General features: G+C 39.0%; 45 protein-coding genes and 1 tRNA gene (1 of these 46 running past the window's edge). 19 read left to right on the plus strand and 27 right to left on the minus strand.

The features are described from left to right. Positions 1-596: IS3 family transposase (locus C9J45_RS14240; RefSeq protein ID WP_107292676.1), on the plus strand; the 596-nt coding region annotated here is incomplete at its 5' end. A gap of 155 nt (positions 597-751) precedes the next feature. Here C9J45_RS14240 and C9J45_RS14245 read toward each other — a convergent pair. Then, complete coding sequence (locus tag C9J45_RS14245) at positions 752-1,393, minus strand: LysE family translocator (RefSeq protein ID WP_107207558.1); 642 nt, start codon at positions 1,391-1,393, stop codon at positions 752-754. 148 nt (positions 1,394-1,541) lie between these two features. On the opposite strand from C9J45_RS14245, the gene C9J45_RS14250 reads away from it, so the two are divergent. Continuing rightward, positions 1,542-1,817 carry a nitrogenase-stabilizing/protective protein NifW gene (locus C9J45_RS14250; protein ID WP_107292677.1) on the plus strand — a complete coding sequence of 92 codons (276 nt, stop codon included), beginning with the start codon at positions 1,542-1,544 and terminating at the stop codon, positions 1,815-1,817. A 104-nt stretch (positions 1,818-1,921) separates the two neighbouring features. Here the strand turns inward: C9J45_RS14250 and ykgO are convergent, their stop codons facing one another. Beyond that, entirely contained in the window at positions 1,922-2,065 is a 144-nt protein-coding gene (ykgO, locus tag C9J45_RS14255) for a type B 50S ribosomal protein L36 (protein ID WP_005365863.1), read from the minus strand. A 2-nt stretch (positions 2,066-2,067) separates the two neighbouring features. Further along, positions 2,068-2,325, minus strand: coding sequence for a type B 50S ribosomal protein L31 (locus tag C9J45_RS14260; RefSeq protein WP_005365865.1), 258 nt, complete (start codon positions 2,323-2,325; stop codon positions 2,068-2,070). A 567-nt stretch (positions 2,326-2,892) separates the two neighbouring features. Between C9J45_RS14260 and C9J45_RS14270 the strand changes: the two genes are divergently transcribed. The 3 genes from C9J45_RS14270 to C9J45_RS14280 all read left to right on the plus strand — a co-directional run bounded on the left by C9J45_RS14270 (position 2,893) and on the right by C9J45_RS14280 (position 4,758). After that, positions 2,893-3,210 (plus strand): fumarate hydratase, encoded by a 318-nt coding sequence (locus C9J45_RS14270; protein WP_107207556.1) that lies wholly within the window; start codon positions 2,893-2,895, stop codon positions 3,208-3,210. A gap of 271 nt (positions 3,211-3,481) precedes the next feature. Beyond that, positions 3,482-4,060 carry a DJ-1/PfpI family protein gene (locus C9J45_RS14275; RefSeq protein ID WP_107292678.1) on the plus strand — a complete coding sequence of 193 codons (579 nt, stop codon included), beginning with the start codon at positions 3,482-3,484 and terminating at the stop codon, positions 4,058-4,060. Positions 4,061-4,071: 11 nt separating this feature from the next. Then, a complete protein-coding gene (locus tag C9J45_RS14280) occupies positions 4,072-4,758 on the plus strand; it encodes a DNA alkylation repair protein (protein WP_304593133.1) in 687 nt (228 codons plus the stop codon). A gap of 2 nt (positions 4,759-4,760) precedes the next feature. Here the strand turns inward: C9J45_RS14280 and C9J45_RS14285 are convergent, their stop codons facing one another. From C9J45_RS14285 to C9J45_RS14300, 4 genes are all read right to left on the minus strand, one after another. Beyond that, positions 4,761-5,243, minus strand: coding sequence for a rod shape-determining protein (locus C9J45_RS14285; RefSeq protein ID WP_107292680.1), 483 nt, complete (start codon positions 5,241-5,243; stop codon positions 4,761-4,763). Between the two features lie 27 nt (positions 5,244-5,270). Further along, positions 5,271-5,741 carry a hypothetical protein gene (locus C9J45_RS14290; RefSeq protein WP_233217763.1) on the minus strand — a complete coding sequence of 157 codons (471 nt, stop codon included), beginning with the start codon at positions 5,739-5,741 and terminating at the stop codon, positions 5,271-5,273. A 116-nt stretch (positions 5,742-5,857) separates the two neighbouring features. Beyond that, positions 5,858-6,709, minus strand: coding sequence for a DMT family transporter (locus C9J45_RS14295; protein ID WP_107292682.1), 852 nt, complete (start codon positions 6,707-6,709; stop codon positions 5,858-5,860). A 116-nt stretch (positions 6,710-6,825) separates the two neighbouring features. Beyond that, positions 6,826-7,026 (minus strand): hypothetical protein, encoded by a 201-nt coding sequence (locus C9J45_RS14300; RefSeq protein WP_107292683.1) that lies wholly within the window; start codon positions 7,024-7,026, stop codon positions 6,826-6,828. Positions 7,027-7,268: 242 nt separating this feature from the next. Here C9J45_RS14300 and C9J45_RS14305 point away from each other — a divergent pair, with 242 nt between their 5' ends. After that, positions 7,269-7,517 carry a hypothetical protein gene (locus tag C9J45_RS14305; protein WP_105061985.1) on the plus strand — a complete coding sequence of 83 codons (249 nt, stop codon included), beginning with the start codon at positions 7,269-7,271 and terminating at the stop codon, positions 7,515-7,517. 221 nt (positions 7,518-7,738) lie between these two features. Here C9J45_RS14305 and C9J45_RS14310 read toward each other — a convergent pair whose 3' ends face one another. The 3 genes from C9J45_RS14310 to C9J45_RS14320 all read right to left on the minus strand — a co-directional run bounded on the left by C9J45_RS14310 (position 7,739) and on the right by C9J45_RS14320 (position 11,440). Then, positions 7,739-9,175 (minus strand): glyceraldehyde-3-phosphate dehydrogenase, encoded by a 1,437-nt coding sequence (locus C9J45_RS14310; protein WP_107292684.1) that lies wholly within the window; start codon positions 9,173-9,175, stop codon positions 7,739-7,741. A gap of 410 nt (positions 9,176-9,585) precedes the next feature. Then, complete coding sequence (locus C9J45_RS14315) at positions 9,586-10,824, minus strand: cysteine desulfurase-like protein (protein WP_107292685.1); 1,239 nt, start codon at positions 10,822-10,824, stop codon at positions 9,586-9,588. Then, positions 10,802-11,440 (minus strand): 2OG-Fe dioxygenase family protein, encoded by a 639-nt coding sequence (locus C9J45_RS14320; RefSeq protein WP_107207547.1) that lies wholly within the window; start codon positions 11,438-11,440, stop codon positions 10,802-10,804. Before C9J45_RS14320 ends, C9J45_RS14315 begins: the two co-directional genes overlap by 23 nt. Positions 11,441-12,012: 572 nt before the next feature. On the opposite strand from C9J45_RS14320, the gene C9J45_RS14325 reads away from it, so the two are divergent. From C9J45_RS14325 to C9J45_RS14345, 5 genes are read left to right on the plus strand one after another with little or no spacing between them, the layout of a single operon-like run. After that, positions 12,013-13,143, plus strand: a complete 1,131-nt coding sequence (locus C9J45_RS14325) for an efflux RND transporter periplasmic adaptor subunit (protein ID WP_107292686.1) — start codon at positions 12,013-12,015, stop codon at positions 13,141-13,143. Beyond that, positions 13,143-14,417 (plus strand): TolC family protein, encoded by a 1,275-nt coding sequence (locus tag C9J45_RS14330; protein WP_107292687.1) that lies wholly within the window; start codon positions 13,143-13,145, stop codon positions 14,415-14,417. Before C9J45_RS14325 ends, C9J45_RS14330 begins: the two co-directional genes overlap by 1 nt. After that, entirely contained in the window at positions 14,414-15,628 is a 1,215-nt protein-coding gene (locus C9J45_RS14335; RefSeq protein WP_107292688.1) for an ABC transporter permease, read from the plus strand. Before C9J45_RS14330 ends, C9J45_RS14335 begins: the two co-directional genes overlap by 4 nt. Positions 15,629-15,630: 2 nt before the next feature. Next, positions 15,631-16,905, plus strand: a complete 1,275-nt coding sequence (locus C9J45_RS14340; protein WP_105061979.1) for an ABC transporter permease — start codon at positions 15,631-15,633, stop codon at positions 16,903-16,905. 1 nt (position 16,906) lies between these two features. Next, a complete protein-coding gene (locus C9J45_RS14345; RefSeq protein WP_233217764.1) occupies positions 16,907-17,653 on the plus strand; it encodes an ABC transporter ATP-binding protein in 747 nt (248 codons plus the stop codon). 66 nt (positions 17,654-17,719) lie between these two features. Here the strand turns inward: C9J45_RS14345 and C9J45_RS14350 are convergent, their stop codons facing one another. From C9J45_RS14350 to C9J45_RS14385, 7 genes are all read right to left on the minus strand, one after another. Continuing rightward, on the minus strand, positions 17,720-18,109 hold the full coding sequence (locus C9J45_RS14350) for a hypothetical protein (protein WP_107261139.1): 390 nt from the start codon (positions 18,107-18,109) through the stop codon (positions 17,720-17,722). A 732-nt stretch (positions 18,110-18,841) separates the two neighbouring features. Beyond that, on the minus strand, positions 18,842-20,851 hold the full coding sequence (locus C9J45_RS14360; protein ID WP_107261141.1) for a diguanylate cyclase domain-containing protein: 2,010 nt from the start codon (positions 20,849-20,851) through the stop codon (positions 18,842-18,844). Further along, a complete protein-coding gene (locus C9J45_RS14365; RefSeq protein WP_233217780.1) occupies positions 20,841-21,413 on the minus strand; it encodes a YfiR family protein in 573 nt (190 codons plus the stop codon). Before C9J45_RS14365 ends, C9J45_RS14360 begins: the two co-directional genes overlap by 11 nt. Before the next feature lie 54 nt (positions 21,414-21,467). Continuing rightward, a complete protein-coding gene (locus C9J45_RS14370; RefSeq protein WP_233217765.1) occupies positions 21,468-23,609 on the minus strand; it encodes a TonB-dependent siderophore receptor in 2,142 nt (713 codons plus the stop codon). 501 nt (positions 23,610-24,110) lie between these two features. Further along, positions 24,111-26,051: a monovalent cation:proton antiporter-2 (CPA2) family protein gene (locus tag C9J45_RS14375; RefSeq protein ID WP_107207538.1), complete on the minus strand. Its 1,941-nt coding sequence runs from the start codon at positions 26,049-26,051 to the stop codon at positions 24,111-24,113. A gap of 11 nt (positions 26,052-26,062) precedes the next feature. Further along, the gene (locus tag C9J45_RS14380; RefSeq protein WP_107207537.1) at positions 26,063-26,677 is read right to left on the minus strand and encodes an NAD(P)H-dependent oxidoreductase; all 615 of its coding nucleotides are present in this window, start codon (positions 26,675-26,677) and stop codon (positions 26,063-26,065) included. A 170-nt stretch (positions 26,678-26,847) separates the two neighbouring features. After that, positions 26,848-27,762, minus strand: a complete 915-nt coding sequence (locus tag C9J45_RS14385) for an AraC family transcriptional regulator (protein ID WP_107246153.1) — start codon at positions 27,760-27,762, stop codon at positions 26,848-26,850. 227 nt (positions 27,763-27,989) lie between these two features. On the opposite strand from C9J45_RS14385, the gene C9J45_RS14390 reads away from it, so the two are divergent. Beyond that, the gene (locus C9J45_RS14390) at positions 27,990-29,141 is read left to right on the plus strand and encodes an iron-containing alcohol dehydrogenase (protein ID WP_107292689.1); all 1,152 of its coding nucleotides are present in this window, start codon (positions 27,990-27,992) and stop codon (positions 29,139-29,141) included. Between the two features lie 69 nt (positions 29,142-29,210). Here the strand turns inward: C9J45_RS14390 and C9J45_RS14395 are convergent, their stop codons facing one another. Continuing rightward, complete coding sequence (locus C9J45_RS14395; protein ID WP_107207534.1) at positions 29,211-29,678, minus strand: GNAT family N-acetyltransferase; 468 nt, start codon at positions 29,676-29,678, stop codon at positions 29,211-29,213. A 131-nt stretch (positions 29,679-29,809) separates the two neighbouring features. Then, positions 29,810-30,307 (minus strand): lipopolysaccharide transport periplasmic protein LptA, encoded by a 498-nt coding sequence (gene lptA / locus C9J45_RS14400; RefSeq protein WP_107207533.1) that lies wholly within the window; start codon positions 30,305-30,307, stop codon positions 29,810-29,812. Positions 30,308-30,688: 381 nt separating this feature from the next. On the opposite strand from lptA, the gene C9J45_RS21675 reads away from it, so the two are divergent. From C9J45_RS21675 to C9J45_RS14410, 3 genes are all read left to right on the plus strand, one after another. Next, complete coding sequence (locus C9J45_RS21675; protein WP_199187177.1) at positions 30,689-30,832, plus strand: hypothetical protein; 144 nt, start codon at positions 30,689-30,691, stop codon at positions 30,830-30,832. 145 nt (positions 30,833-30,977) lie between these two features. Continuing rightward, a complete protein-coding gene (locus C9J45_RS14405) occupies positions 30,978-31,622 on the plus strand; it encodes a DUF1007 family protein (RefSeq protein WP_233217767.1) in 645 nt (214 codons plus the stop codon). 19 nt (positions 31,623-31,641) lie between these two features. Beyond that, complete coding sequence (locus C9J45_RS14410; protein ID WP_107292690.1) at positions 31,642-32,652, plus strand: nickel/cobalt transporter; 1,011 nt, start codon at positions 31,642-31,644, stop codon at positions 32,650-32,652. 16 nt (positions 32,653-32,668) lie between these two features. On the opposite strand, the gene C9J45_RS14415 is transcribed toward C9J45_RS14410, so the two are convergent. Beyond that, positions 32,669-33,070 carry an ACT domain-containing protein gene (locus C9J45_RS14415; protein ID WP_107207531.1) on the minus strand — a complete coding sequence of 134 codons (402 nt, stop codon included), beginning with the start codon at positions 33,068-33,070 and terminating at the stop codon, positions 32,669-32,671. 45 nt (positions 33,071-33,115) lie between these two features. Continuing rightward, positions 33,116-34,414 carry a lipopolysaccharide biosynthesis protein gene (locus tag C9J45_RS14420; RefSeq protein ID WP_107261960.1) on the minus strand — a complete coding sequence of 433 codons (1,299 nt, stop codon included), beginning with the start codon at positions 34,412-34,414 and terminating at the stop codon, positions 33,116-33,118. A gap of 747 nt (positions 34,415-35,161) precedes the next feature. On the opposite strand from C9J45_RS14420, the gene C9J45_RS14425 reads away from it, so the two are divergent. Together C9J45_RS14425 and C9J45_RS21835 are read left to right on the plus strand one after the other, a co-directional pair. Next, positions 35,162-35,235 (plus strand) — tRNA-Gly (locus C9J45_RS14425). 181 nt (positions 35,236-35,416) lie between these two features. Continuing rightward, complete coding sequence (locus C9J45_RS21835; protein ID WP_255418313.1) at positions 35,417-35,539, plus strand: hypothetical protein; 123 nt, start codon at positions 35,417-35,419, stop codon at positions 35,537-35,539. 58 nt (positions 35,540-35,597) lie between these two features. On the opposite strand, the gene C9J45_RS14430 is transcribed toward C9J45_RS21835, so the two are convergent. Then, the gene (locus C9J45_RS14430) at positions 35,598-36,497 is read right to left on the minus strand and encodes a hypothetical protein (protein ID WP_107292691.1); all 900 of its coding nucleotides are present in this window, start codon (positions 36,495-36,497) and stop codon (positions 35,598-35,600) included. A gap of 238 nt (positions 36,498-36,735) precedes the next feature. On the opposite strand from C9J45_RS14430, the gene C9J45_RS14435 reads away from it, so the two are divergent. Together C9J45_RS14435 and C9J45_RS14440 are read left to right on the plus strand one after the other, a co-directional pair. Continuing rightward, positions 36,736-37,680 (plus strand): questin oxidase family protein, encoded by a 945-nt coding sequence (locus C9J45_RS14435; protein WP_107261956.1) that lies wholly within the window; start codon positions 36,736-36,738, stop codon positions 37,678-37,680. Between the two features lie 218 nt (positions 37,681-37,898). After that, positions 37,899-38,144 carry a hypothetical protein gene (locus C9J45_RS14440; protein ID WP_005365946.1) on the plus strand — a complete coding sequence of 82 codons (246 nt, stop codon included), beginning with the start codon at positions 37,899-37,901 and terminating at the stop codon, positions 38,142-38,144. A 601-nt stretch (positions 38,145-38,745) separates the two neighbouring features. Here the strand turns inward: C9J45_RS14440 and C9J45_RS14450 are convergent. The 5 genes from C9J45_RS14450 to C9J45_RS14470 all read right to left on the minus strand — a co-directional run. Next, complete coding sequence (locus tag C9J45_RS14450) at positions 38,746-38,922, minus strand: ATPase (RefSeq protein ID WP_005365948.1); 177 nt, start codon at positions 38,920-38,922, stop codon at positions 38,746-38,748. 225 nt (positions 38,923-39,147) lie between these two features. Then, positions 39,148-40,851, minus strand: coding sequence for a phospho-sugar mutase (locus C9J45_RS14455; protein WP_107292692.1), 1,704 nt, complete (start codon positions 40,849-40,851; stop codon positions 39,148-39,150). Between the two features lie 356 nt (positions 40,852-41,207). Then, positions 41,208-41,729, minus strand: a complete 522-nt coding sequence (locus C9J45_RS14460; protein ID WP_107207525.1) for a DUF2058 domain-containing protein — start codon at positions 41,727-41,729, stop codon at positions 41,208-41,210. A 376-nt stretch (positions 41,730-42,105) separates the two neighbouring features. Further along, complete coding sequence (gene astB, locus C9J45_RS14465) at positions 42,106-43,440, minus strand: N-succinylarginine dihydrolase (protein ID WP_107207524.1); 1,335 nt, start codon at positions 43,438-43,440, stop codon at positions 42,106-42,108. A 242-nt stretch (positions 43,441-43,682) separates the two neighbouring features. Next, positions 43,683-57,671, minus strand: partial view of a retention module-containing protein gene (locus tag C9J45_RS14470; protein ID WP_107292693.1) — the 3' portion only. 2,784 nt of this gene lie beyond the right edge of the window; 13,989 of the gene's 16,773 nt are visible here — the last part of the coding sequence; its start codon lies beyond the right edge, outside the window; its stop codon occupies positions 43,683-43,685.

Genomic DNA, 57,671 nt, shown 5'->3' on the forward strand with positions numbered 1-57,671 from the left:
CACCGAAACATAGATACCGAAAAGCAAATCAAGAGCATATTGCAATTCCAAATCATCTGAATCGTCAATTTGCAGTTACATCACCTAATCAAGTTTGGGTTGGTGATGTGACTTATGTGTGGACTGGACATCGCTGGATGTATCTTGCTGTGGTTATCGATTTATTTTCGAGAAAGCCTGTTGGTTGGGCGATGTCTCTATCGCCTGACAGTCACTTAACAGGTAAGGCTCTTATGATGGCTTATGAATCACGACATAAACCTAAAGGGGTTATGTTTCACAGTGATCAAGGTAGTCATTATACCAGCAGTTACTACAGACAATTACTATGGCGATGCCAGATTAAACAAAGCTTATCACGACGAGGAAATTGTTGGGATAACGCCCCCATGGAACGCTTCTTTAGAAGTTTAAAAACAGAATGGGTACCAAATGTAGGTTATCGTAGTTTTGCTGAAGCAAAACACGAAATCACTCGATATATTATTGGTTATTACAGCCAATTACGACCACATCAATATAATGGCGGATTAACACCGAATGAATCAGAACGATTATATTGGTTAACCTCTAAAACCGTGGCTAGTATTTGTTGACCACTACACGAATAACCTCTTATGGGTTGAATACAATAGTCTTAATATCCTCCACTCCAAATATTATTTTTAACTAACACTTGCTGAGCTTTTATTTTTAATACGAACAAAAAAGCGATCGTTAGATCGCTTTTTACTATCAATAAATCATAAGATTAATTAGAGCTAGATAAAGCAACCTTCGCGCCTAATGCCATTAACACCACACCCATGACTTTTTCAATATATTGCTGAGCTGATAAGAAAGCATTTTTAATGTAACTGCGGTTTAAGAAAATTGCGACCATAGAAAACCAAACAAAACAGGTAAATGACACAATCGCACCATAGGTAATTTGAATAGCGATAGGTGTCGACGCACTAACTAACTGAGTGAATAAACTCAAGAAGAATAACGTTGCTTTAGGGTTTAACATATTGTTTAAAAAACCCATTTTAAAAGCTGCAATAGCACTAACATCCTTCTTTTTAAGATCACTATTCTCTAATGTTGTCTTCGCTGTGCTTTTTAGACTTTTATAACCAATATAAAGCAGATAGGCCGCACCAAGGTATTTAACGATAGAAAAGAGAACAATAGATTGAGAAAGCAATACGCCAATCCCTGCTAAGGTATAAAAAGTATGTACCCAAATCGCAGCAGCAACACCTAATGCAGTGAGAATACCAGAACGCGTTGAATGAACGAGACTATTTCTAACCACAATCAGAAAGTCAGGTCCCGGTGTAATAATGGTTAAAACAGTGATAGTAACAACGGCTATTAATTCTGTTAGGTAGGTCGTAAATAATTCCATTTCAGTCTCCTTTTCTTTTCACTCTCCACAATAGTTAAAAACAATTGAAAAACAAACAATTTATTAACAACCTAATATACAGATCAAAATCAAAATACCTTACTTCCCTTTGTGCTACCTTGCGCTTTCAATAAATAGAGACAACACCATGACCAAACCAGATATTCTCACAACTATTAAAGATTTCATTGCTATAGAGCAGGCACTTGATTACTTTGAGATTAGCTACGACAGCCAATTTATCAATGCCAATCGTGAGGCGTTAGTAAAGCGCTTTGGTGGTTATTTGATCATGGAAAAGCCTGATGATTGGTTTTCAGGCCGCCGAGCATTGAAAAATGCCTACTGTCGTGTACAACGTTCATTATTAGATAAATCAACAAGACAAGCTTGTCGCGGATGTACCAGTTGTCAACGTCGATAATAAACAAAAAGCCCATCACGTTTGTAATGGGCTTCATATGCAATATATTATTTTAATATGATGATACCTAGCCGGTTGGGATTCATCCTTTCACTATTGCTATCTTACTTTTTCTTCTTTACCTTGCCCTGTACTGCTTTAAATCTTGGATTTGATTTACAAATAACATAAAGGCGACCACGACGTTTAACGACTTGGCAATCCTTACTACGCTTCTTTGCACTTTTTAATGAGCTTAATACCTGCATTGTTATTCCCCTTTTAGCCCTGTCATCGCAAACTGTTTATTAAATCGAGCAACACGTCCATCACGTTTCGTCATCTTCTGCTTACCGGTGTAAAACGGGTGAGAATGCATAGAAACATCTAACGTAACATAAGGATATGTTTCTCCCTCTAGTTCAACCGTTCTTGACGTTTGTATTGTTGAACCAACCATTATGTACTTGTCTGCACCAGTGTCATGAAAAGCCACCGTTCGATATTCTGGGTGTATACCTTCTTTCATTATTACTCTCCCTTGCTGCCTTTGGTTATGTTATAACATAACAACAAGCAAGATCAACAAAGATGATAATAGTTATCAGTAAGATTCATATCGAGATGCGGATAATGACTGAAACCACTTTTTTATACCGATCATTTTATAAAGCAGAAGATCTCTTTCTTATTCATCAAAATGAGAATGGGTTAGAACATGATCTTGTTGCTAATTACATTCAATCAAGTTTAAGCCTCGCGACTTGGTATAGGAAAGAATCTGATTTTTCGAATCCATTATTAGAAGAACTTTTTCTTCGCCGCCTCTTTTACAACCTTTTGAATACCATTAATGACACACTTTAACAGCTTCATGATTAACATAAAAAACACAGAAAAAGAGAAACTTAAACATTAATCTGAATAACCAATGTAATAGCGATTAATTTTCCAACCTGATATTGCAAAATTAGCTATAATTAGGGGTGTCACAAATTTTCTCTTTAGTTAAAATATCGAAATAATATGGCTGATTATCATGCCATTGTTGGGCTTTTTTGCCCTTTTAAACATCATCATTCAGGAATGTACATTCATGAACCAACCAGTAGACACTGTTGATAAAACTGAGCGAGATAATTCAACGAATGATATGCAACTTGCACAGTTTAATATTGCACGCATCTTTAGCATCATTCTTAATGTGGTATTAATCCTCGCACAAATTAAGTTATTAAAAACACACGACGTTACCATTAAAACATACGGACTTTTTCTACTATGTAACGTAAGTATTTTATTTAGTCTCTTTGCACCACGTTTAACAAGCTTTAAATTAAAACAAATTCTCAAATACGCTTATATGCCAACGGTTATTGCTGTATTTATTTTTATTGGTCAAGTCACTAACTAAATACTGATTAAGTACCGAGCATGAAGTGTTAAAAATAATGATTTCGATTATGCTAACACTTCATTAATTATTCTAATTCAGCTATCCCAATACTTCGTTACAAATAACCACTCAATAACAGAGTCATTCATTGTTTTATTAAAACATTCAAAAATGTATCACTCATCACAATCTTCTCTCTTACCTCCCATAATATTGCACGATATGATAGCTCTACTAAACGTTATATCTGTTCCTTTCTCCTTTAAGTTCGTTCATGCATGGAGCAAAAATGAATATCGGTATTTATATTTACGACAATGCAGAAGTTCTCGACTTTTCTGGGCCTTTCGAAGTCTTTAGTACCGCTAAGCGCTTACATGCAAAAGATTGGAATATATTCCTCATTGCTGAAACGTCTGATCCAGTGACAGCACGAGGTGGCTTCCAAGTACTACCACATTACAGCTTCAACGATCACCCGCATATAGATGTTCTCATCGTTGTCGGTGGTATTCACACTGAAGAAATGAATAAAACAGAAGTATTAGCATGGATAAAGCATATTGATACAACAGCAACTCACGTTGTTTCTGTTTGCACTGGCGTCTTTTTGCTCGCACAAGCCCAATTGCTTAGCCATTTGTTTGTCACAACCCACTGGGAGGACATTCCAATTTTAATCGAAACCTTCCCTGATCTAAATGTCATAGATAATAAAAGATGGGTTTGTGATGGAAAATATATAACATCCGGAGGTATATCAGCAGGAATAGACATGAGCTTATACCTCGTATCAAAATTACACAGCTTAGTGCTTGCAGAACAAGTGGCACATCAAATGGAATACCATTGGCAACAATACCCTTAAAATGATTTACAATAAATGCCAACAAGCAGGACGCCATGACGATCATATCAACCGTTAAAAATGCCCTTTCAGAAATAGGCTATCCTGCCAAAGCGATTAAAACCAGTCAGGTTCGGGTCCTTTCTGCTGCACTTTTTAAACAATTAGAAATCCAAGATATTGATTCAACTTTATCAGTGTGTGAAACATTGCTAAAACAGCGTGATTGGGCTTGTAGTATTATTGCTTACGATTGGGCATTTAAAATGAAGAAGCAATATACTCCTGAAACCTTTACAACCTTCCAACATTGGTTATTTACTTACGTAACTGACTGGAACGATTGTGATGATTTTTGTACCCATGCTTTTGGTGAATTGCTACTGAAATATAAATCACTATTTCCTAAAATTTTGCCGTGGGTAAACCATGATAACTTTGCTGTTCGCCGCGCTACGGCAGTGATCCTGATTTATCCAATGAACAAAAAGGACTACAGCGACTTATTCCCATTAACCGTGGCGAATTTACTCCAGAATGATGAGCACTACTTGGTGCAAAAAGGATACGGTTGGATGCTAAAAGTACTGTCTAAACACGAACCTGAAACTGTGATTAAATACTTAACTCAGCACCGCAGCGCGATGACCCGTACGGCTTTTCGCTATGCATTAGAAAAACTGGATAAAACCACGCAACAAAAATTAATGGCACTATAAAACTACGAGCCTATTTGTTTTTTCAACGCTGCATAAGAGGTTTGCTGAGCATGAATGCGAACCGAGTGATTGTAGACTAAAACCTGCCTTGCCCCAGCTCCCATTGCTAATTCTTTTAACACCCGCTCTTCAATATCAGTGAGACCACCGTCTACTTTTTCCAATTGATGTATCACAATACGTGGGCTTATTGAGAACTTGTTATTACCTAATACTTCACGGACAGCATATTGCAGCAGCTTTTCAGCGCATGCAAAATCACCGACAAACGAGCGTTTATGATCAAACGGATTAAGCACTGTAATATTTGAACCTGATAAATATTTTGCTTTATCACCAACAGCTAATACATTATTTTTCGTATCTTCAATCGCAATATAGGGAGATAAATCCACCCTTTCACTCGTTCCAAATATCTGAACAGATAACTGTTTAGATCTCAGTTCAATCAGCAAATCGCGTTTTAACTTTTGTAAGAATGACATTGCCTTACTCTATCCTTATTAAAACTACTAAAAGTGATGCTTAATGGGAGTGTCTAATTCAGGTTTCATCACGACCATCGCATAATAGCCAAAACTAAGATCTGTTTTTCTCCCCACTAAAATAACGCGATCATTTAATGATAATTTACTCCCAACTTCAGAGGGAATATCACAAATACTATTATTCATAAATTGTGTAAACTCTTCAGGCTTAATACACCAATCCATGCTTCTATCTTGTGAAAGATCTTTAATGACAACATTTTGATATGCAATATTGATAGGAAAAGCAATAATTACACTAGGGATCACTTTTATATAAAACATGTAAATAAAGAGCGGTGTTATAGTAAAGAAAATGAATGCTGGCGCAATACTGAATATTTTATTTCCTTTCCTTGTTATACGTGTAAATGCGATTTCTCTAAAGGTATCATTCGTTACGAGAAAATAAAAAAACAGTAACCAAAGAATAATACAGGAGCATATTGTCATCATTAACAACATCTTATGAGCATCTGCATACACCAATGTAGACGGCGCCAAAATCAGAAATAATAACCCACTAAAAATAAGAAATACGTAATAACCCAACGATGCGAATAACGACAACATTAACTATTCACCATTTCTTTTCTAGGTGAACTCACATTCATTAAATTACCCACCAGCATAAAACTGGCACCTAAGAAAAGAGTCCAATCAATCCCTTCCTCATAAACATAAAACCCTACAATCGCGATTAAAGGTAAGCGTAAAAAGTCCATCATAACCACTAAGGTTACATCGGCAGATTGCATTGCTTTGGTCATACAGAAATGGGCTAATAGTGCTGAAACAGACACTAAAACAATCCAACCCCACGCAAAGATATTGGGTGATTGCCAACCTTGGTAAGCCAGTATTAACCCAAACGGAAGTTGTACTAAACACATGAAAAATAGAATAGTTAATGGCTTATCTGAAGTAGAAAGTGATTTAGTTGAAGTATGAGATACGGCATAACACATCGCCGCCCCTAGTACGATTAGCGAAGCACTATTAATGATTTTAATACCGGGCTGAACAATGATAAGTACGCCAATGAAACCCAGCACTAAGGAAAACAAACGCTTTGAGGTAAAGCGTTCGTTTAAGAACAACGTGGCAATAATTGCAGTCCAAATAGGTACGGTAAACTCAATCGCAAAAACTTCTGCCAAGGGTAATAATGTTAACCCTAATAACCAGCCATATTGACCGGCAAAGTGGAATACATTGCGAAATACGTGTAACCGCAAGCGTTGCGTCTGAAATAAATGTTTATCTCGATAATATAAGATAATAGCACTAATAATGCCTAATCCAATTATACTACGCAGTGCCATTAACTGAGCAGTGGTGATATCACCAGATAACTCTCTTGCACCAATAGCTATTAAACAAAACGAGCAAAGTGCACCCATCATCCATAATATTGACAGCATCACTGCTAACCCTTTTTGAATACTTGTGATATTAATGATTTAAAGTCTAAACCAAGTCCATAAACCCATACCAGATATAAATAATATCCATCAATTATAAAGCAATATAAAGTTCTTTAATTCATGTGGTTTATTATTAAAGGCTCTAATTTTTCAACAACAGATGGAGCTCTATTAATATCCAGTTCAAACCAACCATCAGTCCCCATCTGATATAACTGACTTATCTTTAGCACTTTACATTTTTTATTGTAAGTTCCTATAACGTTAAATATTCCAAAATCAGTGTTTATTCGACTTATATTAAATTTTTGCATTAGTTCAACTTAATAATAAATTGCCCATCTTATAACTTCTTATCTTGTCTTTCTTTTCGAATACAAATAAAGGCGAAGTACGACACATCTTCGTGTAACAAAAAAACCTTTATCATTTACGTATAGACAATTATGCAATAGCAAAAGGTATGTTTGCATAACTCAATAAAGACAGAAGAAATAATCGAGAATATGCTTATTCAAATGCTTAAATATTGATTTTAAAGGGATGAGGTGATGTGATGAAAAAAGCGCTTAAAATAAATACTGTCTATATCAATATGGAAACGATTGTTGCTTTTGATCTTGACTATAAAATTGATGGTAATCGTGCTTTGTACCTAATGACCAATAGCAATGAACTACCTTTTCTTGAAATTGAAGTCGCAGAAGATGGGCAGGCAGAATCTACCGACTATCAAGCACAAAAAGTAACGAATCGAGAATATAATCGTATCAAGAGTGAACTCATGGCATACATGGGGTTATAAATCATTAGGTGCAATTATCTATGTAAGACTCGCAGCGCTTTATTCATCCAGATTTTATCGATAAAGCGTTGTTTCACTGTTTTCTTTCGTCAATAAAAGCCACTCAGAACTATGGGGAGTAGCGCTAAGTGGCAATCCTCTTCATAAAAAGAGGCAAGTGAAACCATTATATTTTTACTGGTATCTTTATTATTTTAAGATCGATTTAAGAAAACTATTCATTAAACGTAAGGATATGTTTTATAACGCACTCCCATCATCTGCTCCATGCAATGCACAACCTGACAGCTATAACCAAACTCATTGTCATACCAAATATACAAAACGGCACGATTGTCTTGTGCAATGGTCGCAACACCATCAACCACTCCCGAATAACGCGAACCAACTAAATCTGTCGAGACAACTTCTGTCGAGTCAGTAAAATCAATTTGTGCAGATAACGTTGAAGAGAGCGCCATTTCTCGTAAATAAGCGTTCAACGCTTCTTTATCGGTACTTTGCTCTAATTGAAGATTCATTACCGCCATTGATACATTTGGGGTTGGGACACGAATCGCGTTGCCTGTTAATTTACCTGCCATTTCAGGCATGGCTTTTGCCACTGCTTTAGCAGCACCGGTTGATGTCAGCACCATGTTCAATGAAGCAGCACGGCCACGACGATCTCCAGTGTGGAAATTATCTATCAGATTTTGGTCATTAGTAAATGAATGTACTGTTTCAATATGACCAAACAATACACCAAACTTATCATGTACTGCCTTTAATACCGGAGTAATCGCATTTGTCGTGCAACTTGCAGCAGAAATTATCGTGTCTTCACGGTCAATAACATCTTCATTTACACCGAATACAACGTTCTTTATTTCTCCTTTACCTGGGGCGGTCAACAACACCTTTTTGGCACCTCTACAAGCAAGGTGCTGGCTAAGCCCTTCAGTATCGCGCCACACACCTGTATTATCAACAACTAAGGCGTCCTTAATACCGAAAGTGGAGTAATCGACATCTTGCGGTTTATTGGCATAAATCACTTGAATGTAGTTACCATTCACAATGATGACTTTACGTTCATGATCGATGACTATACTGCCATTAAACTGACCATGCACAGAGTCTCGACGTAATAAACTGGCGCGTTTTTCTAAGTCACCGTCTTTTCCACCCCGCACCACAATTGCACGTAATCTTAATGGATAACCGGGCCCACTCTTTTCAACTAATAATCGAGTTAATAAACGACCTATACGACCTAAACCATACAGCACCACATCACGAGGCTCTGTCATTGGATCATCTTCAAGTGAATCTTTCAATGCTGTTTGCAAGAAATCATCCAGCCCATGTGTATCTACATTACTCTCCCAAAATGTATATGCGAGGCGCCCGACATCAATACGACAAGGTGACAAATCCATCTTAATAAGATGCTGAATAATTGGTTGCGTTTGTTCAACTGTAAGTGAACAACCAATGTAACGCTTGGCAACACGGTGAGCTTTGATGATGTCGATTGTTGTCGCATTAACTAATGTTTTACCAAAAAGTATAACTTCAACACCTTTTTGACGGTACAGTTGGCCTAAAACAGGAGCAATAGATTCGGCGTAAGTTTGACTCGTTTGCCATTCTCGGAAGTGCTTTTCTGGACTCATTTTTTCTCAGGACCTTTTCACGTTAAGTTTTTGCTTTCATGGCGATTGTAGGGAGCCACTTAGCATTAAGAGTGCATTTCAAGTCATGGTCTTTAGTGCCACTTTAAAGACTCGAAAGCACAGCATTTCAAGCTGTAGTTTTTATATGATTGCGTTTAAGATGAGATTAGCTGTTCAGCTAGGAAAAATAAGTGTCACTCATGATTGATAACGAGTAAAAGCAATGGAGAGCTTAAATCGTTACACATGGCGTCAATAAGGCTGCGACACATTAAAAATGGGAATGTTTCATCCCCCATTTTTAACTTATTTAATTTACAGATAATTAAATCGCAACCCAATCAAGTCTCAATAACACGAAGACATTACTCATTGAAAAGTAAGGCCTCTCATTAAAAATTACTCAATCGTTAAAGTATCTGATCAAGGGCATTGAAAAAACGTTCGATTTCTTCTTCGGTATTATAATGCATTAAACCGACACGTAAGATCCCACCCTTTTTTGTTATTTTAAGTGCATCTGTCAACATATCAGCGTAAAGATGACCACTCCAGGTGTAAATCTCCTGCTCTCCTAAATGAGCGGCTACCTCTGTTGGGTTCAACTCACCAAAGCGCAGTGCAAACGTTGCCGTTCTATTATTAATACTAGGCTCGCCAAACAATTCAATTGAAGGGTAGTCTTTCAAACGTGTCAGGAACTTGCTCGCGAGAAGACTCTCGTAATTGCCAATGTTCTCATAACCACTCTCTAATTGTTCTCGTAAACACCTTCCGTGGCCTAAAGACGCTAAGTAATCAATTGTCGAAGAGAATGCCGATAACGCCTCAAAATTTAGCGTTCCTGTTTCCCAGCAATTCGGTGAGTATGAAGGAGCTGGCTCTACCTTATAAGGAGAGTAATACTCTAACGCCTGTTGGCGACCGTACAAGACACCAAGGTGAGGGCCGAAGAACTTGTAGGCAGAGCCTGCAACAAAGTCAGCGCCTAAAGAAGCAACGTTAATGATTTTATGGGGTAAAAGATGCACGGCATCAATATAAACGACACTGCCATTGGCTTTACCAAGACGGGTTATTTTTTCAATATCGACTAACGTACCCGAAAGATTACTCGCTGCAGTCACAGCAATAAGTCGGGTTTTATCATTCAGTAGGCGTTCAAACGCTTCAAGGTCAAGTTGGCAAGTATTATCCAAGATAGGAATATAATGAACTTTTACCCCTTTATCTTGAGCAGCCATCGCCCATGATGAGCGATTTGAACCATGATCTGCAGTACTCAGTATGATCTCATCACCTTCTTTCCAATCGTTACTTATCGCACGACTAAAATGGAAAGTCATCGAGGTCATATTAGCCCCAAAGATAATTTCTTCTTTTTTCTCTGCGCCAAAAAGTGCTGCCGCTTTCTCACGACATGTATCGACAAGCTCTACCGTTTTACGACTGACAGAAAAATGACCGCCGAGGTTAGTATTACCCTGCTTAAGATAATTACCATAACTCTCTATCACGCTAAGCGGTTGTTGTGCACCTCCTGGACCATCAAAATAGATAGCTTGACGACCATCAACCTCACAATTTAACGCTGGAAATTGTTTACGTAGAAGATCTACATGCTGACTAAGCGGTAAAGACGAAGACATCTCTTACTCCTTTTTGCCCTTCAATATTGGATAATGTTTCAGATATGTAATGATAAAAGCGTTCGTCATTGAGTATTACAAATTGGTTTTCTTCAAGCACTGTATTCATATGTGGATGCTGCTCTACTGGAGAAGCAAAGATTTGCGTATATCCGCCTGAGATGTTTTTTCTTTGAACACAGAAAATACCAACATACCGAAAGCCATCTTGGTGTATTCCTTCTGGCGCAGGTGCACTTGCAGCATCATGGTCGCAAGTAACACGAATTTGGTGAACATCCACAACTGAGTGATCATCTATAGCCCCAGTGCGTTCCATAAATGATTTCAAAAGATGCTGAAATTCAACGGTATTTACCATGTCTTGTGATATATCAGAAAAGTCTCGCTCAACGTCACCGAGCACCCGGTTAACTTGAGATGACTGTTTAAATTTTGAATGGGGAAGTTTAATGATGCTTCCATTTTCAAACTGAAAACGCGCGTAAGCACGAAATCGATGATCGCTGTTGATGTACTTGTCAGGGGGGAGCAGGTCAAAGAATGGAGCAACTTTCGCTGCTACCTTTGACGGTACTTGGAAAGCTTCGATTAAGAATTTATTTTCTATCTCCATTAAACACCCTCGCCTCTATCCATGTTAATAACTCGTTAACTAACATTATAATATATTGCTAAAGTGTTTAATTTCAATCAAATAAGCCAAAAAGAACATAAATTCCAAAACCTAAATCCAGAAAAGAATAAAATTAAAACATTAATCTAATACGAGACAGAGAATCAGTGGTTTAATCCATTAATTATCAAAAAAAAAGAAGGTAGGTGAAATTTATTCGGTTATGTCAATATTTTAATAAGCCTGAGAAAATATTCCATCATCAGCTGTGAATACATAAACCTATACGTAAAATAATCACAATAAAAAATTAAATTCAGAACTAAGCACAATATAATCAGTTGATAGGAAGGTTAACGCCTATTTATACATATTGCTCCTGCCGCTAAATGACAATGTGTTCTTTAGTTAACAATCGTTTTCCTTTTTATTGCTCTAAAAATAACTTGACAGTTAAATAACACTTTTAATTTATATCTATTTAAAATTTAACCATTGTAATTATGAATTCTGCTATTCATAGTTGTCTTACTTAGATTCCTTTTTTCGATTTACACCGTTAGAGTATTACTATGAAAAAACGCTGGATTGTCGTTGCAACCCTAAGTGCTATTACTGCCTTAGGTATTTATGCAGTTAAAGCTCCCTCTTCTGATGAACACCATTTCACTATGCTGACTGCTAAAAATGCGACGATTGAGAAACAAGCCATTGCGGTAGGACAAATCATGCCAGCTCAAGCGGTAAAGATTAAATCTCAAATAGAAGGGATAGTAGATAAAATTTATGTCAATCTAGGTGACAAAGTAGAGGCAGGCTCTCCCGTTATAAAGCTTCGTCCAAACCCGACACCACAAGATCTTACCCGTGTTAATGCTGACTTATTAAAAAGCAAAGCCGATTTGGAATCAGCCAAAATAAAACTGGCGAATTTAAAACGTTTAGCGGCACAAAAAATTATTCCCGCTAATTTCGATGCCTATATTCAAGCACAAGCGGATGTGAAATCGAGAACCGCTGAGTTAAAACAAAAACAACAAGAATCTGATCTAATGAGTAAAGGCGAATCAGATGCAGGCTCCACCAAACTCACCTCTATTATTTATGCGCCGATTAACGGTACGGTATTAGATGTCAAAGTCGATGTCGGTGAACCGATCACTTCAACGGAATCAAACCAAGCAGCGACAGAAATTATGACCATGGCTGATATGAAAAATATCATCTTTAAAGGTTCGGTGAGTGAGCATGATGCAGCCCAACTAACAGAGGGAATGCCTGTTGAATTAACCCTTGCGCCTTATCCTGATCTAAAAATAGCGGGAAAACTCACGAAAGTTGCGGTGCAATCAGAAAAACTAAACAACGATAGTAATAATAATCAACAAGCACAAAGCTTTGACAATGGTTTTGCGGTTGAAGTCAGTGACATTCAGTTTCCTAAAGATATTACTTTACGCTCAGGTTTTACGGCTACTGCACATATCACATTGAAAAAAGCGACAGACGTAATGACGGTACCTGAACGTGCTCTGCATTTTAAAGGTAATGATCCTTTTGTACTTATCGCCGATGACTCAACGAAAGGCTATAAAGAGATTCCCGTGAAGCTAGGCTTATCAGACGGTATTAATGTTGAAGTCTTATCAGGCATTAAACCTAAACAAAGTATCATCGATGCTAGCATGGTCGAGGGCTTATAATGACAGCTTTATGGCGTAACACACTATTGAGTCTTTCACTGGGTTTGGTATGCACTCAAAGCTTCGCATTAACAATTAATCAAGCATGGAAAGCAGCAAAACAAACCAATCCTGATTACCGTATTAAACAGCTTGAAGAAAGTCAGAGTCAATACGGTGTATCACTAAGCAAAAGTGCATTACTTCCTAGCCTTCAAGGGAGTGCAACAACGGGCTGGACTAAAGATGGTGGCAACAGTAATGGCTACAATATTTCACTTAATCAATCGATTTGGAATAGTCAAAACTGGGCTGCATTGAATCAATCACAAGTAGATGTAGTTATTGCAAAAATCGCGATTACGCAAGCGAAAAACACACTGGCAGAAGAGCTTATCCAAGCTTATTTCGCTTTAGCACAAGCTCAACGTTCGCTCACCATTGCAGAGCAACAACGTAAAGATAGTCAACAACTTCTCTCACTGACAGAACAGCGCTACAAATCCGGATTGATTATGTCAACAGGAATTGACGATGCTAAAGCGCATGTCATTGGCACTGAGACCACTGTATTGCAACGACAATCAGATCTCGTTGAAAAACAGTCTGAACTCGCTATCGTGATCAACCAAACACCTGATCGCGTCAATGAAATCGACAGCCAAAATCTTCACCAACCAGCACTGGCCGTCAATGATGAAAAAGCATGGTTAAACAAAGCAAAAGATAACAGCCCTGAATTATTGATTGCGAAACAAAATGTAAAACGTCAGCAACTCGCGGTAGATCAAGCACAAGCGGGATACTACCCTACTGTTAACGGCTCTGTTGGCTACAGTAATAACTTTGACAATAATAGCGAAGGGATGAGTGCAAACCTTGGTGTTTCAGTGCCGATTGATCTTAATGGCGCGATTAAAACCAAAGTTTCACAATCTAAGCTCGAGTTACAAATAGCTAAACAGCAATTAAGAAAAGTCGAACTTAATCTCGAAAATAATGTGAAAACACGCTTTAACCAACTTGATCTGGATTGGAAACGCGTTGAAATGGGCGTAGAAAAAGTCAAGTCCGATGAAAAGGCACTTAAAACTAAAGAAATTTTATTTAATTCTGGCGCTGATGGTACAACAGCATTAGACGTTATCAACGTTCAAGATACGGTATATCAAAGTAAAGAAGACTTACAGCAACTTCTCTATCAATACTGGTTAAACCGAATTGAATTGCTAAAGCTAACAGGTCAACTCAATGACCAAACAATTACTCAGCTTTCTCAGGCCTTAATGCCATGATCACACTGCTTAGCCAAACCGTTCAAACACTGCTTACCCATAGGTTGAGAAGTGCATTGGCCATTATTGCGATAGTCTGGGGGATTGTTTCAGTTTTAGTCTTAGTCGCATTAGGCGAAGGGTTTTATCGTGAAAACTTAAAATCTTTTTCTATGCTGATGAGCGATACACAGAAAGTCTCTTTTGCACAAACGAGCAAACCGTGGCAAGGATACCCTGCGAGAAGAAAGATCACGACAACGGAAAAGCAGATAAGTGCGTTGTCTGAGGTGCCTCAAATAAAACAAGTCTCTATTTTATATTCGAATGCCAAAGCACAAGTCACCGATATTGACGGCACTCAATTAAAAGGGAATGTCTTTGGTATTGATAATCACTTTCTGGCGCTTAATAACACACGTTTAGTGCTAGGCTCTCGTAAAATATCACCGAGTGATTTAGCCAACCATACTCGTGTTGCCATTATAGGCTGGCGTCTCGCGAAACGCGGAAACATTCGTTTGAACGACAACATCAACATCAATGGTGTGCCGTTTCAAGTGATCGGTATTTCAAAAAAGACAGAAAGTAGCGGGCTTACCAGAATTAAACGTGCCGCCTTAATTCCAAGTACAACATTTAATGACTTATGGCTAAGTAATCCTACCGATCTGTTAGTGCAACCAGCGAAAGGTATTTCAGGCATGGCATTACGTACAGCAATGCAAAGCTTTTTCGCTAAACAGTACCAGTTTGATCCTAAAGACAAACAGGCTATACGAATGCCAGATTACAGCCGCTTTGCCGATTTCTACACCAGTCTGTTACGAGGTATCCAGCTATTTTTAGGCGCTAGCGGTGCAATGACACTCGCGGTAGGTGCATTAGGTGTTGCTAATATCATGTTTTTATCTGTAGCAGAAAGAACCCGCGAAATAGGCGTAAGGCTTGCCATTGGTGCGACCCCTACTCATATTTTGATGCAGTTTATGGTCGAAGGTGCTGTATTGGTGACAGTGGGAGCTCTCACCGGTATTGCCGTTTCTGCCATCATCATTCAATGCTTAAATCTTCTCTCATTACCCGATTGGCTCGGTCACCCAGTAATGACGTCAACATCTATCGTTTTAACACTCATGATCACAGCAGTACTTGCCTTATTAGCTGCATTTTTTCCAGCACGTAGGGCTGCACACTTAACGCCAGTGATAGCATTAAGTGCGAGGGCCTAACAATGTTTCCTGTTAAACAAATTTTCCATGAAATGTCAGCCGAGAAACTTCGCTTAAGTCTTACTATTCTTGCCATTGTTTGGTCGACAGTCTGTATTAGTACCATGCTCGCAGCTGGTGAGGGTTTACGCCAAGGGTTAATTCGCAGTTCGACAAGTGGAAACGGTAATCTTATTTATGTATCAACCGGTGTCGCATCCATTAATTATGGTAATTTTTACAAAGGAAAATCACTTGATTTAGCCATTGAAGATCAAAAGCTTATTAAAGCATTACCGACAGTAAAAATGGTTTCAGCAACCGCAACATGGGAAGAAAGTGCGCATTATAAAGATCGCCAAGCCTTTATGTTCCCGCTTGCGGTTGAAAACAATTATAAAAAACTCAATGATTTAACATTAACGGCCGGTAGCCGCTGGTTTAACCCTCTTGATACAAAAGAACAGCGAAAAGTCGCTATTTTAGGAAAAACAACAGCAGCGCTATTATTTAACAAAGCTGCGTTTAGCTGGGATAAAGACGTAAAACTCGACAGCGATCCTGTTGGTAAACAATTTAAAATTGGTGATGAAGATTTCACCGTAATTGGTGTACTAAAAGATGATCGTAACATTGAGTCGGGGTCTTCCTCTGAATACAGCATATTGGTGCCGCTGGCGACATGGCAACGCTTTTATCCCAATTCTCCAATCCAAGGTATTAATGTAGAACCTCAACCCAACGCCAACCGTGAACAATTGGCCAAAACTATACGGCAAGTAATTGCACGAAAATACAACGCGGATATTGCTGATGAACAGTTAATTCAAACGGATGACATGCTGCTACAGCAAGAAACCATGCGTTCATTTTTACTCGGGCTACAGAGTTTCTTAGGCATTATTGGCTTTGTAACATTAGGCGTTGCGGGAATAGGTATTGCAAATGTCATGTACGCCAGTGTAAAACGCGCAACACGTGATATTGGAGTTCGGATGGCAGTAGGAGCAACGCCTAGCCATATTCGTTTACATTATATTGTGCAAGCTATGATGACGATGGCTATGGGTGGTTTTATCGGGTTATTAATGACACTTGGCCTTGTCAGCATCATTGACGCAATCCCTATTTCAGATTCGGGTTTTTATGCTCGTTTGGGCAGCCCTAAACCTGAGTTGTCACTGTCCGTTATGTTAATCGTAATTTCTGCATTAATTCTGGTTGGTATTCTTGCAGCTTGGTTCCCAGCGAATAAAGCCGCAAGTATTACGCCATTAGAGGCATTACAAAGTGAATAAAATGACAAATACATTGGGTACCTCCCCGGCACACACAGCTTTAGTTGAGCTTAATCATATTTGTAAGTTCTATGGCGAAGAAAATAATTTAGTTAAAGCATTAGATAATGTCTCTCTCACTATTCATTCTGGTGAGTTTTTATCAATACTTGGCCCTTCAGGCTCTGGTAAGTCTACCCTGATGAACATGCTAGGTTGTTTAGATAAGCCGACATCTGGCGAATATTTGCTGGATAATAACGATGTATCATCAATGACAAGCCACCAACTTGCAAAAATCAGAAACCACAAAATTGGTTTTGTTTTTCAAAGTTTTAACTTATTAGAATATGCCACTGCATTAGATAATGTTGCGCTACCTCTCGTGTACCGAGGCGTAAAAACAAAAGAACGTCGAGCAAAAGCGGCAGATTTATTAGCCCAAGTAGGACTCGCTGATCGTATTCACCATAAACCGAATCAATTATCGGGTGGTCAAAAGCAGCGTGTGGCAATTGCGAGAGCTTTAGTTAACGATCCACAAATTATCCTTGCGGATGAACCAACGGGGGCATTGGACTCTAAATCAGGCGCAGAGATTGAAGCACTTTTTAATGACTTGCACCAACAAGGAAGAACCTTAATTGTCGTCACTCACGATGTCAGCCTAGCGGAAAGAACGCCACGCATTATCACTATCAAAGATGGACAAATAGTTTCTGATAAAAAGACAGGCTATAAACCGCATTTAGCATCGGCAGTTATTTAATCTTAAATATAAAATAGCGGGCATTTTGCTCGCTATTTTATAATTTTCGTTCTAAACCGTATTTTCTTATTTTTCAATAGTACATTGATATTGATAATTACCATTTGTTTCACCTGAACTGTTTTGTACTGATTTCTTTAAACATTTAGCATTTTTAATAGAAAGCTGTTTTAGTTTTTTATTATCAATATCATCGAGACCAATGAAAGGCTGTAACGTATCCACTAACTGTTGAGCTAATTCTTCTTTAATCGTGCGTTGCTCTGTCACTTCTTTATAATCACACTGCATTTCGTGCTGATGAGTATCGCAATGTATATCATCAACAATAACCCACGCTTTACCCATGCCATGCTCTACATATACGATTTTCGCCAATACGTTATACAAAGCCTGATCATTTGCCATTGCATGTGAACTAACTAATAACCCCACCAGCAACAGAGTTTTTCTCATGTATCTTTCCTCTTTTAATGTGGGTTAACTTTACCACATCAAAAAAGCGAAACTTTATATCCAGTAAAATTTAACACTACTCAAACATTTATCGCTAAACTCATGTTCACTTTTACTTAGTTGTTTGTAAGAGATCTCTTACAAACAACTAAGACAATCACACTTAAATTTGAATATAGTGTCCATGTGATTTTTATAATCATTTGTTTTTAAACAAATAAGATCAATACATACAAATAATTAATCGATACAACAAAGAAAATTTCCCTCTCTATATCTATATTCTATTCCTACTTTTACCTATTATTAATGGTGTCAGAGGGAACTGGCGACAGGAACAGGATTGGAACCAAGGACGTTGGTGATCTCAGGATGAGATGTGATGAACTAGGATGGTTTATCAAACAAGGACTGTGATGGAGACTACTGGAAGTAGTAAAGGTAAATAGGATATTTACCAGTCAGGATGACACAAGGACACTTCAAGAAGAAGTAAAGGACACCTCTAAGGAAAGAGATGAGAGTTATAACAGGATGTTATGACGGGTTATGGAAGCCATAGGAACAACTTCAGGAAGAAGAAAAAAGGATTATGCTGAAGGATTACAGCAATCAAAGGAATGATGCAAGGAGCACGATAGTAGCAGGATGGCTGCAAGTAAGACCTAAGGGCGCAACGAAAGTTGCGCCCTCTCTTTTTTAATACTATGTAAAATAATGCTGCCTAAACCACTATTCGGCAAGTGTGTCTATGTTGAGCTGATTAAACTCAGTGATACGCCCTTTTCCTTGCATCTTTGATTGATACATCGCCATATCCGCACAATGTAAGACACTATCAATCCCCGTCACATCTTGAGGTTCAATATAGTAACAACCGATACTCGCACCAATATTAATACTATAGCCTTTGATATTAATTGACTGGGAAATATTGTTAATAATACGCTCTCCTATATTTAAAATAGGTTCACGACTATTAACCGGATTGAGTACAGCTACAAATTCATCTCCAGCTAAGCGCGTAACAATATCGTTTTGACGAACACTCATCATTAATTTCTTAGCGACAATTTGAAGTACTTTATCGCCAATATCATGGCCGTAAGAGTCATTTACAAATTTAAAGCCGTCTAAATCAATAAACAGTACAGCCATTACATCGCTACGAGGTAAAGTAAGCGCTTCTACTAGATAATGGTGTAAGAATTCACGATTAGGTAAATGTGTTAATGCATCATGCTGAGCAATATACGCTAAACGTTGTGCTTCTTTTACTGAGCTGATATCGGAAGCCAACACAACAATTTGGCTCTCATTACTTTCAGTATCAATCAGTTGATTTATTTTTAAATGTAAAGATGTCGTAACACCTCTCTTACGATTAAAGAACGAACATTCTCCTTGCCATTGCTGATCTAACGACAGAGACATTAGAATTTCTTTTCTCATCAGTAGTGTTTCGGTTTCAATTAATACCGAACGGTAATATTTACCAATAATGGTTCCGTGCTCTTGACCTATCAATTCACAAAAAGCGAGATTCACCATCTCAATATAACCTTGGCCATTGAGTAATAAAATCGCTTCACGGCTATTTTCAAAAATCTTAGCCGCTAACTGTTGTTGCCGCTCTGCAACACTCCGTTCCGTCACATCTTCTAGCGCAAATAAAGTCTGGTTTTTATGCTGTAGCGGATGGCTCACTACTTGATATATTGCCGTTCCCTTTATGCCAACCGTTTTAACTAAATCATGACTAAACTGCTTATTGCCCTGTAGTGTTTGATCTAATTGATCTTGAAATTTTTCAAGATCAACCGGTTTAATCACATCACAAATATGTTGGGATTGCAGAACTTGTGGTGAATCGTGAAATAGTTTCGAGCTGCTATCATTGGCTAATATTATATGTCCAGAATGATCAACAACTAACAGCGCATGCTGTACTGTACTAATCACATCATCGGCAAATTCTTTCTCATATTCTAATTGAGAAATAGTCTGTTTAATTTTTAATTCACGCTGATTCAGTTTTATGATCATCGTATTAAAACAATCGATCAATTCACTTAGCTCATCTTTCGAACTTGTAGGATGCTGTACAACTTCAGTTTGATTAAAGTGAATCACATTAATCATCGCATCATTCAGTTGACGGATAGGACTGATCATCCAATGCCGTAATCGACGGATAACGAAACTACTAAATAAAATTAAAATCACTAATAAATACAAGCTAATTTCTATCTGAGATGATTTAAGGGCATGTAATCTATCAAGAGACACAACAATGCGCATTTTTGCAAGCTCTGTGTTCTCTATATAGATAGGGATCTGCATATATAAATACTGTTTACTAAAAACATGCCCTTGCGCTTTAACTATGACCTCTTCTGCTTCATTTGCTGGTAAATGCCTATTATCGGTATTGTTAAATCCAGCAAAAACGACATCGTTTGCAGTTAACACAGAAACAGATACGATCATTGGATCGGCTGAAAATGCCGATAAAATCTCTTGCCCGGTTGTCGCGTCGTCAAACTGAATAGCGGCAGTTAAATTCGTACCAATACCCGTACTTAATATCGTAATTCGATTTACTAAATTTTGCTTTTCACTCTCTATATATTTATAAGAGCTTAACGTTTGAAATACGATAAAAAGTACAACAACAAAAAAGACTAACGGCAAATATAGACGTTGATTAAGAGAGAGAGAATTCATCCAATTATTGCGCATGATTTTCCCCTCCCTGCTGCTGGCTATTGAGAGAAGGAAGTATAGCTATTTTCAATAATTTTGAACTTATTGTTAACTCAGCTTTTTTGGCACTCGATATAGCAATAACAGGGCGGATTTTATTATTGACTGAACGTAATTCAATCATCCCTCCTTTTGCTAAAAAGGAATTACCAGTACCAATCGTCAGCACCCCTTCTTTAATTGGTATTTGAGTTAAACCCAGTTCTTTTTGCCTAGAAATATAAGCAATTTGGCACTGCGCAAGCTGACTAATGCTCGTTAACGTAACAATCTTGTTATTTTTAGCTTTCAGCAATCGGCTTAATGTTAACGCGATATTATCAGTACCTAAAGTGCAATAAGTTAATGTTCTGTCGTCTTGAGGCCAAGTAACAAACTGAGAAAAACGGTAAATATAGACAGCAGATATTTCATAGTCAGCAACGCTATCTGCATTGGCTTTATTTGCAAAAGTATAGATACAAATAAGTACAACAGCAGTAAAACACAGAAAGTACAAACGGCAGAAATGGTAAGGCTTTGCAAGCAGCCCTACCATCTTATTCAACACAACTTTACCTGGAGTGAAATAGTTACTCTGCATTCCGCCTCATTACAATTTTGTCCATGAAAAACGTAAAAACGCTGTTTCTTCTAATGGTACTTTATTCGGTAAATCTTCATATGTTGAACTACCTAAACCATCAACCACAAACTCAACCAGTGGCCAATCTTGATTGTATTGCCACGCAACACGCACATCCATTGTCGTTATTGCAGGCGGCTGATAAAAATCAAGAGATGATGATACCGAGCTCTTATGTTTTAGCCAGCCATCTATTTGCCATTGTGAGTTAATCGTCCACATCATTTGTAACGAAACGTAATGTTTTGGCTGAAGATTATACAAAACTTTGTAACCGCCATTATCATAGCTATTACATGTCATATATTCTGTACTGCATTCAGCCTGAGTATCAATATAACTGTATGATGTATTGATATTTATATCATTTGCTGGCTGCCAAAACAGTGACAATTCAGCACCGTAACTTTGTGCATCAATAGCATCAACTAATTTAAACTCGTGAACGGCTAATTGACCAGGTTGTGTCGAACCATCAACACATTCACCGTAGCGACAATACCATGACCCATTATCAAGCATCCGCAAATTTTCATAGTGACTTAGGAAAATCGTTGTATCGAACGATAATGTATCTGAGAGTTTCCCTCTATATCCTGCATCCCATGTAACAACCGATTCATTATCCATATCAGAATTACCCGCCGTCAACGCAAGCATAGGATATTGGGCATAACAATTTTGCTGTGAAACATCACAATTAGGCAAGGGTGCAACTACAAATCCTAATCGATATAAATCAGTCGTCGAATCAACCGAGGAAGGTGTTACAACAGCTCGACCAACGCCCGCCCAGAATTGATGATCATCAGAAGCGCGATACAACAATCTCGCTTGAGGCTGAATCTCAGTCGTATTATTTCGAGTGAAATGTTCAACTTTTCCTCCTATGCTAGAGGTGAACTTATCTGTTAGCCGAGTTTCTAATTGCGAGAAAACATTATAAATTTGCTCGCGTTCTATTTGCTTCGAACTAGTACGACGATATGGCTCCATACCAAGGTAAAAGTCTGCTTTTTTCTCAGGAACTTTTATTTTGGTATAACGCGCACCTAAGCCTAATGTCAGCTCATTATTTTGATTTATTTGCTTGATTGCTAACACATCTGTATTAAATGTATCGTATTCACCATTCGCGGAGGGTTCTGTTCTTGAGTTACTATCAACCCACAATGTTGCTTCATACTGCGTATCATCAACCGTTTTACCTAGGTTTAAATTAGTATAAAAACCACGAGAATAATCTTCTAGCCCTACTTTATAGCCAACGACAGCACTCATTGGATCATTAGGGTAAAAGGGGGTCTCTAAAATTTCATAACGATACCAATCAGAATGTTCAGACTTGGTATGATAACCGCCTAACTGAAATGTTAAAAATCGATCATCTTCAACATAATCCGTACGAAATGAAATATCATAACTATTCCATTCATCATCATTGAAAGTGTAATAGTCAGATTGAACACCTTTCATTGATAATCTTGCTGTTGTCACATCATTAATTTGAAAACCGTTACGATAACTAACTTCTTTATAATTATATTCACCTACAGCGACTTCAAGAAATTGTCCCAACGTTTCATTACTATTTTTAGTAATGATATTAATGACGCCGTTAGTTGCATTCCCCCCCCACATTGTCCCGGCAGAACCGCGTAATATTTCAATGCGATCAATGTCATCTAAAATAGCATCAATAGTGTGCCAAAAAGTCCCTGACATTAAAGGACTAAATACACTACGACCATCAACCATGACTAATAATTTGTTAAATAATGCCTCGTTTAAACCACGTAAGGATACTTGCCAATTAAATTCACTGATTTTAGTTACCTGTACTCCTGGCGCTAAAGTTAAGGCTTCAGCTATAGAACGAACACCACTGCGCTTAATTTGCTCATTGGTAATAACATAAATAGCAGCAGGCACATCACTTAACGATTGCTCTTTCTTTGCAGCCGTAGTAACTGTCACACTTTGCGTTGTGAGGTCATCTAAATCCATCGACATCAAGTCATCAATTTCAGATGCTAATGAAACATTGCCGTAGCTAGAAAAACAAAGTACTGAAAATAAAATAGATGGTTTGATTAAGTAATTTTTCATAATTATTAGAAAGTAGAAATCTCAAACTAATTCTAGCAAAGTAGTTCTGTTTTTTAATAATTACAATTTATAAACTTCAAATAGCCAGCAAAATACCTCAAGGGAATAATTGATAGTAAAAAATATTCTTTTTCATTTATAATGTAACAATTAGATAAATATATAGCTAACATAGCGATATCCAAGAAGTTAAATATACATTTATTATCATAACAATTAATAATTCACTATTAATTTGATTCCAAAAAGGAATTATTTTTTTCTTAACGAAATGTAAATAATCCGATCAAGTTAACACTAAGTTCATGATTTATTAACAGTACTAACATTGGTGAAACCGGATTATCTCTAAGATTATTTTTTATTAGCCATTATCCGCAATAAATAAAGGTGATATCTAGAAATTCGACACTGATTCAATATTCTAATTAATAATTCACTCAATTAAAAAGGAGCTTTGCAGCTCCTTTTCTATGGCTTAGAAATGATAGTCATCAGCTATTAGTGATCATGCTTTTCAACTAAATCTTGTTCTACTTCATCATTAAACACTTTAGGTGGTGGCGTCCAACCACGTTCTGACTTCGTATGCTTGTCAGTCCGCTCTTGTTTCATTACATCACTTAATGTTGACTCTAATTGGTTAAACAATTCCACATAAGAGGTATTAAAACGATCTTCTTCTGTACTTTCTAACCATGTTTGATAAAGCTTCTCTTTACTTCGGGCTTCAGTTTCAACAAATGTAGCCTTTTGCTGCTCAGCTCTGAATGGATGCACCCCTAAATTTTTCAGCGCTTCTGTGCCCAAGGCTAGTGCAGAGCGGTATGTTTCACTGATCACGTAATCAGCACCAGCGCAACGTAACGAATAATGATGACCTCGATCATAAGCACGTGCTAATACCCGTACTTGAGGATATGTTTGCTTAATATAATGAACAAGCTCTGTGGCTCGTTCTTTATCATCAATGGCAACAATAAACAGTTTTGCATCTTCAATACCTGCGGTATGAAGCAAATCATGTCGCGTCGCATCACCAAAGAAACTCTTAATATTAATTTGGCGCATGTTGTCAATTTGCGTTACAGAGTGGTCAAGCACGACTGTTTGCACCCCATTAGATGCCAATAGTCGGTTTACAATCTGACCAAAACGGCCAATACCCGCAATGATGACTTTCCCTTGCTCATCTATTTCATCAGCTTCACGCTCGTTTTTAGCCTCGCAGAAACGAGGTAAAATCACACGATCATATAAAATAAATAGACCTGGTGTTAAAAACATAGATAGCGCAACCACCAGTGAGAGTGTTTGGCTCATTGACTCAGGTAGAACGTTGTTTTGTACGGTATAGCTTAATAATACAAAACCAAATTCACCCGCTTGCGCCAAACTTAACGCAAAGAGCCAACGGTCGCTGCCTTTTACCTTGAAAATAAAAGAAAGTACCAACAGAACAATAAACTTAACCAACATCGCACCAATGGTTAAGCCAATTACTGTGCCAAATTGATCAAACAGTACGTTGAAATCAATACCCGCACCAACAGTAATAAAGAAAAGCCCTAATAGTAACCCTTTGAAAGGCTCGATATTAGATTCAAGTTCATGTCTAAATTCACTATTGGCAAGTACCACGCCAGCAAGGAAAGTACCGAGTGCTGGTGATAAACCAATTAGACTCATTAAGGCAGCAATACCAATAACTAACATCAATGCTGTTGCGGTAAAAATTTCACGCAAGCCCGATGAAGCAACAAAACGGAATAACGGACGGCTTAAATAATGACCACCAACTACAACACCAGCGATCGCTAAAATAATTACAATCGCATAAGCCCAACCGGGAAGACTCGCTACTAGGCTAAGATCATCATGATGTTCAGCAGCTTTTGTCACAACGGCTTGTGACTTTGCCACTAATTCAGGTACTGCCAGTAAAGGGATCAAAGCTAACATTGGGATGACGGCAATATCTTGAAACAGCAATACTGAAAATGCGCTTTTTCCACCTTCTGTTTTACTTAGCCCTTTTTCACTGAATGTTTGCAGTACAATCGCAGTAGAAGAAAGTGAAAAGATAAGACCAATAGCAAGGGCGTAAGACCAAGCAATATCAAATAAATGTGCAATACCCATCACGGTTAAAGCGGTAACAACCACTTGTAAACCACCTAAGCCTAATAAGCGATGACGCATACCCCACAACATTTTAGGCTCAAGTTCTAAACCGACAACAAACAGCATCATAACGACACCAAACTCAGCAAAATGCTGAATCGTCGTGGTTTCGCTACCAACTAAACCAATAACGGGTCCAATAACCACACCTGCGATTAAATAACCCAGTACTGAACCTAGCCCTAATCGCTTAGCAAGCGGAACAGCAATAACGGCGGCCACCAAATAGATGAAAGCCTGCAAAAAATATCCAGTCATAGTCGTCTCTTCTATTTAATGACTAATTCTAGGCTGTGATTCATTTTTGATAATTTACTCGCAACCTCATAGTTGAATTTATTATCTTGAATCGCAATCAGAACACGTTTCCAATCTTTAATGTGCTGTTCAATACGGTTTTCTTCATTCGCCATGCCCGCACCAAAAAGTGCAAATGGCGCTAGAAAATCCATACCCGTTAGCTCTGCCATTTGCTCTAGAGGTTGTAATAACTCACGAATGGTATAATGGTTAAAACCTTCTTTACGATAACTTGATTCAGGGCCTCCGGCTGTCAAAGCACAAACAAATTTTTTACCAACCAGTTCATTCCCTTCACTGCCATATGCAAACCCGTACTCAAGCACTAAATCTTGCCATTCTTTTAATAACGATGGGGTGGAATACCAATAGAGTGGAAACATAAACACAACAACGTCATGTTCACGAAGGCGCTGTTGTTCTTTATCTATATCAATACGATAGGTTGGATATTCGGCATATAAGTCAACGCACGTTACATTGGCTATAGTTTTAGATGCATTAAATAAGGGTACATTGATCTCTGAACGATTTGGCGAAGGATGGGCAAATAGGATCAGAATTTTAGGTTGAGACTCAGGCATGATTTTCCTGTTTTAATAATATTTCGTTCCACGACGACGATGTGACAACTAACCGCTTCTAAAGTTCCGCACTATGTATACAAACAACAAGTTACATCCCTAAAAAGAATAACGATTATACCTGAAATTACACAATCAACTTTAGTTAAATATTTATTGATATCTATAGATTATTTTCGTGAATAATCTGAAATTTCATCAATACGGCTAGGTGGTACACCAAAATATCGCTTAAATTCTCGGCTAAATTGAGCAGCACTTTCATATCCTACTCGTTGAGACGCAAGGCTGGCTGAAAGACCTTCTTGTAAAATATAGTTTTTAGCATGATTCAGCCGAATTTTTTTGATGTACTGTAAAGGAGGATCCGTGACAACTTGTTTAAAAACTTTGTGAAAAACTGAGACGCTCATCCCAGCCATTGCAGCTAGTTCATTAACATGTAATTTTTGCGCAAAATTCTTTTGCACATGGCCGATCACGGCCGAAATTTTAGCTAAAGAACTGTCTTGCTCGCAGTAGTGTGCCAATAAATAGCCTTTCTCACTTTGCAATAAGTAATAGAAAAACTGGCGGAGAATCGAGGGGCCAAGTACCTTAGCATCAAGAGGATTATGCAAAACATTAAGCAACTCCAACATACAAAGATACATTGACTCAGTCATTGGTGCAGGGGAAACACCACAGCGTGTGTCTAACTCTCCCCAATTTTTAGATTCTAATTCCATATCAGAAACTAACTGGCTGATCACATTAATATCAATATCAATATTGATCCCCATTAATGGTTCTTGCTGAGAGGCAAATGTTTCACATGTTATAGGATAAGATGTCGACACAATAAGACATTGTTCAACGTCATAACCAAACTGATGTTGATTTAAATGCCCTATTTTACTTCCCTGAAAAATAACAACTATTCCTTGTTCATACATTTGTGGCGTCAGCTTATGGTAACGATCAATGCGAAATAATCGCACACCAGTTAGCAACGTATGCACCCGATTAGTTTGGTCTGATATTTTGTAATATTCACATAATTGACTAGCAACTATAGCTAGCTCTCTTTTAAGCTCAGCTCTCATTGTACATCCATCAAACCTGTTCATTAACGATCGACATAACAGTCATTGTTTTGCCATTCTACACCTATTTACCTTATAACTAACATATCAAGCAAGGTGGCTAAAATAGAAATAGGCAAGAAATAAAGAGAATTATGTATTTAGTTTATCCTACGTTCGCTTCTACACTAGAGATCTCAACACAATAATTAGAATATCAATATCACAACGATATAACGGAGCCTACAATGGATAAGTTTACCTACCAAAACCCTACAAGCATTCATTTTGGTCAAGGTCAAATCGCGGCAATTAGCCAAGCTATTCCTAAAGATAAAAAAGTATTGGTTATTTACGGTGGCGGTTCTATCAAATCAAATGGTGTTTATGACCAAGTAACAGCAGCGTTGGACGGATTTAACTGGGGAGAATTCTCAGGCGTTGAGCCTAATCCACAATATGACACACTGATGAAGGCCGTCGAACTGGTTAAAACAGAAGGTTATGATTACCTATTAGCGGTAGGTGGTGGCTCAGTTGTTGATGGTACTAAATTTGTTGCCGCTGCTGCCTGTTATCAGGGAGAAGATCCTTGGAACATTTTACTTAAGCAAGAGCCTGTCACTAAGGTTGTTCCTCTTGGTTGTGTATTAACCTTACCTGCAACGGGTTCTGAAAGTAATGGTGGTTCTGTAGTTTCGCGTGGTAAAGACAAGTTATTCTTTGGCTCGCCACTCGTAAAACCTGCATTTGCTATTTTAGATCCACAAACAACATTGAGTTTATCTTCTCGCCAAGTAGCAAACGGGGTTGTTGATGCCTTTGTTCATACAATGGAGCAGTACTTAACTTATCCGGTGAATGCAAAAGTCCAAGATCGTTTTGCTGAAGGTTTACTGCATACCTTAGTTGAAGAAGGGCCAAAAGCATTAGCCACACCCGATGATCTTGCCGTTCGAGCCAATATTATGTGGTCTGCCACTCAAGCACTCAATGGTTTAATTGGTGTTGGCGTTCCATCAGATTGGACAACACATATGATTGGCCATGAATTAACAGGTAATTACGGTATTGATCATGCTCGTACGCTAAGCATTGTATTACCTGCTGTTATGAAAGTACGTCGTAAAGAAAAAGAAGCAAAATTATTGCAATATGCTGAGCGTATCTTTGGTTTAACAACAGGTACAGCAGATCAACGTATTGACGCTGCGATTGAAAAAACCATCGCCTTTTTCAAACAAATGGGTGTCCCAACAACACTTACTGACGTTGATTTAGGAGAAAAAGATATCGATGTTCTTATCGAAAGCCTTAAAAAACATGGCATGATCGCATTAAGTGAACATCACGATATTACGCCAGAGATAAGTCGTAAAATCTTAATGACGGCATTATAAGTTTATATTGTAATACGCTAACAATTTGAAAAAAGGGAGCATTAGCTCCCTTTATTATTTTTGTAATCACTAAACCGAAATAGTAAAACGCTGGCGAGTAACATCACCCCAGTAGCTATCGTGATAAATATCTTCAACATACTGTTCATTTGTGTACGCACCGATAGCACGACGCCAAAAAGCAATCGCATGTACTGCGCCTTCAATTTGCTTACTTTCCCATTCACCTGGCATCATTGAAAACAAGCTATGTGCGAAACGTTGACCTGCTTTATTTTTACGAAAGACAGGCACAACATAGAAATCACATACCTCATAATGACTGTTACCATGGTCAGCAATCGCTGCTAATCCCGCTGGCACACCATCAAAATATAAAAGAAAGCCAAGTACATTACCTTCTATTGGTGTATCAAGCGCAAATTTACCATCATTATCAGGCACTTTTTTCGTCAGTGGTGAAAACTCAGCTTCATATGCCTGAGTTAAGTTTAAATAAATGGTTATGTTTGAAGCATTAACTTGTACTAATTCCACTGCAGCGACCTTCTTTCTCTATTTTATTAGTATTTCTATAAGATCATTGATCAGTTTTTGAACAACGTGCAAAATCTATGTCAATTAGACCAAATATAAGCAAAAGCAATAAAGACTTCTGCTTATTTTGCTCATCGGTTATTTAAGTTTTCAGGCAGTAAAACAGTATTCACTTGGCGTGACTTAGAGCCTTTTGCTTGCATCACCTGAGAAGCCAAGTTATAGCTTATTTCAGCCGCTTGGATCGTACTGCCATTTTGAGTTATTTTAGCCTTATCTTTTAACACCATCATGTTATTTGTTGGTGTATAAATGCCGTAAAGCGACTCTCCATCCACCACCTTTCCATCTTCCATTACACGATGAAAGTAAGCGGGTTTACCATAAACTTCCACACTCTTTAGTGCTTTTGTTTTGCTGTCCAGCTTTATCACGGCCTTGTCCGCTTTAATCTGAACGCCACCCTGTGTGATATCAACCTTTCCAGTTAAGGTTGTGATATTATTGATAACATCAACATCTTGTGTAATTGCTGCCAAATGGATAGGGAGTTGTGTATCTGCTTTTTCAGCCCATGTCGATGAACTCAGTAACAACATGCATCCAGCCACAAATAGCTTTAATTTCATACTTAGTTTCTTCTACTCTATTATTTACGTCTTCTTTGCTTATTATACCTTGAAAATCAGCAAATAGCGGCAAAGCGATGAATAATTTGAAATGGCGTTTTTTATTTCATCAAAACGGTCACTAATACCAAGTTTAGCCTTACCTGTATCACATAGTTCAAAATTAGTACTATCTACAGGCTAAATACCAGTTTATAGATTATCTTACTGCACATATTTATATTGAAGAACTATACAACTTCAAACTCTAAACGATATAAAACATTTATCAATCAGTTAATTAAACTACGTATCTTCTAACAACTAAGATTTGACATGTCGTTAACACACCTACCGCGATGCGTGTTATTAATAAAGAAATACATCGTATTGGAGTGCTAAATGATCATCAGACAGAAGCTATATATCGCATTGGGCATAGTGTTAACGCTGATTGCAGGCTTTGACCATAACCAACCACTCGCCATCTTTGCTGGTATCATTATTGCGACTTCTGCATTTTTACTCGCAGAATTAAAACCCTAGTCTTAATTACCATATATCCTCAAGATTATTTGCACTGAATTCACTTTGTGCAAACAAAGGGCACTGTTATAATATAACATTACTTTAGTCTTCTTTGATGCTTAAACATAGTGCCAAGCTTGTAAATATGGAGATTGCATTTTCTATGCGTTGGATTTCTTTTCCTGCAATATTACTTTCGTCTTTAACCTTGTTTTCAACCGCTAGCCAAGCACATCCACACTCATGGATTGATATGAAAACCTATATCCAAGGTGATAAAAAACAAATCACAGGATTTAAAATGGTATGGACTTTTGATGCTATGACAACTGCATATATGCTGGACGGTGAAGATATGTCGCCGGAAAGCAAAACAGAAACACTTGCTCGTGTTGGTGATTCTGTAATGAAAAATATGATGAATGAGCATTATTTTACTTACTTTTATAATGACCAAGAACCAATCAAATATAAAATTGCTACCGATGGAGTATTAACAAAAGATCGCGCTAAAGCGACACTCACATTTGAACTTCCACTCTCTAAACCTCAGCCACTAACCAAAGATTCATTACGACTACTTATTTTTGAACCAAGTTACTATGTTGATATGTCTTGGAAAGCAAAAAACGACATCATCTTATCGCCAGAGCTAAGCAAAGTCTGTACTTTTGACCTCGTTGAGCCTAACCCAAGTCCAGAGCAAATGCTTTATGCCCAATCATTACCACCTGATGCCGATCCGGATAATGCACTTGGTCAATTATTTACCCAAACAGTAAAACTACATTGCCAATCAGCCGACTAACTCTTATTAAAGGATTTCCATGGAGCACCATCATTCCGAGCAACATGCTCATACGAACAAAGGAAACTATTGGTTAGGCGCAACCCTTGTAGCCACTTTTTTAATTATTGTCGGTTATTTACTTTGGCACAATTGGCCAACGTTAATGCTTAGCACCATAAAATGGCAACGTGAAATAAACGGTCAATTGGGTGACTTGCTTTATGATGCAAAAGAAAACCCCGCTGCTATCTATTCGCTGGCTGGCGTCAGCTTTTTATATGGTGTATTTCATTCATTAGGCCCTGGACACGGCAAAATGATTGTAACGACCTATTTAGCAACAAACCCAGCTAAAGTAAAAGCAAGCTTAATCATGACGGTTATCTCTGCTTTTTTACAAGCCTTAGTGGCTATAGTGCTAGTTACCGTTCTACTGGTGTTTTTTAATTCATCGATGCGTGAAATTAATAGCGCAGCAGACCGATTCATCACACTTAGCTTCGTGGCCATGTTATTACTGGGTGTAATTGTTGCTTACCGAGCTATAAAACAAAGCTGGCAATTATACAAACAGAAAACCCATAAACATGACCATACTCATCATAACCATAGCCATAGCCATAGCCATAGCCATAGCCATAGCCATAGCCATAGCAGTGATTGTGGTTGTGGGCATAAACACTTTGCTGATGCTGATAGTATTAATCAAGCAACCAATATGCGTGAATATATTGCAATTATCGCCAGTATTGGTATTCGTCCATGTACAGGTGCGATATTAGCACTACTTTTTGCCAATATGGTTGATATGTACTGGTTAGGTGTAGTGAGCGCTTTACTGATGGCTGTGGGAACGGCGCTGACGACTTCAACGATCGCTACAATGACACTTTCGGGTAAAAAGCTGGTAACAAAATATCTTGCGTACTCTGATCACCAGCATTCATTTGCCCCATTAGTATTTAAGCTATTTGGAGGCTTATTGCTCATCGGCCTTGGTTTACTGCTACTTAATAGTCAAAGCTATGGGATGTCGCCTGTACTCTAAATAAATCTTTTCTATGCTAGCGTTGCGATAGTTCAGTTAACGCTAGCATAGCTTGCTCGGCATGATTTTCATTGACGAAAATATGATCATGATAAAACCCTGCCATCACATTGGCACTAATTCCATGCTTCGCAAGCTCTGATGCTACAGTAGCCGTTAAACCAACAGCTTCCAAACTGGAATGTACTTTTAATGTAATACAGCGATACACATTATTGATTTCAATATTATGCTGGACTGCACTTTCATAACTTAAAATGAATGTCATTCCTTCTTCTTCACAAAATGTCGCTAATGGTGACATAGAAGCAATAGCATCTAGATTAGTATTTTCTGTGCAACAAAAAATATAACGCGTAAGGCTTAATTCTGGTTGTAAATTCATCAGAAGCTCAGTTAAATCAGTGATACCAGCCATTTTTCTTTTTCCCTAAAATCAATCCAAGACAATATTAAGTACAAGCTAATTATTGGATAAAGCCAGCTTATACCCGTTTAATATTTTACGTTCAGCAATCGTTGATAGAATGAACATCATTACATAACCTAAACATAATGCGACAATAATAGCGACAACATTTGCAGTAAATATCGATAATAAATAATAACTTGCTATTAGCGTGATGATACCACTAAGACGAATGAGTAAGCTTAATGTGAATTTCCCATGGGCTTTTATATAGGCTAATTGGTAAGCATTTAGCATCATAAAAATAAAGAACATAGAAAAATGAAATAATACAATAACGGCACCATGATACTGAGGGGGAAAAACAAAACCTATAATTTCACGCCCACCGATAAGCATGATGAGGAAAAATGTCACACTCACCATTGCTGCGAGACGAAAAATCCAACGCCTTATTGCTTTGACTTGTTGGTGATCACCTTGCTTAATACATAAGGTTAACTCAGGCAAAACAAAACGATAAATAGGAAAGACAAATAACATCGTCATATAAGTGAATATCGGACGAACAACGACTTGGAAATCGCCAAGTTCATCTAAGCTAAAGTGCGTGATCGTCAATAAAACCGTAATATAAATCATCAATATACTCGCCCCTGCTTCTAATGAGGCAGTGAAGCTTTTGCGAACATAGTTACGCATATTAGGATCAAGTTGAACCGATTTTATTGGTTTCGTCGCAATTTGTTTACGTCGCTTCCAATACATAAAATGGGCAGCAACAAGCGATGAAAATGCCATGCTATAAAACAATGAGGCAAGTGGTGTAAAGTGCAATACGTAGTAACAAATAACAAAGCCCGCTACATTCGTAACAGGCTCTATCCAAGTCACTTTATTAGACACATCATACAAACGGTACATGGCTATCAAGTTGGTAAAATAAACCTTCATTCCCATGCTAAAAATCACACCAACCATTTCGAAATAGCCAACGTTGATGTGTAATTCGTGTTTAATGTATGGAAGTACAACTCCCCATGTTAAGAGAACAATCGTGATCAAGCAAAACCGGAAAATATTGATAATGTCACGATCATTATTCGTTTGGCTGTAAGTCACAACCATAGAAGAGCGAAAACCCGTCATTAATATTAATGATAGAGATACAATATCTATCACACTATTAAACAGCGCTAAGTCGTCTTTATTAACCCACTGAGCGAGCCAAATCTTGAATAAAAAACCAATAGAAATACTGGCTAGTGTCGCGGCAGCGCCTGCTTTAAAAGCCGTTTTCAATCGAGATAAAGCATCTTCACTTGATGGCGGGGCAATATTTTGCTTTTCCATATATATAAACAATAAATCATCAGACTGATTATAATACGTTATTTATCTTTAAATATCTCTCGTAAATATAATAATCCATTAATCCTTTATTGGTTATATTTCTTTAGGTGATGAGTATAATGACTCAAAAATATTTAATTCTGATTCAAGTTCTGACAACAATAATGAAACATTTGCAACATCACCATTATTAACACAGATTTTAATTTTATCACGAATAGTTTTAATTTTATTTCTACTAATAGTAATTAACGACATTTCTTGAAGTCCAACGTAAGATAATACAATTGTAATATGTAAAAGACATTGTCCACCCCAACGATATTTGTTTGTTAGGACAATGACATTTCTTTATTTGAGCTTGAATAATATCTTAAAATGTGACATATGTCACACTTATTGCAGAGGATGGGTCACATATTAGCCGAGTAAACTATTTAACGCTTAGAAAAGACAGTTATTGATTACTTCACTTTCTGCTTATATACGGCTTAAACGTCAAAAAAGCAGTATCTAAACGGTTTAAACGGCGATTTTCCATATTATTAAATATGTAATGGGAATTGGTAGAGATTTATAATAACCCAATATTACATGTGGTATACGTACCAGAAATCGAAATAATACAGATACAAATTGCTATAAGTTACAGTCATTCTTTATTAAAGTCATTTTGTTAATAATTAACTCTCTTCATCATTTTTTAATTGACTCATCACATAGCAAAACTTATTGTAAAACAACAGAGCGGATATCGTATAATGGTATTACCTGAGCTTCCCAAGCTCAAGACACGGGTTCGATTCCCGTTATCCGCTCCAGTCTTTAACAAGGCCTGCATTCTAATTTTAACGAACTGATTCTCTTATCTATAACGTCAATATTTTGATTAATATTAATCCTCTGACTTTCCTCATGATACACACAAAATTCTGCCCACTTGAATCTCTTTATTTAACTGCGTAAAGTTGCCTCCCTTACTACGACTAACTGAGATAAATAATGAATAATTGGATTATATTAGCCTTTCTTAGCATATTCATTATCGGCTGTGCTCACTCACTATCAGAAGGCACATCGATTCAAGCTCATGGCAATGTTGAAATGAGCCGCAGTATTAAGTAATTATAAAAATAAAGACCAACATGTTTTGTTGGTCTTTATGTTTTGTTGGTCTTTATGTTTAATCTCCCAACACCACACCAAAATGTTCGTCACAGGATACGTTGCTTGGGTTACCACCCGAATCATAACCACAATAATCAAGCTCTAATATATTGTATTCTTGGCGTGTTTCTTCTAATAACTGCACAAACTCTTCTTTTGTCACCTTACGCTCTCGATAGTAACTCGCATATGTTGATGATCCCATAAAGAAACCTTGAGCAGTACGCACTCGCGTATCGTTCGGTGGTAGTGTCGTTAGCTGATTTTGGGTAAAACTCCCATCGGGTAAACGCACTTGATACAGTACAGTATCATCACCGATCAATGTTGTTGTGGTACTTAGCGTCATGCCAAAAGCTTCAAATGGTCCAGATAAATTACCATCACAATCTGACGCGCTTTGATCAGCACTAAAGACTTTTTCATTACCGTTATCACCGCATATACCAGAGCCAACAACATCTTCAACAGAATCACATTCAGATGAATTTTTAGCTGGGTACAAAAATACGTTACGCTGCTTAATACTGTTGCCAATGACTTCTAAATGGATAAATCCACGATAGTGATCGTAACGATATGGCCAACTCGCAGAAACATTGGGATCACCATCTGCCCCTAAAAAGGTATATTCGCCAACCCACCAGCCTTCTTCACGTTGCCAAGGAACAAAATCGAGTAAATTAACACTTTCTAAGTCGCATTCAGGTTCTGGAGCCGATTGAGTCAAGAACTCAGACTCAGACTCAGACTCAGACTCAGACTCAGACAAGTTATCATCTACCGCTTGCACTTCAACTGATTCTGATTGTACTGGTTCTGGCGTTGTATTAACTTTTACCGCATTTTCATTATCACTGTTACAAGCCATCATTGAACAACACGCTATCAACGTTAAAAATATTCGCCAAGCCATAAACTACAACCTATTAATCATCTCTTAATAGAACAATGTAGTTTGCAAATGTATGGTGCTATTACTCAGTTATAAGATTTCATCAATTTTGCTAAAAACCTCGCCAATAAGCTCATTTTTTATTTATCAAAAACTTCCTTTATATGACTATTTTTCAATCAGTTAAACGATTTAAAGTAGGCACTCTTACTTTGAACGTCTAATATTGAATATGTTGTAAATTGCATGGAAGCGATAGATGAAAACATCATTATTAACTAACGAATTAATTGTAGCGGGATTACAATTTCAACCGACCTATAAAAATGGGATCAGTAATCATTTACCAATGACTTTAGTTGCACTTGATCAAATGGGTGCTAACGACGAGCGTATATTACTTTTTTATCATCAATATATATCACAGCTTGAAAACGTCGCTCGTAATGAGCCCTTTATTAAACAAGCGGATAAAATTGAGCAACGTATTAAAAATGATGGCGTTGAAGCAACACTCATCGCCTATATGCCAAGGTTAATTGCTAGTTTTAATGCGCAAGCTTTCCAATGCATGATACGGTTATCTTATGCGATAAAAAGCCAGCAGCAACGTGAGATCGCTTATGCATTAGCCTATTGGGAACAAAGCTATCAACTTATTACTCCATTATCGATAACAGAGAAATACAACGCAGAGCAGCAGTTAGAGCAGCTGGTGTATGCTTTTTCAAATAGCTCATTCCAAACCAATAATGCTAGTCAGCGTATTTTTGAGGTGGCACAGCATCCTAACTATCTAAAGCTTGCTCCCGTCCCTGTTGATATAACAATAGAAAAAGTATTGCAGCTAGTTGTTGAGTATTACCGTAAAACAAGTGACTCCACCTTCTTATATGGTATTACTGCCGTTCACGCTTTTATCGAACTGTTACAATATTTCCCAGATCAACAAACAGCATTACAATGGTTTTGGCAAAGTTATACAGCCGCTTTTGCGACGGTAGGAAAAAACCTTCCGCAATCTCGTGATGTATTACCGCCTCCCCCTCACCTAAGTTGGCTTGAAACGATCACACGTGGAGCTTTAAGTAACAATGATCACACGATAACGTTGATATACAGCTGTAGTGAGCTTTATAAGTGCTATCCATTGGCAGAATTAAAGTATATTGCGAATCAATGTATAGCCAATGAAAGCCTTTAATATTAAGTAATATCCAGCCATATGATGATGTTTATATGGCTATTTTCTATGCAGTCCGTTTGTGAAACTTTCATTTATTTAACGTAATCTTATACGATACAAAGCTAGCCATTTCAAAAATAAAGCATCAGAGGTAGAGTATTACCCTGTAGAGTTAAATTCAGATACACGTTATTTTATAAATAGCTTACGCTTTTTTACTATGTGGTAATTAACAAATGAAAATTGAACAAGACGTTATTGAAACGCTAGAAGAGTTAAAAACCTTTATTATCTCAATTGAAAATGGTGGTTTAGGCTTAAAAGATGTAGAAGGCATTGGCTTAGCTAAAAATAACGCTGATGGTCGCCCTTTCATCGCTGTTTTTGATAAGAATCAGCAGTTGATTTATGGACGCTGGTTAAGCCAAGATGTTTATGATAATGGTAAGGATATTGTTCGTAACGGTGTGAAACATCACTAATTAAATACATTAGGATCTGATCTTTATCATATTGTTATTGCGTTAGATCCTAAATACTGACCATAAGATATCTTACCTATCGTTTTAGTATTTTCGGTTTAGATCTATATTGAAAATAATTAGGCATAAATAGTTTAGGCTCTGTGGTTTTGTCGAGTACTTTTACAATGTAAGCAGTAAGGATATGCCGACCAATCTTTAACGTATCTTCTGTTAACGATAATGGGATTTTTGAATGTATTTTTACTCGCTGCAGATCTGAACGATATTGAGCATTCACTGCAACAATACTTGCTTCATGCCTTGTTTTACAAATAATACAAACATAACAATCAAACTTACCTGCACGCCCCCAGCCACTTAGAAATATATTCTTGGCGGTCACATAATACATATATAGGTATGCTCACACAGCCGTAATAATAAGCACACATTAATGCAATCAGGTGCTTATGTCATATGCTATTTTGTTACTACTTAGAACCTATATTGAATTACTTTTTTGTTTATATTATCAATTTGTTAGTATCGATAATTACAGAAATAATCAAGCCCCTATATATTTGACAAAATCATCTTAATACAGAGGCTCAGTTGATACTTATTCCGGTTTTCTTTCACCGGTCATAAATGCATGAAGAATTTCTGGTGTTAGCTCACCCGCCTCTTCTAATCGCTTTAATTCAGCAACAATTTTCTTCTGCTCATCAAGCTCGGGAATAGGGAGCTCTGGCTCTTTTTCGTAATCATCAGGTATAGATAAATTTAAATCATGCATAGGAAAACCCTAACTTTTAAATAGTATATTATTTGCTGATTATACACGTAAATGTTTCACGATAGCATCTTGTTTACCGTTTCACATGCATAGCCAAATGACCTTTAATCTGCATAACTACTTCCACGTTGTTTGCCGCAGTCACCGGCATAAAAGATGCGGCAAAATAGATCATTGGTGATCGATTAATGCCGCACTCATCATCGTTCTATTAAATCAATTTACTTACAATGACTGTTGGTGCTTTTCAATCAACATATCCATCGCTTCTTGAGCACGTTGCTGGGCATGAATCATGGTATCTTCATGTAACATTGGCTCTACTACTTCGTAGTAACATTTTATCTTTGGCTCCGTCCCTGAAGGCCTAACAATAACGCGAGCCCCACCTTGTAAGTGATAGATCAATACATCGCTAACGGGTAATTCAATACCTTCAACTGTACCATCACTAAATGTTCTCAACGATTGCTTATAATCTTCTGTGCATACAATCGGTAACCCTGCAATCTCTGTTGGTGGTTGATGGCGTAATGTATCACCGATAGGCGCAGCGGTTGGATCCAATGCAATGCTACGTTGCGCATTAATATACAAACCATGCTCACGATAGATAGCTTCTAATTGATCCCAAATAGTCTGCCCTTTAGCATGCAACTCTGCGGTTAATTGTGCAAACGCAACTAATGCAGATAAACCATCTTTGTCCCACACCTTACTACCAATGGTGTAGCCCAATGCTTCTTCGTATGCGAACAGGAATTGATGCTCTTCTGTTTGTTGTGCCATCGCTACATTAGTTAGCCACTTAAAGCCCGTTAACGTTTGGTAATAACGCGCTCCAAGAGTCGTCGCAATCTTGCCAAGTAAGCTTGAAGATACAATTGTATTCCCCACTAGGTTTTGATTAGCATGTGCATGGCTTAATAAGTAATAGCCGAATAATGTACCAACCTGATCCCCTGTTAGCATTTGGTATTCACCGTCGTCACGACGTACAGCAACAGCAAAGCGATCTGCATCTGGATCATTGGCACAAGCTAATACTGCATCGTGTTTTTTTGCTTCCGCAATAACAAGATCCATCGCGCCAGTTTCTTCAGGGTTAGGGAATTTGACCGTAGGGAAAGTACCATCAGGCTCTCTTTGCGCTGCAACACTGTAAACATGGTCAAATCCAGCATCAGCTAATAATGTTTCTGCCATTTCGGCACCAACACCATGCATTGCCGTATAAGCGATGTTAATTGATTGCGGATTGGTGTGATTTATCAATAACGGATTGGTATTCATCGTTTGGCGATAAGCTTGGTAGTAGTCTTCATCTAGCCAAACGAGTAGCCCTTTATCTTCAGCCTCTTCTAGCGGTAAATACGACAATTCATGTTTTGTCGCTTTATCAATTTCATCGGCGATTCCAGCATCTTGCGGCGGAATAATCTGGGCACCATTTTCCCAGTAAACTTTAAAGCCATTGTATTGCGGAGGATTATGACTGGCAGTAACAACAACAGCTGCAGCGGTATGAAGATGTTTCACGCCAAATGCAACAACTGGCGTTGGTGCCACTTTTACCGTTAAATAGACTTTAATGCCTTGTGCGGTTAATACTGATGCTGTGTCATGTGCAAATTGTTGTGAATAAGGACGCCCATCATAACCAATAACAACACCTTTACTGGCCGCTTCAGGGACTGAACGTAACAGATATTGCCCCAATCCTGCCGCTGTTTCTTGAATGACTAAGCGGTTCATTCGATTAGGCCCAGCACCAACAACTCCGCGTAATCCTGCTGTACCAAAAGCTAATCGACCGTTAAAACGATCCGTTAACTCTGCTTGATTATTGTCTTGGATAAGCTGTTCTAATTCATTTCGTGTTTTTGGGTCAGGATCGCGTTCCAACCAACGAGCGATATCACTATTCATTATTATTGTCCTGCTATGTTGATGATTTTCTGAATCACAATCGAATTGATATGTTCAAGAACTTGCATCATTAAGTACTACATCATGCTATCAATAAACCACAAATGATAAACATTCGCATTATATACCATGCTATTTTTATCATATTTACATCTGTGTGTTTAATTATTGCACACGCAAACGATAGCGTGAATATTGCGCAGTACTCTATGATTTAGCGATAAAAATAATATACTGATGCGCTGCAATTACGAAGGTTAAAAAACGCGTATAAAAAAACCGATAACGCTAAGAGCTTATTCGCTTTAGCTATATCGGTTTTTAATCTCTGAACCTATTTAATCAGTAAGATATTCTTACCACATCAAATCATCTGGAATAACGAAGTCTGCGTACGGATCATCTTCATCTGCAATACTGTCAGCCACTGTATTATTTAATACAATAGATTCTTCATCACGTTGTGCAATCTTATCTGCGACAGAAGCGGGGATTACTTCATAGCCATCAAGGTAACGCGCAATCGCTAAACGACCATTTACTAGCTGATTTTGCATTACTTTATCAACATAGATCTTTTTAACCGTTGAACCATCAGTAAAATTGTAACCGATATCACCACTCTGACGATCCAAGCGATTCATTTCAATAAGCTGTTTAATTTGAGCAGCCAGCTCTTTCGCTTTGATCTCTTCATCACGAACACGATTAAGCTCTTTATCTTTTTCTAGCTGTGCTATGCGATTTGCTTCAACAGCAGCTTTTGCTTCTTTCGCTTGAGTACGAGATTTTTTAGTGGTTTTACCCGCCTTTTTAAGCTTCTTCTTATCTATAAGCCCTGCTTTTAGCATCTGCTCTTGTAGACTTAGCTTTGCCATTGAAACTCCGTAACATTCATTATTATTTATCAGTGTAGACACACTAATTTATAGCCGTATTATCACGTTTAGCGCTAAAACAGGTCAAGCTTAAACAATAAAATTACTTGCAGACTTTAAATCCATTCTTAATGGCTAAAGAATCGATTATTCATCTAACAAATCACAGTTAACAATTTAATAAAAAAGTAGAGTTCAGCATTATTTCCCGCTTTGTCTCTTCCTTAGTCATTAAACTCGCGATACCTCACCATCATCTAATTAATTGAGTTATTCTCAAAAATTTGTCTCGCGTCGTTTAAAGATGCCTTACAATTTTTTCATTCATCATAAAAAATACTTACACTCAACTTATCGCCTTTTGTTTATGTAAAGATCACTGTTGAAAGTTATACACCGAGCCTAAATTAAGTATCTGAGTCAGTTCATCTAATGCGGTGCGAGATTCCACCAGCAAATTGGGATCAGCTAAATCAGCTTCAACTAAACGATCACGATAATGCTTATCAACCCACTGGTTTAAAACAGAAAATTTATCATCTGACATTAACACCTCAGGATTTACAGCTTGCAGTTCTTGTTCATTAAGCACGACACGTAGTCGTAAGCATGCTGGTCCTCCACCATTTGCCATACTCTGCTTCAAATCAAAGATCATCACTTTATCAATGCCTTGCTGACTCGTTACTAATTGCTCTACATAGCGTTTAACTTGGCTATTTTCTTCACACTCTTGCGGTAAAACCAGTACGGTTTCTCCATTAGGTAACGATAATAATTGTGAGTTAAATAGATAGCTTGAGATCGCACTATCAATCGACACACTCGAAGTAGGCACTTCAATGATCTTAAAGTCCTCACCCATTTTTTGTTTTAACTCTGCATACACTTTCGTTTGATCAACATACGCTTGCTCGTGACAAAACAATAAATCTCTATTACCAACAGCAATCACATCATTATGGAATACACCTTGGTCAATCACAGCAGGATTTTGCTGAGCAATCACAACTTGCTGCTCATCTAATTGGTGTAACCGTGCTATAGCTTCACAAGCCTCAAAGGTTTGCCTTGCTGGATATTTCTTTGGTTGAATAAAACGACTATCAAAAGCATGACGACCGTGAACAAAAAACTCAACGCCAGCTTCACCATATTCACGACAAAAGCGGGTGTGATTGGCCGCCCCTTCATCGCCAAAATGATTCACCGAAGGTAAAGCGCTATGATGATGGAAATGTTGTTCACTCGAAAACATCGCTTTTAAAATCTTACCTGTTGTCACATGCTCGATTGAACGGTGAAACTGATTAACTAAATTAGCTGGGGTGAAATGTACTCGCTTATCAACAGTATCAGCAGATGGCGATACTGTGGCTGCATTGGCTGTCCACATACTGGAAGCTGAATAGCAAGATGCTAGTAACTTGGGATTATGTTTTGCTACCTGCTGGATAATATTTTTATCTGAGCCAGAAAAGCCCAAACTACGGAGCGTAGCAATATCTGGTCTTTCTTGTGGTGCAATGATCCCTTGTACTAAGCCTAGATCAGCAAGGGTTTTCATTTTTGCCAGCCCTTGTTTCGCTGCTTGCTTAGGATTAGACGCTTTGGCGCTGTTCTTAGCTGACGCAAGATTACCGTAAGCTAAACCGCTGTAATTATGCGTCGGGCCCACTAAACCATCAAAATTCGCTTCAAATGCTTTCATTTTCCATCCATGTCATCCGCTAAATACATAGCAATTAACATAACAAAATTTTTACATTTACCGCAACAAAACACGTTTATGTCTAATTAGTCATTATTTATAGATTATTATTTTATATCGTTCGTAAGTTTCCTTTATATAGGCTTGTTTTCTGCACTTATTGTAAATTAAATGAATAACTACGCAGTTTTAGGTAAAAAAAAGCAGCCACTAAGGGCTGCTTTTATATTCTATTTTTCTATTTAGTGACCGCTATCTATCTTAAATGCATTGTGATCAAACAGTGAATTCATAATATCAACAGAAGAAGCCCCATCCACTAACCCAAGATCATGGGCCGGATGAATATTACCTAAGACAATATTTTGCGTCTTACCGTCATCTGTTGTGATATCAAGATTAACATTACCTTTATCATCAACACCTGCACTTACATGATCCAATAAGTTATCCATATCTGACTTACCACTATCATCATTGCCAAGCAATTCTCGGATATCAATCTTATCTTTACCAAGCTCAAAATCAGCAATAGTATCGGTATTATTGCTATTAGATAGCGATGTTTCATGCCAAGTAAAGAGATCATCACCAGCACCGCCAGTTAAGATGTCATTTCCAGTACCCGCGAGTAAATTGTCGTCACCATCGAAACCAAATAAAGACTCACCTTGGCTATCTGCGATTAAGTCATTGCTCTCTTCATTACCAAAGTTCTTACTAAGCTCAAGGCTGCCGTTATTCAATAACGTTGTCACTTTATCCGTTGCAGTCATCTCACTAGATGTACTACCAAATAAGTCATGGTTAGACACACCATCTAGAATGATATTCTGCACTACCTTATCTTGATCGTTAGAGATCTGAATTAAGGTACTCCCATCTTGCTCAGTGATATTCAGACGATTATTCAAATCCGCTAATGAGTGAATATCTTTCGTGTCTAATGCATCACCTAGGCTGATAGTATCGATACCAACTTCAAAGTCCATGATCTTATCTGTCGCAGGGGCATCTGCCGTACCGAAATCACTTTCTGACCATAGGAAGGTATCTTTCACCCCATCACCATGACCGCCTAGCTCCCCACCCCATAGAATGTCATCACCAGCACCACCAACAAGGATATCAGAGCCTAAACCACCAACCAGTACATCATCACCATCACCACCGTAAAGCGTTGCTGCTGCAGTACTGTCGATGATCAGATTATCGCCACTCACATTTGAATTGTGACCAATAACGTTATTTGTTTGCGATAAATCATCTACAACGATATTGATATTTACAGGTGCAGATTCTGCATAAGAGCCATCAGATTCAGTCGAAACCGCGACAACATTAATTGAGTGCGTACCTTGGTCAAGATCTTTGATATACAAGCCATCAACCTTGTCAGCTGGCACTTCCCAATGACCATTACCAAGATCTTTACCAATAACATTACCGTCTTTATCAACAACCTGACCTGAACCTAAATTCGTTAACTTAACGGTTAAGGTTTCAGATGCATCTGCGGATGCCGCAGCAATTAAGCCAATCAGTGGCAACATGGTACCAACAGAGCTTCTTATCGCTGCTGTTTGTAAATGTTCCGGACTGATACTTAATGATGGCGCATCTGCTTTAGGAGCTACATTAATTTCAACTTTATTAGTTGCAGCTTGGTTACCGCCAGAGCCTGTATTGCCGCCATCGTTAGTCGTAATGGTTAACTCATCTTTACCACTGTAATTTTCATCGCCGGTATAACTTACCCCACTATTAAACACGGCATTAATATCATCCATTGAACCTTCAAGCGTGACATTACCGACTCCATTTTGAACCACTTTCACTGGGCTGTTATCTGGCAATGTAATCGTTAATGAACCATGAGCTACACTTAGCTGTACCGACATACCAGTATTATTGGCTAGTTCATTAAAGTCGACGTCTGATACTTGTAATCCAGTGATAACAGTAGCAACGTCTTCATCTGCCGCAATACTGGTTGGTACATGGTTAACAGGCGCATCGTTAACCGGTGTCACCGTGATATCAACCGTATCGATATCCGTTAATACGCCACCTGCACCAGCGTTACCGTTATCGCTGGTAGTCATGGTTAACTGATCTTTACCTGCATAATTCTCATCACCGGTATATTTAATACCGTCAGCAAGTAATGTGTTGATCTTATTGATATCACCACTGATAACTAACTTACCGTCACCATTATCAACAATATTCAAACCTTGCGTATCAGTTGCAATAATCGCTAACTGGCCATGACCTACTGCTAACGTCACCGTCATGTCACCTGATGCGCCATTTTCCTTCGCATCTACATCACTGATCTTAAGACCACTGATCACATGGCTGCTGTCTTCATCAACAATAAATGCATCAGGTACCGTGTTCACTGGCGCATCGTTAACAGGCGTCACCGTGATATCCACGCTATCAGTATCGGTTAGAGCACCACCTGCACCAGAATTGCCGTTATCGTTGGTTGTCATGGTTAAGCTATCAGTACCGTTAAAGTCTTTATCACCAACGTAATTGATGCCTTTATCCAATAGCTGATTGATCTTAGTAATATCACCTTCAATGGTTAATGTGCCATCACCATTACCTTTGATCACCAGACCTGTTGTATCGACACCATCAGCAATACTTAATTGACCATGCTGTACACTTAACGTCACCGTCATGTTCATTACTGCATCATGATCATGACTATCTACATCAGTCACTTGCAGGTTCTTGATCACGAGTATTGCATCTTCTTCAACTGTTAGCGGATCCGTTGGCATATGGTTTACAGGTGCATCGTTATCAGGCGTCACATCAACGTGGATTGTTTTATCCACCGCAACGCTATCTGTACCAACAACACCGTTATCCACCGCACGAATATCGAAATCTAGATCACCCGTCCAAACCTTACCGTCAATCACAGTTTGGTTGTTCGCATCACCTGGGTGGAAGGTCAATGTATCAAGCTCAGAGCCATCAACTTTAATGACCCATGAACCATCTGCTTGTTTTTCACAGCTGCCTTTTACACCATCCGGTAATGTAAATGAACTTGAATCAGGCACATTAGTAATGGTGATTTGTAGTGATTCCGCCCCATTTTCATGCACATTTGAATTTGGGTTCTTAACGGTGTTTTCGTCATCATAAGCTTTAATGCCTAAATCCAACGTGATTGAACCATTTTCATCACCAGATGCATTTGGGTTTACATCTGTATCGACTTTATCAGCAACTGGCTGAACATCAATAGTGATGGTTTTACGGTTTTCAGCTGGCTTGTCTAAGGTTTCTTCTTTTGAATACACCACAATATCGATATTAACTGTACCGCTGAAATCTTTCGGTGGCACAATTTTCACGCTACTTAAATCAAATGATTCCCCCGAACCGCTAAGTGTCCAAACACCACTACCATTATTGGTTGCGCCTTGAACAATAAAGCCATCCGGTACATTTTCTAACTTAATAGAAACAATATGCTCAGAGCCATCGCTGTCTTGTAGTGTTCCACCAACACCACTTAATGAAATAGCGGTATCTTCATTACCGACAATCGGTGTCTCAGTACCATGCCATTTAACTTCGTCATTAACAGCAACGACATCAAAACTCACTGTGTTATCAAATGTCTTTGATGCTGATACTTCTTTGCCACCAGCCGTTTCATCATAAACAGTGGTATCAACAACCGTGGTTTTCACATCAATATCAACCTTGCCGCTAAAATCAGGCGCTGGACGGAAATGAATATTCCCCATCTGGCTAGCATCAATGGTGATAGATGAACCTAGTACATTGCCATTTGCATCAATAAACACACCATCGGCACTGTCTTTAAGCGTTAATGTCACAGACTCAACGCTCTCTTTACCGTCAGTTAGCTCTGTGCTGACATCTTTTAGTGCTACAGATAGATCGAGCTTGATATCTCCATCTTCATAAGCAACATCTTTATAAACTTGCTCTGTTTTATCATCAGAAGACGAGATCGGCTGCTTATCACCGTTTAAGCCTTCAGTTTCAACCACGTTGATTTCAACCGATTTAGGTCCATCCACTTCAGGTGCAATTTGCACTGAAATCGTGTCAGTTTGTGTTTTGTAATCACCACTTTCGGTATCGGTAGTCACAAACTTCACATCTAGCTTAAAGTCACCGGCAAAATCTTTCGGCAAGTTAATGTGAATGCTAGATAAGTCCACTTCACCATTCGCAGATACCGGTACTTTCAGTACATACTCACCTGTTACGTGATTATAATCAGCTCCAGAAATCGAAGCCCCATCTGGTAGATTTTTAGCATCAATAACAATGGTTAACTCATCATTCAATTGATGACCGTCAGCGGTACTCACTTTTAGGATGTGATCGGTAATTTGTTTACCTAAATCTACCGTGTGATCTTCTGTACCCGTTACAACGTGATCTTCAATGATGATGTCTGCAGCTTTTTCATCATGACTTTCAGTATTCTTACTAAAATCAAGCGTAATAGTGTCTTTCTTAACCACTAATGCACTTGGATCACCATCGTCACTTAAATCTTGAACCATAGCGCTAATTTGTAGCACTAGAGTCTCTTTAAAGCCTTCTGGTGCTTTGATCTGCAAGTTGCCTAATTGCGACTGAGGAATCGTCCAACTACCATCACCATTGTTAATACCACCAACAATCACAAAACCTTCAGGAATAGGTTCTAGTACGACTTGCTGAATAACTTCAGAGCTGGAATTATCGTCATTAACCCAAGTGATTTTGCCATCTGAGTCAGCACCATTAGAGAGATCAATTACACCATCACTGTCACAGCTAATATTGGTAACAGTTTTGCCGTCATCACTTACAACTAACTGACCATCGCTTTCCACAACAGCTTCAATATCAACGGTTAAAGTACCTGTAATATCTTTCGTTACCGTCTCTTTATCACCATCAACATCGGTCTCTGATACCGTTACTGTTGAAGTTAACGTGATATCTTTATCCGAATCTTCTGGCGCATGCAGTGTTAACTTAGTGCCATTCAATAACTGTTGTAATTGGCTATCAGTAAAGGTGATTTTTCCTGATGCATCGGCAACTAATAACGTATCACCCAAGAACAACTGGTAACCTTGTGGTAAACCGTTTAATGCAACAGCCGTAATATGTTCTTTCGGATCGGTAAACTCAGGTGGTAACCAATCAATTTGAATCGGTTGATCTTCAAAACCCTTAGAAACCGTACCGTAATCTGTCGCATCAATCTCAGGCGTAACATGAATAACCAATTCGCCATTAAACGCCTTACTCGCACCATCGTTTTCAGTCACCACGACTCGTACATCAAGCGTAATGTCTTCTGTGCTATTTTCAGGTGGTACGATTTTTACATCATTTAACGTTGTCAGATTAACCTGATAAATAGGCTGACCGTTTTTATCTTCACCAGCATAAACCAGTGTTTGAAGGTTACCGTTCTGATCGTACAGTTTTGCCCCTTCTGGAATACCAGAAACCACAATACTTAAGGTTTCAGAACCATCAGTTTTACCATCAACCGTGTGCTCACCTGATACCACTTTAAAATCAAACTTCGCGCTACCGTCTTCTTTGATCGTGGTTTGTAAGCCAATTTGACCGTTATCTAAACGGGTCCAATCAGAATTTTCTGATTCAATTCTCGCCTGATCAACCACACCGGTTAATGCAATATCAATCGATTGTGGGCCAACAACTTTCTCGCTAGTTTCCGTTGTCACATTACCATTAGCATCAGTAATGGTTGCAACATCTCGGATCACACCGTTGACTGATATACTAAAGTCAACGTTGCTATCTAATGGCGGCTGAAGTGATAGACCGTTCAAGTCTTCATATTTAATTTCATACACACCATCAGCATTTGGCGTCAGAAGTTGATCATTTAAGTACAATACCGCACCTTCAGGAAGTGCTGAGATTTGTAGGAATAAATGCTCAGAGTTATCGGTATTATCATCTAACGACACAAAGTTAATGTGCGTTGATAGATCAATGCGCTCATCTTCTTTCGATTCAACACGCGTTACTTTTAACGTGCCATCATCAGCTTGAGGATTTACATTGATAACAATTTCTTTCGCAGTCGATTCTGCTGTCTGATGGCCATTAACAAAGTTATCAAGCTCTTTACTTTCAGCTGTGATAGACAGTTTAATATCACCACTAAAGTTATCAGCAGGGTTCACCTCAACAGATTTCATTTGCTCAGCATCTACTTTGTAAATACCTGACCCTGGTGATGTTTCAACTAGTGTTTGACCATCAATTTCTAATGTACATTTATCTTGGTACTCTTTTGGTACCGTAATGTAGTAGAACAGTGCTTCAGAGCCATCGGTATCTTGCAGATCAGCAACAACACTTAGCTGAACATTAGAACCATCTTCATCAACAACATAATGTTCAACAGAGCTTGCACTCCATGTTGGCGTATCTGCAATACCCTGAACATCAATCGAGAACTCACCATTCATTACTGGGTGGTTACCACCATCAGTGGTATTCACTTGTGCACTAACATCAAATTTAATACCGTTTGCAGAGGTCGAGAAATCTTCTGCAGGAACAAAAGTCACGCCTTGTAGGGTGTAATTCTCACCGCTAGCATCTGCTGTAAATGCACTTGCAGGAATAGTGATTGAACCGTCGCTATTAACAGCTAAAGGCTGACCGTTAAACATAAAGACGCCATGCGCTTCGCCTTGCGGTTGAATAGTCACAGTGCCAATGTGCTCACCACGATCATTATCACCAACATTGATGCTCATATTGATCGCAATACCATCACGATTTACATCAACATTATCGTTGGGATCAGTAGAGTGACGACCGTCTTCTTCCTGACCAATGCTGTTTTGCAAGCTTAAGGTTGCATCTTTATCCGACACTTCAAGCGTGATCGTACCTTGTGCCTTATCACCGTCGCCATCGGTTACTTCAAAGCCAATATTTTTAAGGATCTCTTCTTGGTTATGATCCAAATTATCGTTCGCAGCAAAGTAAGTATCACCATTAGGTTTGATCATAAGATCACCTAACTTTTGACCATTCTCTGTTACTTCATAAATACGATAACCGCCAGACTCTGGCAATGTTGATAAATCAATATGCTGCCCATCAACAATCAATGCTGTGACTTGTGCACCATCCGCACCGGTACTCACAATCACATTTTCCAGTGTCGTCGTGCTGTGCTCAACCGTATTTAGCGTTACATCATGTACAGATGGAATATCATCTTTAATTGATACATCAATATTGACTGTACCGCTGGTATCACCATCTTTATCAACGGCATAAACAGGAAATTCAATCTTAAACTCATCTTCACCTTGAGTGGGATGATCTATTGTCCCTTCCAGCTTAAATATATAACGACCATTAGGTAACAAGGCATAGGTGAAGACAACTTGTCCATTCGCTATCCCTTGATAAGTACCCACACCTGTCTGCTCAAGAACAACGTCGTGGCCTTCTGACTTAATGGTATTTTGAGCATTAAACGCTTCTACATCGACCTTAAAGTTAGACACATAGTCACTGCCTTGATCGACTTGAATATCACCCAGTGCTGTTACGCCATCTTTTGATGTATGTGAACCACCCGCTAATGCATCTTCATCAACACTGATAGCTGGAGCAGAAATAATGATAGGTGCGGCACCATCATTAATGGTGATTTGCGCATTTACATTATTGGCAAGGTTATCACCGTCAGTGTCTTTGACTTGGACCGGCACATCGATAACAATCTTATCGCCATCAACACTTACAAAACCTGAGGTTTCACTACCATGATGATCTAAAGGCGCATGTTGAGTAATGGAAACTTTCACGTCTACATCATGACCATTAGCTGCCTGTACTGCTGAAACCGTAACCGTTAGAACGACTTGACCATTAGCAGTACCGATTAGCTGACCATCGTGATAGCTAAAGCTAATTTTTGAACCAGATGCTGTTAACTCTGACTGCAACTCATCAATTAATGCCGAAAGATGTGTACTATCGATTGAAACCTTAGTTGGATCTAAACGGTCAACGCCAGCTTTCACCGCAATGTCAACATCACCTGAAACAGGGTAACCTTGTTCACCTGCTGTCGGTTGTAAATCGCCTTCAGTAATAACGATAGAGCCAGTTTCGCCACCTTTTGCATCCTCACCATCATGAATATTGATCGTGATCTGACCCGGCTTGCTGTTATCACCGTCATAGTCTTGAGCAACGACATCTAGCTTAATAATTTCATTATCAGCATTCTTGTCATCGACCTGATCAATCGGTTGTTTTTGTTCAACAACGTAATGACCATTAACATCAATCTTGATTTCCATCACAACTTGAGATGGATTGTCTTTTAATACTACGGTGATTGTAGAGCCGTCAGCACTTAACGAATACGTCGTTTCATGACCATTACTGGTTAAACCATCCAACGATGATTGGTTACCTTTAAAGTACACTTTCGCGACTTGGTCACTGCCCGTATCGATATCAATAGTGCCAGATGCTGTTGCTGTGCCTGATACCCCTTCTTCCAAGGTTGCTGTTGAATCATGACCAAACGAAGGCTTCTGACCATCTTTAATCGTAATGTTCACATCAACGGGTTTGTCTAACGCGTCACCATCGGTATCTTGCATTTGAACAGGTACATCAATGGTGATCTTACCGCCGGTAACATCAACATAGGTGCCGTTTGATTTTATGTGATCAAGAGGTAAAGACTGATGAATAGCCAAATCAACAGTCACATCACCATTCGCTGATGAGGACGGCGTCATGCTAATACTTACCGCTTCTTGACCACTTGTTGTCACACCCGTAATAGTGATTACACCATTAGCATCAGTGTGAACAGTGAAAGTCAGTGCTTCACCATTTGACGTTAAGCTATTGAGCTCTTTTACTAAATCTACTTGTGCGCTATCAGCAATCTTCAAGCTATTAGCAACTAATGCATCATCTGTGGCATTAACTGTAAAATGCGTATCTGCTGAAACAGGGTAACCCTTGCCAGCTTTAGGATCTTCAAGATCACCTTCAGTAATCGTGATGTTTGCTACAACACCCTCACCGGTAGGGTTTAGACCATCTTTAATATGGATCTCTAATTGACCCGTATTACTGATATCACCGTCTTTATCTGTTGCAGTAACAGCCAGATTAATATCAACGGTATCGCCTTTGCTGTTGTCTTGCTCAATTGGCAGATGTTGATGAACCGTGTAACTACCATCGACATTGATTTCAATCGTCATTACCGCTGCGCCATCATTCGCGCCACCGTCAATCACAACTTTAATTTCATTACCATCAACCACATAACGGGTTGCTTGGTTATTAGATACAATCCCTTCAAGTGATGGCTGAGACTGCGCAAAATCAATATGCGCAACATCATCAGAGCCCACATTTAGCGGGATTTTACCTGTTGCGGTTGCACCATTTTCTGTTTCAGTGATCGTTGTACCTTTATCGGTACCAAATTCAGGGTTCGCCCCATCAACAATCGTGATATCCACATTGGCAGGTTTGTCTAACCAATCACCATCGGTATCTTTCGCCTGTACAGGGACTTTAATCGAGATGTCATCACCATCGACAGTGACAAAACCTGAACTGTTACCTGAAGCCTGATGATCAAGTGGCAGCTCTTGGATGATTTTGACTTCGACATTAACGTTTTGACCCGCTTGCGTTGGGGTTAATTCAACACGTACGGCAACCGTATCAGTACCTGCGATGGTACCGACCAAATTACCATTGGCATCAATCGTAAAGGTTAATGGTTTGCCGCAGGATGTAAGCTCAGCGTTGAGCTCTTTAATTAAATCCGCTTGCTGCGTCGCATCAATGGCAACGGTGGTTGGATCGAGGCGATCTTCACCCGCAACCAGCGTTAACTCACCGGTTTTCTCTACCGGATAAGTGGTATCTGCGCCACCTGTGCTTGTGCCACTGCCATCCACATCACGGTCACCTTCGGTGATTGTGATATCAATGTTTTCACCACCTGCCGCATCTGTACCATCTTTGATCGTGATGTTGAGTTCACCACTAGCCGTATCACCGTCTTTATCTGTCGCAGTAACATCAAGCTTAATATCAGCAATATCGACACTGTTTTGGTCAACAGGCCCGGTTACTTTAACGGTATAGGTACCGTCATTAGCGATCGTCACTACCATCACAGGATTAGAGTCTGCATCAACCACGGTTAGTACATTGCCATTAACAGTAAACGTGGTTTGCTGACCGTTGCTGGTAATGTTGGCTAGGCTATCTTGGGTCGCATTAAAGTGGATGGTCTGAATATCATCAGAGCCGACATTTAACGGGATCTGACCCTGCATCACTTTATCAGCGTCGGTGGTTTCATTGATGATGATACCTTTATCGGTACCAAATTCAGGGTTCGCCCCATCAACAATCGTGATATCCACATTGGCAGGTTTGTCTAACCAATCACCATCGGTATCTTTCGCCTGTACAGGGACTTTAATCGAGATGTCATCACCATCGACGGTCACAAAACCTGAACTGTTACCTGAAGCCTGATGATCCAGTGGTTGTTCTTGGATTATTTTAACTTCGACGTTAACGTTTTGACCCGCTTGCGTTGGGGTTAATTCAACACGTACGGCAACCGTATCAGTACCTGCGATGGTACCGACCAAATTACCATTGGCATCAATCGTAAAGGTTAATGGTTTGCCGCCGGATGTAAGCTCAGCGTTGAGCTCTTTAATTAAATCCGCTTGCTGCGTCGCATCAATGGCAACGGTGGTTGGATCGAGGCGATCTTCACCCGCAACCAGCGTTAACTCACCGGTTTTCTCTACCGGATAAGTGGTATCTGCGCCACCTGTGCTTGTGCCACTGCCATCCACATCACGGTCACCTTCGGTGATTGTGATATCAATGTTTTCACCACCTGCCGCATCTGTACCATCTTTGATCGTGATGTTGAGTTCACCACTGGCCGTATCACCGTCTTTATCTGTCGCAGTAACATCAAGCTTAATATCAGCAATATCGACACTGTTTTGGTCAACAGGCCCGGTTACTTTAACGGTATAGGTACCGTCATTAGCGATCGTCACTACCATCACAGGATTAGAGTCTACATCAACCACGGTTAGTACATTGCCATTAACAGTAAACGTGGTTTGCTGACCGTTGCTGGTAATGTTGGCTAGGCTATCTTGGGTCGCATTAAAGTGGATGGTCTGAATATCATCAGAGCCGACATTTAACGGGATCTGACCCTGCATCACTTTATCAGCGTCGGTGGTTTCATTGATGATGATACCTTTATCGGTACCAAATTCAGGGTTCGCCCCATCAACAATCGTGATATCCACATTGGCAGGTTTGTCTAACCAATCGCCATCGGTATCTTTCGCCTGTACGGGGACTTTAATCGAGATGTCATCACCATCGACAGTCACAAAACCTGAACTGTTACCTGAAGCCTGATGATCCAGTGGTTGTTCTTGGATGATTTTAACTTCGACGTTAACGTTTTGACCCGCTTGCGTTGGGGTTAATTCAACACGTACGGCAACCGTATCAGTACCTGCGATGGTACCGACCAAATTACCATTGGCATCAATCGTAAAGGTTAATGGTTTGCCGCCGGATGTAAGCTCAGCGTTGAGCTCTTTAATTAAATCCGCTTGCTGCGTCGCATCAATGGCAACGGTGGTTGGATCGAGGCGATCTTCACCCGCAACCAGTGTTAACTCACCGGTTTTCTCTACCGGATAAGTGGTATCTGCGCCACCTGTGCTTGTGCCGCTGCCATCCACATCACGGTCACCTTCGGTGATAGTGATATCAATGTTTTCACCACCTGCCGCATCTGTACCATCTTTTATCGTGATGTTGAGTTCACCACTAGCCGTATCACCGTCTTTATCTGTCGCGGTAACATCAAGCTTAATATCAGCAATATCGACACTGTTTTGGTCAACTGGCCCAGTTACTTTAACGGTATAGGTACCGTCATTAGCGATCGTCACTACCATCACAGGATTAGAATCTGCATCAACCACGGTTAATACATTGCCATTAACAGTAAACGTGGTTTGCTGACCGTTGCTAGTAATGTTGGCTAGGCCCTCTTGGGTCGCATTAAAGTGGATGGTCTGAATATCATCAGAGCCGACATTTAACGGGATCTGACCCTGCATCACTTTATCAGCGTCGGTGGTTTCATTGATGATGATACCTTTATCGGTACCAAATTCAGGGTTCGCACCATCAACAATTGTGATATCCACATTGGCAGGTTTGTCTAACCAATCGCCATCGGTATCTTTCGCCTGTACGGGGACTTTAATCGAGATGTCATCACCATCGACAGTGACAAAACCTGAACTGTTACCTGAAGCCTGATGATCCAGTGGTTGTTCTTGGATGATTTTAACTTCGACGTTAACGTTTTGACCCGCTTGCGTTGGGGTTAATTCAACACGTACGGCAACCGTATCAGTACCTGCGATGGTACCGACCAAATTACCATTGGCATCAATCGTAAAGGTTAATGGTTTGCCGCCGGATGTAAGCTCAGCGTTGAGCTCTTTAATTAAATCCGCTTGCTGCGTCGCATCAATGGCAACGGTAGTTGGATCGAGGCGATCTTCACCCGCAACCAGCGTTAACTCACCGGTTTTCTCTACCGGATAAGTGGTATCTGCGCCACCTGTGCTTGTGCCGCTACCATCCACATCACGGTCACCTTCGGTGATTGTGATATCAATGTTTTCACCACCTGCCGCATCTGTACCATCTTTTATCGTGATGTTGAGTTCACCACTAGCCGTATCACCATCTTTATCTGTCGCGGTAACATCAAGCTTAATATCAGCAATATCGACACTGTTTTGGTCAACAGGCCCGGTTACTTTAACGGTATAGGTACCGTCATTAGCGATCGTCACTACCATCACAGGATTAGAGTCTGCATCAACCACGGTTAATACATTGCCATTAACAGTAAACGTGGTTTGCTGACCGTTGCTAGTAATGTTGGCTAGGCCCTCTTGGGTCGCATTAAAGTGGATGGTCTGAATATCATCAGAGCCGACATTTAACGGGATCTGACCCTGCATCACTTTATCAGCGTCGGTGGTTTCATTGATGATGATACCTTTATCGGTACCAAATTCAGGGTTCGCCCCATCAACAATCGTGATATCCACATTGGCAGGTTTGTCTAACCAATCACCATCGGTATCTTTAACTTGGACTGGAACATCAATAACAATTTTGTCATCAACGCTTTTAATTAAGCCATCGGTGCCATTGTCATTATGATCAAGTGGCTTAAATTGCGTAATAGACACGTTAATATCAACATCATGCCCATTTACCGCTTGAACCGCGCTCACAGTTACCGTTAATACCGTTTCACCACCCGCAGTACCTGTAATTAATCCCGTTTTAGCATCATAGCTAAAGTTAATTGCCGTACCATTTGCTGTTGTAAGTTCAGTAGTTAACTCATGGATTAACGCATTAACTTGTGTCTGGTCAACGGTCACTGTTGTCGGATCAAGACGATCAACCCCCGCAGCAATAGCTATGGTTGTATTACCACTTACTGGGTAACCTTGCTCATTACCTTCAGGTGTTAAATCACCTTCTGTAATAGTAATAGCTCCTTGCTCATTACCTGATGCATTGGCACCATCATGAATAGTAATCTCAATATTACCTGGCTTGCTTACGTCACCATCTCTATCTTCTGCCACAACAGATAAAGCAATGTTCTCATTATCAGCTGCAGTATCACCGACCTGATCGATAGGTTGTTTTTGCGTTACAACGTAATGACCATTGATATCAATAGTCACTTCCATTACCACTTGCGATGGATCACTCGCTAATACCACCGTCACCGTAGTGCCATCAGCACTCAGTGAATAAGTTGTAGCATGACCATTACTGGTTAAACCATTAAGGGAGTCTTGGTTCGCCTCAAACGTAACCTTAACGACCTGATCACTACCGCTATCAACCGCAATATTCCCCATACCGGTTGCAATGCCATCCTTACCTTCATTTAAGGTCGCTTTGCTATCCACACCAAAAGCAGGGATTTCGCCATCGACAACGGTAATATCAACGGTTGCAGGATCTTTTAACCAATCACCATCGGTATCTTTCACCTG

The organism is Photobacterium sp. GB-1, assembly GCF_003026165.1.
Lineage (GTDB): Bacteria > Pseudomonadota > Gammaproteobacteria > Enterobacterales > Vibrionaceae > Photobacterium.

Excerpts from the sequence above, each read along its gene's own strand:
- C9J45_RS14245 (WP_107207558.1), bottom strand. The coding sequence starts at position 1,393 with ATGGAATTATTTACGACCTACCTAACAGAATTAATAGCCGTTGTTACT.
- C9J45_RS14250 (WP_107292677.1), top strand. The coding sequence starts at position 1,542 with ATGACCAAACCAGATATTCTCACAACTATTAAAGATTTCATTGCTATA.
- ykgO (WP_005365863.1), bottom strand. The coding sequence starts at position 2,065 with ATGCAGGTATTAAGCTCATTAAAAAGTGCAAAGAAGCGTAGTAAGGAT.
- C9J45_RS14260 (WP_005365865.1), bottom strand. The coding sequence starts at position 2,325 with ATGAAAGAAGGTATACACCCAGAATATCGAACGGTGGCTTTTCATGAC.
- C9J45_RS14270 (WP_107207556.1), top strand. The coding sequence starts at position 2,893 with ATGAACCAACCAGTAGACACTGTTGATAAAACTGAGCGAGATAATTCA.
- C9J45_RS14275 (WP_107292678.1), top strand. The coding sequence starts at position 3,482 with ATGAATATCGGTATTTATATTTACGACAATGCAGAAGTTCTCGACTTT.
- C9J45_RS14285 (WP_107292680.1), bottom strand. The coding sequence starts at position 5,243 with ATGTCATTCTTACAAAAGTTAAAACGCGATTTGCTGATTGAACTGAGA.
- C9J45_RS14290 (WP_233217763.1), bottom strand. The coding sequence starts at position 5,741 with ATGATGACAATATGCTCCTGTATTATTCTTTGGTTACTGTTTTTTTAT.
- C9J45_RS14295 (WP_107292682.1), bottom strand. The coding sequence starts at position 6,709 with ATGCTGTCAATATTATGGATGATGGGTGCACTTTGCTCGTTTTGTTTA.
- C9J45_RS14300 (WP_107292683.1), bottom strand. The coding sequence starts at position 7,026 with ATGCAAAAATTTAATATAAGTCGAATAAACACTGATTTTGGAATATTT.
- C9J45_RS14305 (WP_105061985.1), top strand. The coding sequence starts at position 7,269 with ATGAAAAAAGCGCTTAAAATAAATACTGTCTATATCAATATGGAAACG.
- C9J45_RS14310 (WP_107292684.1), bottom strand. The coding sequence starts at position 9,175 with ATGAGTCCAGAAAAGCACTTCCGAGAATGGCAAACGAGTCAAACTTAC.
- C9J45_RS14315 (WP_107292685.1), bottom strand. The coding sequence starts at position 10,824 with ATGTCTTCGTCTTTACCGCTTAGTCAGCATGTAGATCTTCTACGTAAA.
- C9J45_RS14320 (WP_107207547.1), bottom strand. The coding sequence starts at position 11,440 with ATGGAGATAGAAAATAAATTCTTAATCGAAGCTTTCCAAGTACCGTCA.
- C9J45_RS14325 (WP_107292686.1), top strand. The coding sequence starts at position 12,013 with ATGAAAAAACGCTGGATTGTCGTTGCAACCCTAAGTGCTATTACTGCC.
- C9J45_RS14330 (WP_107292687.1), top strand. The coding sequence starts at position 13,143 with ATGACAGCTTTATGGCGTAACACACTATTGAGTCTTTCACTGGGTTTG.
- C9J45_RS14335 (WP_107292688.1), top strand. The coding sequence starts at position 14,414 with ATGATCACACTGCTTAGCCAAACCGTTCAAACACTGCTTACCCATAGG.
- C9J45_RS14340 (WP_105061979.1), top strand. The coding sequence starts at position 15,631 with ATGTTTCCTGTTAAACAAATTTTCCATGAAATGTCAGCCGAGAAACTT.
- C9J45_RS14345 (WP_233217764.1), top strand. The coding sequence starts at position 16,907 with ATGACAAATACATTGGGTACCTCCCCGGCACACACAGCTTTAGTTGAG.
- C9J45_RS14350 (WP_107261139.1), bottom strand. The coding sequence starts at position 18,109 with ATGAGAAAAACTCTGTTGCTGGTGGGGTTATTAGTTAGTTCACATGCA.
- C9J45_RS14360 (WP_107261141.1), bottom strand. The coding sequence starts at position 20,851 with ATGCGCAATAATTGGATGAATTCTCTCTCTCTTAATCAACGTCTATAT.
- C9J45_RS14365 (WP_233217780.1), bottom strand. The coding sequence starts at position 21,413 with ATGGTAGGGCTGCTTGCAAAGCCTTACCATTTCTGCCGTTTGTACTTT.
- C9J45_RS14370 (WP_233217765.1), bottom strand. The coding sequence starts at position 23,609 with ATGAAAAATTACTTAATCAAACCATCTATTTTATTTTCAGTACTTTGT.
- C9J45_RS14375 (WP_107207538.1), bottom strand. The coding sequence starts at position 26,051 with ATGACTGGATATTTTTTGCAGGCTTTCATCTATTTGGTGGCCGCCGTT.
- C9J45_RS14380 (WP_107207537.1), bottom strand. The coding sequence starts at position 26,677 with ATGCCTGAGTCTCAACCTAAAATTCTGATCCTATTTGCCCATCCTTCG.
- C9J45_RS14385 (WP_107246153.1), bottom strand. The coding sequence starts at position 27,762 with ATGAGAGCTGAGCTTAAAAGAGAGCTAGCTATAGTTGCTAGTCAATTA.
- C9J45_RS14390 (WP_107292689.1), top strand. The coding sequence starts at position 27,990 with ATGGATAAGTTTACCTACCAAAACCCTACAAGCATTCATTTTGGTCAA.
- lptA (WP_107207533.1), bottom strand. The coding sequence starts at position 30,307 with ATGAAATTAAAGCTATTTGTGGCTGGATGCATGTTGTTACTGAGTTCA.
- C9J45_RS21675 (WP_199187177.1), top strand. The coding sequence starts at position 30,689 with ATGATCATCAGACAGAAGCTATATATCGCATTGGGCATAGTGTTAACG.
- C9J45_RS14405 (WP_233217767.1), top strand. The coding sequence starts at position 30,978 with ATGCGTTGGATTTCTTTTCCTGCAATATTACTTTCGTCTTTAACCTTG.
- C9J45_RS14410 (WP_107292690.1), top strand. The coding sequence starts at position 31,642 with ATGGAGCACCATCATTCCGAGCAACATGCTCATACGAACAAAGGAAAC.
- C9J45_RS14415 (WP_107207531.1), bottom strand. The coding sequence starts at position 33,070 with ATGGCTGGTATCACTGATTTAACTGAGCTTCTGATGAATTTACAACCA.
- C9J45_RS14420 (WP_107261960.1), bottom strand. The coding sequence starts at position 34,414 with ATGGAAAAGCAAAATATTGCCCCGCCATCAAGTGAAGATGCTTTATCT.
- C9J45_RS21835 (WP_255418313.1), top strand. The coding sequence starts at position 35,417 with ATGAATAATTGGATTATATTAGCCTTTCTTAGCATATTCATTATCGGC.
- C9J45_RS14430 (WP_107292691.1), bottom strand. The coding sequence starts at position 36,497 with ATGGCTTGGCGAATATTTTTAACGTTGATAGCGTGTTGTTCAATGATG.
- C9J45_RS14435 (WP_107261956.1), top strand. The coding sequence starts at position 36,736 with ATGAAAACATCATTATTAACTAACGAATTAATTGTAGCGGGATTACAA.
- C9J45_RS14440 (WP_005365946.1), top strand. The coding sequence starts at position 37,899 with ATGAAAATTGAACAAGACGTTATTGAAACGCTAGAAGAGTTAAAAACC.
- C9J45_RS14450 (WP_005365948.1), bottom strand. The coding sequence starts at position 38,922 with ATGCATGATTTAAATTTATCTATACCTGATGATTACGAAAAAGAGCCA.
- C9J45_RS14455 (WP_107292692.1), bottom strand. The coding sequence starts at position 40,851 with ATGAATAGTGATATCGCTCGTTGGTTGGAACGCGATCCTGACCCAAAA.
- C9J45_RS14460 (WP_107207525.1), bottom strand. The coding sequence starts at position 41,729 with ATGGCAAAGCTAAGTCTACAAGAGCAGATGCTAAAAGCAGGGCTTATA.
- astB (WP_107207524.1), bottom strand. The coding sequence starts at position 43,440 with ATGAAAGCATTTGAAGCGAATTTTGATGGTTTAGTGGGCCCGACGCAT.